Source organism: Sphingomicrobium aquimarinum, from assembly GCF_039655735.1.
Classification (GTDB): Bacteria; Pseudomonadota; Alphaproteobacteria; order Sphingomonadales; family Sphingomonadaceae; genus Sphingomicrobium; species Sphingomicrobium aquimarinum.
In genome coordinates this window covers 509104-565064 of record NZ_JBBYXH010000002.1, presented here as the reverse complement: position 1 = coordinate 565064, position 55961 = coordinate 509104, and the positions used below count along the sequence as shown (strand labels likewise).

Below are 55961 nucleotides of genomic sequence, written 5' to 3'. Positions count from 1 at the left end.
TCTCGACGTCGGCTCGCTTGATGAAGACGCCGCCCAATCCCGTGATCCGTGCCATTTCGCTTCCCCTGTTCGTGCCCGCCCGTCATAGCAGGCGGCGATGAAACGGGGGAGCCTCGACACGCGCGCCATTTGGGCGACCGCCATTCCGGCGATCCTGAAATCCGGTAAACCCTTCCGCTGGCCGTGAACACGGCGGGTGCGGGCCTGAAGCGGAAGACTTTCGGAAAGATTTCTGCTAACCCATCGGCGCCGAATTGTATGAAGTAGAGGCCTTACCATGAGTTTTTTCGTAGCGTTGACCCTTGCCACAACAGTCGCACCCGCGGGTGTCATGCAGACCTCTCCTGCCGGTGAATGGCAGGTCTCGCGATATCAGAATCAATGCTATCTGACGCGCGATTACACTAGCGAAAAAGGTCGCGACCTGATGCTCGTTCTGATGCCTCAGATCGACGGCGAGACTGTAACCGTGATGGTCCAGCACGAGCGCGAACCGAAGGAACCGAAGCTGGCATACCTCACGACGGCGTCAGGGGAGGAATCGTGGATCCCCGACATCGCGATCAATGAAATGGTCGGCCGCAAATATCAGGCTCGCTTCACCACGCGCTGGGAGCCGTACATCCGCCGCACCGAGGACCGGCCGGAGGGCGAGGCTGCCCCGACATACGCGCAAGCCGAGATGTTCGACGACGAAAACCTTCAGCGCGATCATGACTATGCTCGGTATCTTGAAAGAACGGAAGAGCGTGCGACGATTTCAACCACGAAACTGGCGGGTGATCGGCTGACCGTCCATTATTCCGACGACCATGGCGTGGACTTCGACACGACCGGGCTCGCGGGCGGGCGCGCGGCAATTCTAGGATGTGTCCAGAGCGTGCAGCGCGACTTCGGCGTGACGAACCAGGACTTCGCCAAGGTGGCAGTCGATGCCCGCCCGATCGAAATCGACCTCGATGGCGGTGACTATCCGGCGAAGATGCGCCGAAAAGGGCAAGGCGCACGGCCTGCGGCATTGGTCTGGATCGACGAGAACGGAAAATCGGAATGGTGTAGGATCGTCGAAAGCTCGGGCTTTCCCGAATTCGACGACCTGATCTGCAAGGGCTTCGGGACCCGTGCGCGCTGGTCTCCGGCGCTCGACGAGACGGGCCGACCGATCGGCGCGCCGCACATCCAGAATGTTACGTTCAAGATAGAAGGTCCGAACGGCCGCTGACGCCCGCCTTCAAACCGTAGCACGAAACCATTTCGCTTCCCCTGTCCGTGCCCGCCCGTCATAGCAGGCGGCGATGAAACGGGGGAGCCTCGACACGCGCGCCATCTGGGCGATCGCCATTCCGGCGATGCTCACCAATGTCGCGACCGCGCTGATCGGCATCGGCGACGTGTGGATCGTCGGGCGGCTGGACGATGCCGCGACGCAAGGCGCCGTCGATGTTGGGGCGCGTCTGTTCGCGCTGCTCTTCACGGTCATGAATTTTCTCAAGACGGGCACCACCGGCCTCGTCGCGCAGGCAGGCACCCGCGAGGGCAAGGACGCCCAGGCCGCGATGCTGCTGCGCGGCATGGTGGTCGGGCTCGCCATCGCCGCCGCCCTCCTGATGCTTCGCCCCTTCCTGCTTCCCGCCGTCCTGCAGGCGCTGGGTGCGACCGGCGCGGTCTACGAGGCCGCCGCTACCTACGCCGGCATCCGCTACTGGACCGCGCCCGGCGTCATGCTCAATCTCGCGCTCGTCGGCTATCTGGTCGGGCAGCGCCGCATGACCGAAGTGCTGGTGATCGAAGTCGCCTACAACCTCTTGAATGTCGCCCTCGGCCTGTGGTTCGTGCTCGGCATGGATTTCGGGATCGCCGGGATCGGCTGGTCGAGCTTCATCGCGGAGTATGCCAAACTGGCGCTGGTCGGTTTTCTCGTCCTGCGCGGCGGAGGGTTCGCTCGCCTCCGCCATGTGGCGAACGAGCAGCGCATCGTCTCGCGCGCCAGCCTGCTACCCTTCCTGTCGGTCAACCGCGACCTATTCCTCCGCACGCTCATCCTCGTCGCCGCGATGGCGGCACTGACCCGCATCGGCGCCGAACGCGGCGCGGTGGTGCTCGCCGCCAACGCGATCATCTTCCAGCTGTTCGTCTTTTCCGCGCTGCTGCTCGACGGCTTCGAGAATGCCGCGCAGGTGCTCAACGGCGAACAGGCGGGCGTCCAGGACCGGGTGGGCTTCGTGCGTTATACGAAAGCGATCCTGTGGCGCGGCCTTGCGGTGGCCGCGATGCTGTCGATCGCCTTCGGTTTTCTCTCCGACCCCGTCGTCGCCAGCTTTGCCGCCACGCCGCTCGTGGCGATGGAAGCCCAGCGGCAGGCGATGTGGCTCGTCCTCATTCCCTTCGCGGGCGTGGCGAGCTTCATCTTCGATGGCGTCTTCGTCGGCGCCAGCTGGACGCGCGCTCTGCTCATGTCGATGATCGGCGGAACGCTCGTCTATGCGCTCGCGCTCTGGCTGACATGGCCGCTCGGCAACGGCGGGCTGTGGCTGAGCTTCACCATCTTCCTCGCCGCCCGCGCGCTCTTCCAGGCCATGATGCTGCCGCGCCTCACCCGCAGGATCAGCGACGATCCGGCGCTCGAGACCTAGTGGACGAAGCGCGCGACCACGTCGCGGTAGCTGCGCGAAACCTTCACCTCATTGTCCGATCCCAGCACTAGGAAGCATTCGCCGTTGGTGTGCGGCTTGACCTGCTTGACCTTTTCCAGGTTCACGATCGTCGAGCGGTGGACGCGCTGGAACATGCGCGGATCGAGCCGCTTTTCCAGATCCTTCATCGTTTCGCGAAGGATGAGCGTATTGTCGCTCGTCTGGATGCACATATAGTCGCCCGCCGCGTCGATCTTCTCGATATCGTCGACGCTGACGCGGAAGATCTGCCCCTGGTCGCGGATATTGATGACGCTCTCGTAGCGGCTCGAAGCGGGGCCGCCCTCGCCCTCCGTGCTCGCGAATTCGCTCGCGGCCTCGGGGGCATGTTCGTGAAGCGCGGCTTCGAGCTTCTCGGCCTTTCGCGCCGCGCCTTTTTCCGCCAGCCGCCGCCGCACGCGGTCGAGCGTCTCGGCCAGCCTGTCCTCTTCGACAGGCTTCACCAGATAGTCGACCGCCTTGCTCTCGAACGCCTTGACGGCATGTTCGCTGTAGGCCGTCACGAAGACGAACAAGGGCGGTTCGACTTCCATCAGCCCCGAAATCACCGAAAAGCCGTCGAACCCCGGCATCTGGATGTCGAGGAAGACGAGATCCGGCTTCAAGGTCTTGGTCTGGCGGATCGCCTCGCGCCCGTTGGCGGCCGTGCCCACGACCTCGACGTCGTCATGCGCCTCGAGACGCAACTGAAGGCCTTGGGTGGCGAGCTTTTCGTCGTCGACAAGCAGGGTACGGATGGTCATTCGACTGGCTTTCTCTCGAGAGGTATTTGCAGGACAACGCTGAAACCCCCGCTTGTGTTCGTCTTGGTTTCGAAACCGTGCGCGGCGCCATAGGCCTGCGCCAGTCGCTCGCGCGTGTTGGCCAATCCCACACCCGTCGAATGCGAGGGGGTGATCACCGCGCCGTCCGCACCGGAATCGGCCACCGTGATCTTGACGCTGTTGCCCTCGCGTTCCGCCGCGATCCAGATATCGGCGCCCACTTCGGACGGCGTCACCGCATATTTGATCGCATTCTCGATCAGCGGTTGGAGAATGAGCGATGGCAGCAATGCCCCCGCCGCCTCCGCATCGATCCGGAAGTGCGGACGCAGCCGCTCCTCGAAGCGCATCTTCTCGATGTCGAGATAGAGCTTCATCGTGTCGATTTCCTTGGCCAGCGGCACGCGCGCGGTCGGCTCGTTGGCGAGCGTGTAGCGCAGGAAACTCGAGAGCCGCGCAAGCATCGCATTGGCGCGCTCGCGGTCCTCGATCAGCACCAGCGTCGAGATCGAATTGAGCGTGTTGAACAGGAAGTGCGGGTTGAGCTGGTAACGCAGCATCGCGAGCTGCGCCGCCGACGCCTGCCCTTCGAGCGCCCGACGCTGGTCGATCTGTTCCTCGAGCAGCAGGTAATAGTTGATCCCGAAATAGAGCGCGGTCCAGGCCGCCAATAGCGCCACATTGAGAATCATCGCGCCGAAGAAGGAGAAGCCGCGCAGGTCCAGATCGGGCCGCACGAAGGTCGTCAGGCTCCAGACCTCGATGAAACTGTAGAGCGCCGCGACGATCGCCACGGTGGCGAGGCTGACGAGCGCGGTCGTCAGGGCGCGCATCGTGATCAGCCATTTGTAGAGCGCGGCCATCAGCAACGTCAGCGAATAGCCCGCGCCGGTCGCGATCACGCAGTGGAACAGGAAGATGCCGGGTTCCATGTTGTTGACGATGCCCGACAGGTAGCGAACGAGCAGATAGCCGCCCCAGCCCAGCGACTGCAGCATCCAGAACGCGCGATTCTTGTCGGAGAAGAAGGGCCGGTCGAGGCCGACGCCCTCGATGATCGGGCGTTGCTGCCCCTCGCCGCCGGCCGCCAGATCGCCCGCGTCGCGCGCCATCCGCTCGACCGACATACGCTGTCGCTCGCCACGCCGCGGCGGGCCGTGCTCGGCCTCCTTCAGCCGCGATACAGGCTCTTCACCCAAAGACTTGCTCCGATCGTTTCGAACGCGCACCATAGGCAGGCGCCCGCGTGTCTGCCAATGCACCTAATGCACGGACCGGCCCGCGGTGCCGTCGGCCTGACAGGAGTATCCATGCTACGTTTCGCTTTTCTCGCGCTCGCTTTCACGCTGGCCGGCTGCCGTTCCGCCGACGATCCGGCGACGAGCGAGGGCCCCGAACGGCAGATCGCCCCGATCCTCGACCGCGAGGACGCGAAGGATATTCACAGCTTCGCCAAGCCGCTCGAGGCCCGCGTCTATCATGTCGCATTGGACCTCGACGTCGACTTCGACACCAAGCGGGTCTCGGGCACGGCGACGCTCGACGTGGATGCTGCCGACGACGCCACCGAAATCATCCTCGATACGCGCGACCTCGAGATCGCCTCGATCACCGCGCCCGACGGGACTGCGCTCGACTATGAGGTTGGCGAAGGCACCGAAGAACTGGGCCAGCCGCTGACCATCCAGCTGAACGGCGCGGAACAGATCGTCATCGACTATGCTGCCGCGCCGCAGGGCGACGCACTCCAGTTCCTCACCCCCGAGCAGACCGCGGGCGGCGAGCATCCCTTCCTCTTTTCGCAGGGCCAGTCGATCCTCAACCGCAGCTGGATCCCGACGCAGGACAGCCCCGGCATCCGCCAGACCTGGGAAGCGAGGATCCGCGTCCCCAATCCCCTGACCGCGGTCATGAGCGCGCCGAGCGCGGGCGACCCCATCCCCGACGGCCCCGACCACCGCGTCTTCCGCTTCGCTATGGAAAAGTCGGTCCCGCCCTACCTCATCGCCATCGCGGTCGGGAATCTCGAATTCGAGCCGCTCGGCCTTCGCACCGGCGTCTGGGCCGAACCCGAGACGCTTCCCGCCGCCGCTTCGGAACTGGCCGACACCGAGCAGATGATCACCTCTGCCGAAGAGCTGTTCGGTCCCTATCGCTGGGAGCGCTACGACATGATCGTGCTGCCCCCGAGCTTCCCCTTCGGCGGCATGGAAAATCCCACGCTGACCTTCCTGACCCCGACGTTCATCGCGGGTGACAAGTCGCTGACCAGCCTCATCGCGCACGAGCTGGCGCACAGCTGGTCGGGTAACCTCGCCACCAATGCGACCTGGGCGGATTTCTGGCTCAACGAGGGCATGACCGTCTATGCCGAGCAGCGCATCGTCGAGGAAGTCTACGGCGAGGAAGCCTATGCGCAGCAGGTCTCGCTCAGCCAGGATTCGCTCGATGCGGCGCTCGGCGACCTCGACGAACGCGACCAGATTCTCGCGGTCGATCTCACCGGTCGTCACCCCGACGACGGGTTCACCGACATTCCCTACGACAAGGGCGCCGCCTTCCTGCGCACGCTTGAGAAGGAAGTGGGCCGCGAGCGGTTCGACGCCTTCATGCGCAGCTGGTTCGACGATCATGCCTTCGAGCCGATCACGAGCTCGATGTTCCTGGAAGCGGTCAATGCGCAGCTATTGGGCGGCGATGAAGGCCGCGCCGAGGCGATGCTGATCGACGAATGGATCTACGAAGCGGGCCTCCCCGCCAACAACGCCGCCCCCGCCGCCCAGGCCTTTGCGGAGGTCGATGGCGCCGTGACCAGCTTCAATGGCGGCGCGGATCCCGCGACGCTCGGGTGGGACGACTGGAACACCGCCGAGCGCCTTCGCTTCCTCGGCAAGGTCGACACCAAGCTGTCGACCGATCGGCTCGATGCGCTTGACGAGGCCTTCAAATTCAACGCCACCAACAACAATGAAATCCTGTTCCTGTGGCTCAAGCTCGCGGTCGCCAATCGATACGATCCCGCCGTTCCCAAGCTCGAGCAGTTCCTGACGACGCAGGGGCGGCGCAAGTTCGTGCGCCCGCTGTTCGTCGCGCTGGCCGAGGACGAACAATGGGGCATGCCGATCGCCGCCGATCTCTATCCGCGCGCGCGGCCGCTCTACCACCCGATCACCACCCAGGACCTCGACCTCCTGGGGATCGGCGGACCGGCGGCCACCGGATCAGAACAAACGGAAAGTTAACCACGCTCTTAACCGGCTGATAACTATCTTGGGCCTAAAGCTCCTTCGTTCAAGCGAGGAGCGAAAGCCCAAATGTATCAGGCCCCCGATCGTTATAAACGCATGATTTCCGCCAAATTGCCCGACGGAGCCTCGTTGGGCGTGGCCTCGGCGGTGCATGACGATCAGGCCTCGACGCCGCTCCGTGACGTGCAGTTGATCAGCCGCGCACAGCTCGCCCCTTATTTTGCGGGCGCCAACATCATCGCGGCGATTCTCTTCGCCGCTTCGATGCATTCCTCGGTCAGCCTCCTCATGATGGCGGCCTGGATTCTCACGATCGTCGGCCTCAACGCCATGATGACGATGCTCGCGCGTCGACAGGCGATCACCCATATCGGCCGATCGGGCCGCCGCGTGCCGCACTGGATGATGATTTCCGATGTCGCCGCGCGCGCCGCCGTGTGGCTCAGCCTGCCGATGATGGTCTTTTCGGGTCTCGACGGCGCCGCACAGATCATCGTCGCGTCGATCATCTCGGGGCTCGGCGTCGCGGCCCTCGGGCTCGTCGTCGTGCCGACTGCCGCGATCACGTGGATCACCATCTTCGTCACCGCGCTGTGCGTGAACCTCTTCATCGGCCGCGCCACTGTTCCGTTCGAGAACATGATCTCGATCGTCTTCATCATCGGCGTCGCGATGGGCGGGGTCATGACGGTCGCGCGCTGGGCCTTCCACCAGTTGAAGACCAACGCCGACGTCGGTTCGCAGTCCGAAAGCGCCTCGCTGCTCCTGCAGGAATATGAGAAGCGCGGCGTGGGCTGGCTGTGGCAGGTCGATGACGAGAATCGCGTCACCTACCTCTCCAGCCGCATGGTCGCGCTCATCGGGCGCCCCTCCTCCGCCATCATCGGCAATTCGCTTCCGGGTCTTCTCGGCGGTCACAAGGAGCTGGGCGACGTGCTTCAGGAGCACCAGCCCTTCCAGAACCTCGAAATGCAGCTCGACACCTCGCGCGGCGGGCGCTGGATCAGCCTCGCGGGCGATCCGATCATCGATCATGCGGGCCGGTTCGCGGGCTATCGCGGCGTCGGCAGCGACATCACCGAAGTGCGCCAGCAGCAGGAACGCCTGACCCACCTCGCCAATGTCGACGTGCTCTCGGGCCTCCCCAACCGCGGCCGCGTGCGCCAGCTGGCGGGCGAAGTGCTGCGCACCGCGACCAGCTCGAACGTGCCCTGCGCGATCATGTTTCTCGATCTCGACGGCTTCAAGCCCGTCAACGACACCTTCGGCCACCCCAAGGGCGATGCCGTCCTCCAGGCGGTGGCCAAGCGCCTCGTCGACGAGGTCGGCGAGCTCGGCTACGTCGGTCGCATGGGCGGCGACGAGTTCGCGATCATCGTCAAGGACGCGCAAAGCCGAAAGGGTGTCGAGGCCTTGAGCCGCGCCATCATCCAGTCGGTCGGCGAGCCCTATATGATCGACCAGACCGAGATCCGTATCGGCGTCTCGATCGGCTGCGCCTTCGGCCCCATCGACGGCGCGACCGTCGACGATCTGATCCTCAAGGCCGACCTTGCGCTCTACGAAGCCAAGAATGCCGGTCGCGGCGTCGCCAAATATTTCTCGACCGAGTTGCAGAGCGAGCAGGACGATCGCGTGCGCCTCGAAAGCGACCTGCGCGCCGCCATCGCCTCCAAGCAGTTCCAGCTGCTCTACCAGCCGCTCGTGTCGGCACGAGACCAGAAGCTCATCGGCTTCGAGGCGCTCATCCGCTGGAACCACCCGCAGCGCGGCATGGTCCCGCCGCCCGTCTTCATCGGCATCGCCGAGGAATGCGGCCTGATGATGGACATCGGCAACTGGGTGATCGAGGAAGCGTGCCGCACGGCCGCGACCTGGCCCGAGCCGATCACCGTTGCGGTCAACGTCAGCCCCAAGCAGATCCAGATGCCCGCGCTGCCGCAGATCGTCAGCCAGTCGCTCGCGCGCCACAAGCTCGCCGGCAATCGCCTCGAGCTAGAAGTCACCGAGGGCGTCTTCCTCGGCAACAATGCCGCCACGCTCGACATCATGCAGCGCCTGCGCCAGCTCGGCGTCGGCATCGCGCTGGACGATTTCGGCACCGGCTATTCCTCGATCGGCTATCTCAACAAGGCCGTTTTCCACAAACTAAAGATCGACGGCAGCTTCGTTCGCGAAGCGGGCACGCGCGAGGAGAATGTCTCGATCATCAAGTCGATCGTCGAGCTCGCCAAGTCGTTCCGCATGAGCGTGACTGCCGAGGGCGTCGAGACGGCCGAGGATTTCGAGCGCATGCGTGACCTCGGCGTCGACACCATCCAGGGCTATCTCTTCGGGCGCCCGCTCACCTACGAACGCGCCAACCAGATGGTCGTCGGCATGAGCCGCAAGGCGGGCTGACGATTCAATGCCTCGCGGCGCGCCGCTCTAGAAGGAATTTGTGATGCAGGCTGATACGGGTTCGGGCGATAACGCCTTCGTCGTCCTCAACCGCAGCGACGGCTCCAAGGTCGCCGTCCAGCTCGCGACCCTCCTGTTCTTCACCAAGGCCCAGCACGGCTGCGTCCTCAACTTCGGCGCGGGTACGCAGGTCAATGTGAAGGAGAGCTTCGAGGACCTGCTCGCACTGCTCGGCGCCGGAGACGCCGCGGCGTAAGGTTCGCCCCGCTGCAAGCACGCACGAACCTGTCGGTTCGCTTATCCAAAAGACTGCCAAAGGCGCGGTGTTTGGAAGGAGTGCGGAAGGCTAGTCCGCCACTAGCGCGCAGAGCGCCGCTTCGAGATCGCTCGGCGAGAAGGGTTTGGCCAGCAGGGGCGCTTGCGGCGCCAGTGCGCGGATCGCGGCGGTCTCGGAATAGCCCGAGATGAACAGGATCGGCTGCCCCGGTCGCTCGGCGAGGATCGCGGACGCGACCTCGGCGCCCGACAGGCCCGGCATCGCATAATCGAGCACGATGACGTCGGGACGCTTCTCCGCATAGGCGGCCAGCCCGGCGGTCCCGTCGGCCGCGCCGCGCACATACGCTCCCATGTCCTCGAGCGTCTGTTCGACGAATCCGCGCACATCCTCGTCGTCGTCGATCACGAGGATATGCCGTCCGGCGATCGACTGCACGCAGGAGCGCGTCGATGCGCCCGCATCCTCCACGTCCCGGTCGGCACCTGCCAGCTGGAAGAACAGGCGTACCGTCGTGCCTTCGCCCTCGACGCTGTCGATCCGCGCCGTACCGCCCGACTGGCGCACCATGCCGTAGACCATCGAGAGCCCGAGCCCCGTGCCCTTGCCCACTTCCTTGGTCGTGAAAAAGGGTTCGAACACGCGTTCCTTCACATGCGGCGGCATGCCCGCGCCCGTGTCGGAGATCGCCAGTTCGAGATAGGTGCCGCTCGACAATTCGGCATCGCCTGACAGTTCCACCCGCCGCGTCGAGACGGTCAGCGTTCCCCGCTCGCCCATCGCGTCGCGCGCGTTGATGGCGAGGTTGAGCATCGCGACCTCGAGCTGGGTCGTATCGGCGAGGATGGTCTCTTCGCGATCCTTGATGTCCCATTTGATCCGGAACCGCCCGCCCATCGCATTGGCGAACAGGGGCTTCATCTCCGAGATCACGGCGTCGACCGCGACGGCGCCCACTTCGAGCTTCTGGACGCGGCTGAAGGTCAACAGCTGCGCGGTCAGCCGCGCCCCGCGTTGCGCCGCCGACAGGGCATTATCCGCATAGCGCTTCAGTTTCTCGTCCTCGACCCGCTTGGAGATGAGATCGAGCCCGCCGACCACGACGGTCAGGAGATTGTTGAAGTCGTGGGCGATTCCGCCCGTCAGCTGCCCGAGCGCTTCCATCTTCTGGGCCTGGCGCAGCTGGTCCTGCGTCGACTTGAGCGCGGTGACGTCGCGCGCCTGGCCGACGAGATAGGCGGGCAGGCCGTCGGCCCCCGGGACCGGGGTGATCGACATCATATGCACGGCCTTGCGCCCCTTGAGCGCGACGTCGATCTCGGCGCTGCCATGCTCGCCCCTGGCGCCGTCCTCGACGAGGCCGCGCAGTGTCGCGACACTTTCCGGGTTCGCGCAGACGGGCTCCATCTCCCAGCAGCGACGGCCTCGATAGGCACCGTCCTCCAGTCCGATGACGCCCTGCGCGGAGACATTCATCTCCAGATAGCGTCCCTCCAGATCCATGATGCTGACCATGTCGAGGCTGTCGAAGACGGCGCGGAAGCGCGCCTCGCTCGCCAGCAGTTCGCCTTTCTGGTCCTGCACGGTGGCGCGCAAGGCCTGTTCGGCCTCCTTCGCCAGCGTCACGTCATTGGCGGTGCCGATATAGCCGACGATCTCTCCGTCGGCGTTGCGGCGCGGCTGGACGTTCGCCTGCATCCAGCGATACGTGCTATCGTGGCGCTTGGCGCGCGCTTCGAATTCGAACGGGGCACGGCTCTTGAGCCCTTCGACCAGCGCATCGTGCATGCCTTGGGCATCCTCGGGATGCACCCGGTCTTCCCAGCCGATGGTCGCCGCCTCTTCCTTGTCGGCGGCAAAGAAGGCCGCATAGGCCTGGTTGACGAACTCGCGCTTGCCGTCGAGCCGCGACACCCAGATGGGCACCGGCGCGCTGTCGGCGATGCGCCGGAAGCGGGCTTCGCTTTCCGAGAGCGCCTGTCCGGCGACCCGCTGCTCGGTCACGTCCTGGACGATGATCGTCAGCCCCATGACCGTGCCGTCGGCACCGCGATTGGGAATATAGTCGGCCTGCGTCGTCAGGTGGCCGCGCTCGGCGTGATTGTAATCCGCCGCGAACCATTGCGCCTCGCCCGCCATCGCGCGCTCGAAAAGGTGGCGGCGCGGTGCGAAATCCTCCGCGCCCATCACGTCTTCGACCGACTTGCCGATCAGTTCTTCGCGCGACACGCCCATCCATTCGGCGAGCGGCCGGTTGACGAAGCGATAGCGCAGATCCGCGTCGCAATAGGCGAGCATGACCGGCAGCGCGTCGGCGATCGAGACGAGCGTCGAGACATCGAACCCGTCGGGCAATTGCCGAACGATGTCGCCCATCTTCTCGCCAGTATCGTCGCTTGAAGTATCTTCGCTCGAGGCGGAGGCCGGGCGCGCGCGGGCACGGGGCGCCGAGGCGTCTCCGCCTTCAACAGCCGTCGTGCTCTCGCGCGACGGCGACTCATCCCCCGCCCGGTCCATGACCATACCCTACGCCAAGATGGCGTAAATCCAAAGTAAAGTGGCGCGCCCCGCGATCGATCGCGTCCGACGCGCCCTCCGGTCAGCCGCGTTCGGTGCGCGGGCCGCGCTGACGCGGCCCACGACCGGGCGCGCGCTTCTTGCCGCCCGAGCCTTCGCTACCGCCACGACCGCCATGCGCGGGCTTGTTCCCGCGGCGCGGTCCACCCGGACCACCGCGTCCGCCCGGACCCCGAGGTCCACGCGGGCCGCGCTCGTTACGGCGTTCGCCCTGCTCATCGCCTGTTCCACGCTGTTCGTCCTGACGCGGGCCGCCACGACGCTTGATGCCGTGCGGGCCGGTCTTCTTGGGGCGGCGATGCTGCGGCGGACGGCTGTTGACGCCGTCGCCGCGATCCTCACCCGCCGGCGACCAGTCGCCCTTGCCGACACCACGCGGCGCGGCCTTGGGCAGCGCAGCGGCGCGCTCGTTGAAATTCTCGGGCAACCTGGCGGGATCGAGCTTCACGCCCGTCAGCCGTTCGATGTCGCGCAGATAGCTCTTCTCGTCAGGCGCACAGAAGCTGATCGCGATCCCCTCGCGGCCTGCACGCGCCGTCCGGCCGATGCGGTGAACATATTGCTCGGGCACATTGGGCAACTCGAAGTTGAAGACATGGCTGACCCCCGGGACGTCGATCCCGCGCGCGGCGATGTCGGTCGCGACGAGGATCCGCACCTTGCCCTCGCGAAAGGCGTTGAGGGCCGCGGTCCGCTGTCCCTGGCTCTTGTTGCCGTGGATGGCGGCCGCCTCGATGCCCGCGCCGACGAGGAATCGCACGACGCGGTCGGCACCATGCTTGGTACGCGTGAAGACGAGCGCGCGGTCCATCTCGCCGTTGCCCAGCAGCGTCTCGAGCTTGAGCGTCAGGAGCGCCTGCTTCTCGCGCTGGTCGATGAAGGTCACCTGCTGGTCGATCCGCTCGGCGGTCGAGGCCTGCGGGGTCACTTCGACCTTCACGGGATTGGTGATGAACTGCTTGCCGAGGTCGGCGATCGCCTTGGGCATGGTCGCCGAGAAAAACAGCGACTGGCGCTGCTGCGGCAGCATTCGCGCGATCTGCTGCAAGGGCTTGATGAAGCCCAGATCCATCATCTGGTCGGCCTCGTCGAGCACGAAGATCTCGACGTTGCGGAGCGTCAGCGCACGCCGGTCGATAAGGTCGAGCAAGCGCCCCGGTGTCGCCACCAGCACGTCGCACCCGCCGACCATCCCGCGCGCCTGCGCGGTGATCGGCTTGCCGCCGAACACGACGTTGACCCTGAGGCCCGATCCCTCGGCATACCCCTTCATGCTGGTCGCGATCTGCGCGGCCAGCTCACGGGTCGGCGAGAGGACCAGCATCCGGCAGCTTGCCGGCTGGCGCGGCGTGAAGCCGTCCTTGGTCAGGTTGTGGATCGAAGGCAGCGAGAAGGCTGCGGTCTTGCCCGTTCCCGTCTGGGCGATGCCCATGAGGTCGCGGCCTTCCAGCAGCGGCGGAATGGCCTCGCGCTGGATGGGGGTGGGGGTGTCGTAGCCCTGTTTTTCGAGCGCACGAAGAATGGGCTTGGCAAGGCCAAGCTTGGAGAAGAATGACATGATTGTTCTTTCAATATGGAGCGGCGCGACAGCCCGATCGGGGCGCGCCGCGCAGCAGGGTTCGATAGATGCGACCCTGCGTGAATAGGATAGCTTGAAGCTTCAAAAGGCGCCGGTTCCCGAAGTGCGGGACGTCACGCTGCGCCATGATGTGCTGCCCCCCTATGCGGCATTGCAGCAAAACGCAAGCTGAACCGTTCGGGAGGCAGCGGGAATGTCTCCCGCTTCGTCTCGAACCGTGTCAGCGAAAGGCTCCCCATGACCGAATATACGCCGCCGAAGATCTGGCAGCCGAACAGCGAGAATGGCGGGAAGTTCGCCAGCATCAACGCCCCCACGGCCGGCGCCCGGTTCGAGCAGGACCTTTCCGTCGGCGCGCATCCGCTCCAGCTTCACAGCCTTGCCACACCGAACGGCGTCAAGGTGACGATCATGCTCGAAGAGTTGCTCGCCGCCGGCCATGACGCCGAATATGACGCCTACACGATCGACATTTCCGAAGGCGAACAGTTCGGCTCGGGCTTCGTGGCGCTCAATCCCAACAGCAAGATCCCGGCGCTTCTCGACCGCGCACCCGCAGGCGGCGGAGCCCCGATCCGTCTGTTCGAGAGCGGCAGAATCCTGCTCTATCTGGCCGAGAAGTTCGGCGCCTTCCTGCCCGACACCCTCGCGGGCCGCTCGGAAACGCTCAACTGGCTGTTCTGGCAGATGGGCGCGGGGCCCTTCCTCGGGGGCGGCTTCGGTCATTTCTACCACTATGCGCCCGAGAAGATCGAATATGCGATCGACCGCTATGCGATGGAGGTGAAGCGTCAATATGACGTGCTCGACCGCCGCCTTGCCGACACGGCCTATATCGCGGGCGAGGACTATACGATCGCCGACATGGCCATCTGGCCCTGGTATGGCGCGGTCGCCCGTGGTCAGGCCTATGGCGAGGCGCGGACCTTCCTCCAGCTCGACGATTATGCGCATGTCCAGCGGTGGATCGACCGGGTCGGGGATCGCGACGGCGTCAAGCGCGGTCGCATCGTCAACAAGACATTCGGTGACGGGCCCGGTCTGAAGGAACGCCATTCGGCAGCGGATATCGACGCTGCGCTCGCTGACGAATAGGCTGATCTAGCGCGGGACGTGCTTGCCGCGATTGGCAGGCAGTTCCTCGGGCGCGTCCCAGCGAAGATGCCGATGTTCGAGCGGCACGAGGTTCTTGGCGCGAACGATCTCGCCTTTCGCCTTGTAGCCGAGCAGCTGTTCAGGATCACCGTCGGGGTTGTTGACCATCACCCGCACTTCCTCGCTGGTGAAATCGGACAGCCCGCGCGCCCGCTCGACGCCCTTGGGATCGTAGACGTGGAGCACGTCGCCGCGCGTGAAATCGCCGTCGAAGCTGACGACATCCTCGCGACCGATCCCGGCCTTGCCGCTCTCGATGCCCTCGGCCGTCGCCGCCGACACGACGATGCTGCCAGCCATCTGCAACCGGTTGGCGATCCAGCTCTCCCAGCCGGAGATCGGGTTCTCGTGCGCGGGAAAGCGCGTCGAGCGCCGCTCACCGTCGAGCACGCTGGTTAGCGGCCGGTCCGCCTCGCCGTGCGCGATGAAGGTCGTGCAACCGGCTTCCTGCGCCATGTTGGCCGCCATCAGCTTGGTGGTCATCCCGCCCGTGCCGAGCGTCGACTTGCCCTTGGTCGCTTCCATGTAAGGCGCCACGTCCTTCACTTCTTCGAGGAAGACTGCGCCCTCTTCGTCGGGGTGGCGATCGTAGAGACCGTCCACCTCGGTCAGGATGACGAACACGCGGGCGTCGACCATCTGCGCGACCTTGGCCGCCAACCGGTCGTTGTCGCCGACACGGATTTCCTCGGTCGTGATGCTGTCGTTCTCGTTGACCACGGGCATCACCCCCGCCTCCATCAAGCGGAAGACGGTGTTGCGCGTGTTGAGGAAGCGTCGGTGGTCTTCGAAGTCGCCGAGTGTCAGCAGTACCTGCGCGATATCGATGTCATATTCATGCCCGATCTGGCGGTAGACGTTGAGCAGGATCGGCATCCCGCACGCAGCGGCCGCCTGCTTGTCGCTCACGCCTGCGCTGGTCGGTGTTTCGCCGACCATCTTGAGCCCCAGCGCGACCGCGCCCGATGAGCAGAGGATCACGTTCGTCCCCGCTTCGCGCAGCCGGTGCACATCTTCCATCAGTCGATGAAGAAAGCCGAAGCGCGGCGTCAGCAGGTCCGTATTGGCGATGAGGCTGGAGCCGATCTTGACGACGACCGTGTCTTGTTTGGGCACGTCTTGGCCTCCCGTTCGTAAATTGCGTTGTTGCAGCACTTAGGTTGACGCGGCGGCAGGCGCAACGGCGCGGCCTCGAGCATGTGAACTCTTCAAGGGCGGGTTTCGTTTCGCTACCTAATATGCTAGGATATGCGTAGAAAATGACAGAACAGACAAGAACAGGTGAAATATTACTAAGAATGTTTTGATGATCGGCTGCGGAAAAATGGGCGGCGCACTCCTCGAATATTGGAAGAAAGGCGATGAAGACTTTACGATCGTCGATCCTTTCCTCGAAAAAGCACCCGAGGGCGTCCGGCTCGAGAAGGATCGCGACGCGCTCGGCGAGCAGAAGTTCGATACGCTCATCATCGCCATCAAGCCGCAGATGCTGGGCGACATCCTGCCCGGCTATACCGAGCACCTTTCGGGCGATGGCTATGCACTGTCGATCGCTGCCGGTGCTTCGATCGCGCGCCTCTCCGGCCTGCTGGACGGCGCGCCCGTCATCCGCGTCATGCCCAACCTGCCCGCCGCCGTCGGCAAGGGCGTCTCGGGCCTCGTCGCCGGCGAGGGCGTCACTGACGAGCAGCGCAGCCATGCGCTTGCCATGATGGAGCGTACCGGCACCGTCATTCCCGTCGACAGCGAAGATGCGCTCGACCGCGTCACCGCCGTCGCGGGCTCGGGACCCGGCTACATCTTCGAGATCGCCCGCACCTATGTCGAGGCCGCCAAGAAACTCGGGTTCGACACCGACCAGGCCCGCGCGCTTGCGCTGGGCACGATCGAGGGCACCGTCGCAATGGCATTGGACCAGTCCGACACCGATCTCGAGACCCATCGCAACAACGTCACGTCCAAGGGCGGCACCACTGCCGCCGGACTGCAGGCGCTGAACGGCGACGGCGCGATCACCCGCCAGTTCGAAAAATGCCTGAACGCCGCCTACCAGCGCGCGGTCGAGCTTCGCTGAACGAAGCGACGCTCCCACGCGTTATCCCCCGCAAGACAACAGAGGAACCCATGAACGACCAGACCCTAGACCCGCAAATCCATGTCCACGAACTCGGCCGCAAGGCGAAAGCCGCCACGAAGGGCCTGCTGACCGCTACGACCGATCAGAAGAACGAGGCCCTGCGCGCCGCCGCCAAGGCGCTCCGCACCCGCAAGGACGAATTGAAAGCCGCCAACGAGAAGGACGTCGAAAGCGTCCGCGGCAAGAAGCCCGACAGCTTCATCGACCGCCTCGCGCTCGACGACGAGCGCATTGAGGGCATGGCCTCCGCATTGGAGCAGATCGCCGAACTCCCCGACCCCGTCGGCCGCAGCCTCGCCACCTTCTCGCGCCCCAACGGCCTCGAGATCGAGCGCGTCGCCGTCCCCATCGGCGTCATCGGCATGATCTACGAAAGCCGCCCCAACGTCGGCGCCGACGCCTCCGCGCTCTGCCTCAAGTCGGGCAATGCCGTCATCCTGCGCGGCGGGAGCGAGAGCAAGCATTCGACCCGCATCATCGTCCAGTGCATGCGCGACGGGCTGAAATCCGCCGGCCTCCCAGAAGACGCCGTCCAGGCCATCGGCACGACCGACCGTGCCGCCGTCGCCGCGCTCCTGAAGGCCGACCAGTTCGTCGACCTCGTCATCCCCCGCGGCGGGCGCGGCCTCGTCGAGCTGGTCCGCGACCAGGCGAGCGTCCCCACGCTCCTGCACCTCGACGGGAACTGCCACAGCTACGTCCACGAAGCCGCCGACATCGCCAAGGCCGTCGACGTCATCGCCAATGCCAAGCTGCGCCGCACCGGCGTCTGCGGCGCGACCGAGAGCATCGTCATCGACCGCGCGATCGCCGACAAGGTCGTCCCCGCCCTCGCCGACAAGTTCGACGGAAAGTGCGAACTGCGAGGCGACGCGGAAGCCGTGACTATCGACGACCGCCTCGTCCCCGCGACCGAGGAAGACTTCGGCACCGAATTCCTCGACAACATCGCTTCGGTAAAGATCGTCGACGGCCTCGACGAAGGCATCGCCTGGGTCGACGAGCACAGCTCGCACCACACCGACGCGATCATGACCGAAGACGACGCCGCCGCGAACCGCTTCATGACCGAGATCGACAGCGCCATCCTGATGCGCAATGCGTCGACCCAGTTCGCCGATGGCGGCGAATTCGGCATGGGCGCGGAGATCGGAATTGCTACCGGGAAAATGCATGCGCGCGGCCCCGTGGGGCTCGAGCAGCTGACGAGCTTCAAATATCTCGTCCGAGGCGACGGCCAGACCAGGCCGTAGCCGAGAGCGCCGAGTGTAGTGAAAGCGGAGCGAAGCGAGCGTCACTACACGAGAGACGCGTGACCTTCACGGACGGCGGGTCGCCCGTAGAGGCGAACCCGTCCGACGGGCTCCGGGCCGCCCCGGAGCCCTTCTTCTTTCCCCTGTCCTACACGAACCCAAATGGTTACATGACTCCGCTCCCCACAACAGGAGCGCAGTCGTTGAGGGCGGACTTTATATCCGTAAGAACCAATGGGGCAGACTCAGCTGTGCGGATTGGAAAACCTTCGTGTCTGGTCCGGGAATGGCCTGCATTCGCTGTCAGGGGCAGTATGATCTCGGCTGGGTACAGGCTGACAGAGAAGGTCAACTCAATGACCCCAAATACATCGAAGGCCTCCCTGACGGCCATCCGCTCAAGATGCGAGAGAACGTCGGAGTTTTCACTCTTGGATGCACAAGAAGACAACTACTTCAATTCACATCCTATTTCCTTCGTCCGCTGGGTGAGAATGAGTTTACGCCGGAGCATTATCATTTTGTTGGAGACTTCGCGGACGGCCTCAAGGATGCTTGCGATCCTGATTGTCCTATAGATAGAATTGCTGGAATGGGTGAGGCATATGCGTTTTGACATGCGGTGATCGGTCTAACGGCATTTTCGCGTCATCCCCAGCGTCTGCGCTACAATAAACGTCTCCTTCGGGAAGCTCGCATCCTCCCCGCTTTTGCGAAGACAGACCGCCGTCGGCGCTCCCGCATCCTGGGCTCCTTCGTCGCCCCGCTTCGCTAGACGCGTTCTCGAAATAAGGACGACCTCTACCCCTCATCCCCCATCTTCAGCGCTGCAATAAAGGCCTCTTGCGGGATGCTCACATTCCCGTACTCCCGCATCTTGGCCTTCCCCTTCTTCTGCTTCTCCAGCAGCTTGCGCTTGCGCGAGGCGTCGCCGCCGTAGCATTTCGCGGTCACGTCCTTGCGCATTGCGGACAGGGTTTCGCGGGCGATCACCTTGCCGCCGATCGCGGCCTGGATGGGGATCTTGAACAGGTGCCTCGGGATCAGCTCCTTTAGACGCTCGCACATCCCGCGCCCGCGCTGTTCGGCGGTCGAGCGGTGGACGATCATGCTCAAGGCATCGACCGGCTCCTCGTTGACGAGGATGCTCATCTTCACGAGGTCGCCCTCGCGCACGCCGATCTGTTCATAGTCGAAGCTGGCATAGCCCTGGCTGATCGACTTCAGACGGTCGTAGAAGTCGAACACCACTTCATTGAGCGGCAGTTCGTACACCACCTGCGCGCGCCCGCCGACATAGGTGAGGTCCTTCTGGATGCCGCGCCGATCCTGGCACAGCTTGAGGATGCCGCCGAGATATTCGTCGGGCGTGTAGATCGTCGCCTTGATCCACGGCTCCTCGATCACCTCGATCCGGTTGACGTCGGGATAATCGGCCGGGTTGTGCAGCTCGATCGTCTTGGCGTCCTCGTTCTTCGTGTGGCTGAGCCGCATCGTATAGACGACGCTCGGCGCGGTGGTGATGAGGTCGAGGTCATATTCGCGCGTCAGCCGCTCCTGGATGATCTCGAGGTGCAAGAGGCCGAGGAACCCGCAGCGGAAGCCGAAGCCCAGCGCCGCCGAGGTTTCCATCTCGAAGCTGAACGAGGCGTCGTTGAGCCTGAGCTTGTAGAGGCTGTCGCGCAATTTCTCGAAGTCCGCCGCGTCGACGGGGAACAGCCCGCAGAACACCACCGGCTGCACTTCCTTGAACCCCGGCAAAGGCGTGTCCGTGGGATCTTTCACCGTGGTGATCGTGTCGCCGACCGCGGTCTGCGCCACCTCTTTGATCTGCGCGGTGATGAAGCCGATCTCGCCCGCCTGCAGTTCGTCCAGCTCGACACGCTTAGGGGTGAAGCAGCCGACGCGGTCGATCAGATGCTCGGTTCCCGCCTGCATGAACTTGACCTTGAGGCCCTTCTTCAGGACGCCTTCCATCACCCGCACGAGGATGACGACGCCCAGGTACGGGTCGTACCAGCTGTCGACCAGCATGGCCTTCAGCGGTGCGTCGCGGTCCCCCGTGGGCGGGGGGATGATGTCGACCACCGCCTGCAGGATGTCCGCGATGCCCTGCCCCGTCTTCGCGCTCGCTTCGACCGCCGTCGCGCTGTCGAGGCCGATCACGTCCTCGATCTCCAGCTTCACCTTGTCGGGGTCGGCGGCGGGCAGGTCGATCTTGTTGATGACCGGCACGATCTCATGGTCGTGCTCGATCGACTGGTAGACGTTCGCGAGCGTCTGCGCCTCCACCCCCTGCGCCGCATCGACGACGAGAAGCGCGCCCTCGCAGGCCGCAAGCGAGCGCGAGACTTCGTAGGCGAAATCGACGTGCCCGGGCGTGTCCATCAGGTTGAGCTCGTACGTCTCCCCATCCGCCGCAACGAAATTGAGCCGCACCGTCTGGCTCTTGATGGTGATCCCGCGTTCCTGCTCGATCTCCATATTGTCGAGCACCTGCTCGCGCATCTCCCGCGCCGTCAGCCCCCCCGTCTCCTGAATGAGCCGGTCGGCAAGCGTCGACTTCCCATGATCGATGTGTGCGATGATGGAAAAATTACGGATTCGAGAAAGTTCGGTCATATCGACCACGCGGCTAGCAGCGAAGTTTCAGGCTGTCAGCAATTTCGGAACCCTCGTGCACTCTGAACCGTCTCGTCCCCTAGAACAGGGAGATAGAACGCATGGTCAGCACGTCGGGACTGGAGTCCACCGCATCGAGCCTCGAGAATTGGACCCGCGCGGGGTATGTGGCCCGGGGGCTCGTCTATATCCTGCTCGGCTATGTGGCGATGCAATCGTCCAGCGCGGATTCGACGTCCGATCTTTTCAAGGCGGTCGAAGATTTGCCGGCGGGCAATGTGCTGCTCGCCATCATCATGATCGGCGCCTTCGGCTATGGTCTGTGGAAGATCTTCGACGCGGTGAAGAACCTCGAGGGCTTCGACGACGATGCGAAGGGCAAGGCCAAGCGCTTCTTCTATGTCGTGGCGGGCTTTGGTTATTTCATCATGGCCTATCTCGCCGGCAAGACGCTGTTCGGTTCGGGCGGGTCCGGGCAGGGAACGCAGGAAGCGGCCTCGATGGCACCCGACTGGCTGCTCTATGCGACCGGCGCAGGCATCCTCATCGCCGGTCTCTACCAGTTCAAGAAAGGCATCACGAAGGAGTTCCTCGCGGGCCTCGCAGGCGGAACGCCGCCGTTCGTGACCTATTTCGGCCAGTTCGGCCACTTCGCCCGCGGCGTCGTATTCGTGGTCTCCGGATGGTTCGTCATCCAGTCGACCGGCAACAGCGATCAGGCCAAAGGCCTGGCCGGCGCGCTCCAGAGCATGCGCGACACGGGTGCCTTCTTCACGATTCTCTGTATCGGCCTCATCCTCTTCGGGATCTTCAGCCTCATCGAGGCGCGGTACCGGATCATCCCCAACGAGGATCTGCGCCCCAACCGCTGACGTTCGTCGATACCAGACGTACGTTTATCGAAGCCCTCCGGCCTGATGGTCGGGGGGCTTGCCGTTTAGGCGGCAGGCTTTACGGTCGCGCGCGAAACGAAGTTCAGCGGAGAATTATCATGCGCCTTCCCAAGTTTGCCCTCCTCCTCGCCGGCAGCTCGATGCTGACGGCCTGTGCAGCCACCGATGCGCGCATGGCCGACGCCAGCGCTGCGATGCCGATGGATGCCGCCGATGTCGCACCCGACAGCGATCTCGCGGCGCTCGTCGACCAGGTCCAGATCCCGCACGAGAGCTTCCAGCTCGACAATGGCCTGACCGTCCTCGTCCATGAGGACCGCAAGGCCCCGATCGTCGCGGTCAGCGTGTGGTACAACGTCGGCTCCAAGGACGAGCCTCAAGGGCAGACCGGGTTTGCGCACCTTTTCGAACATCTGATGTTCAACGGGTCGGAAAACCTTCCGGGCGACTATTTCGAGTGGACCGAGCAGATCGGCGCGACGAGCCTGAACGGCACCACCTGGTTCGACCGCACCAACTATTTCCAGAACGTCCCGACCGGTGCGCTCGAACGCGCCTTGTTCATGGAAAGCGACCGCATGGGCTACCTGCTCGGTGCGGTGACGCAGGACAAGCTCACCAACCAGATCGGCGTGGTGCAGAACGAGAAGCGCCAGGGCGACAACCAGCCGGGCGGTCTCACCCAATATGCGATGCTCGAGGGCCTGTTCCCCGAGGGTCACCCCTATCGCCATTCCACGATCGGCTCGATGGCCGATCTGTCGGCCGCCACCATGGGTGACGTGCAACAGTGGTTCATCGACAACTACGGCCCCAACAACGCCGTCCTCGTCCTTGCCGGCGACATCGACGCCGCGAGTGCGCGGCCGCTGGTGGAGAAATATTTCGGCCAGATCGAACGCGGGCCTGTGAACACGCCCGCGCAGGCCGATGTGCCGACCCTCGATGCGCCGAAGCGGATCGTCATGCAGGACCGCGTCCCCAACCCGCGCGTCACCAAATATTGGGCGGTTCCCGGGATCGCGGGCGAAGAGCGCGAAGCGCTTACGGTCGCCGGCCTGATCCTCGGCGGATTGCAGTCGAGCCGCGTCGACGCCAACCTCGTGCGTGGCGAGGAAATCGCCAACTATGCGTTCGCAAGCTATAGCCCCTACCACCGGGTCGGCACCTTCCAGATCGGCGGCGAAGCCAAGGAAGGCGTCGGCATCGACACGCTCGAAAGCCGCTTCCAGCGCGAACTGACGCGCTTCGTTCTCGAAGGTCCGACGCAGGAAGAGGTCGACCGGGCGGTGACCAATCTGCTCGCGGGAGAGATCAAGGGTCTCGAACAGATCGGCGGGTTCGGCGGTAAGGCCAATGCGCTTGCCGAGGGCCTCCTCTACAATGACGACAGCGACGAATATGCGGTGGCGCTGCGCAACTATGCCGCGCTGACGCCTGCCGATGTGCAGGCCGCCGCCGCCAAATGGCTCGCGCGCCCGTCGCTCACCATCACGCTCCAGCCCGGTCAGCGTCCTCCTTACGAGGAAGCGACCGCACCGCGCGAAGGTCAGGGTCTCGCCGCCAAGGATTACGAGATCACCAAGCGCGAACTTCCCGCGATCGCCAGCACGGCCGCGCTCGACTTCCCCGATGTCGAGCAGACCAGGCTCGCCAACGGGACGACGCTCTACTACGCGCACCGTGACACGGTCCCGGTGACCAACCTCGTGCTCGAATTCGACGCGGGTCGCGCCGCCGAAGCGCCCGATGCGCGGGGCCTTTCGGGCATGGTCGTGCAGTTGCTCGACGAAGGCGCCGGTGGCATGGACGCACAGGCGATTGCCGAGGCGAAGGAAGCGCTCGGCGCCACCATCAGCTTCGGCAACTCGCTCGACGAAAGCATTGCCAGCATGTCGACCCTCTCGACCAACCTCGAGGAGTCGGCGTCGCTGATGGCCACCATGCTCCGCTCACCCGATTTCGAGCAGGGATCGATCGAGCGCGTCCGCAACCAGGCGCTGGCCAATTATGCCCGCGCCCTGTCGAGCCCCAACGGCCTGATCGCGGACACGCTGCCGCTGATCATCTACGGCGAGGACGATCCCTATGGTGGCAGCCCCTATGGCAGCCCCGCTGCGATCCGCTCGATCGATCGTGACGACCTCACCTCGTTCAAGGACGCTTATCTGCGGCCCGACAACATGACCGCCTATGTGGTCTCGAGCTTGTCGCTGGAGGAAGTCACTGCGTCGCTCAATGCCGCGCTCGGCGACTGGCAGCCGCCCGCCGCGCCGCGTGGCACGAAGGTCTTCCCCTCGCGCCCCACGCGCCCCGACGAGGCTCGCTATATCCTCGTCGATCGCCCGGATTCGCCGCAGTCGATCATCGCCGCCTCGCAGCTGCTTCCGGTCGACCCCACCGCCGATCTGGTCGACATCAATGCCGCCAACGAGGCGCTGGGAGGCAACTTCCTCAGCCGCATCAACATGGACCTGCGCGAAACCAAGGGTTGGTCCTATGGCGTGCGCGGCTCGGTCAGCCGCAACGACAATGACGTGAGCTACGTCTTCACCGCGCCCGTTCAGGCCGACCGCACGGCAGACAGCCTGCTTGCGCTGCAGCAGCAGACGCGGGCCTTCCTGTCCGAAGACGGGGTGCGCGATGTCGAACTGGAGCGCATCGTCGCCTCCAACATCGCCTCTTTGCCCGGCAATTTCGAGACCTCCGGCGCGGTGCTCGGTGGCATCCGCACCAACGTCGAGCTCGGCCGTCCGATGGACTATTACGAGACCTTGTCCGAACGCTATCGCGCCCAGACGCGCGAAAGCCTCGACAGCGCCATCCGCGACGTGCTCGATCCGGACCAGTTCGTCTGGGTCATCGTCGGCGATGCCGATGTCGTCGGGCCGCAGCTCGATGCGGCGGGCATCGACTACGAAGTCCGCGACGTCGGCGCCGGGAACTAGGTTCCCGGCGCTCCGTCGCCGGAGCGAATTTGGCGCCGATCAGAACGGGGCACGTCAACCCAGGCGGGTGACGTGCCCCATTTTGCGTCCGGCGCGCGCTTCGCGCTTTCCATAAAGATGGAGGTGCGCGCCGGGTTCGGCGAGCAGCTGCTCCCACAGATCGACATCGGTGCCGATCAGATTGTCCATCGTGACGCGCGGGCTGACCAGCGCCGGATCACCCAGCGGCAGATCGGCGATGCAGCGCAGATGCTGCTCGAACTGGCTGGTCTGCGCGCCCTCCAGCGTCCAGTGGCCGCTGTTGTGGACGCGCGGCGCGATCTCGTTGACGATCGGGCCCTCGTCGGTCGCGAAGAATTCGACCGCCATTACCCCGATATGGCCGAGCTGGATGGCCAGCTGACAGGCCACCTCCACCGCGCGTGGCACCATCGCGTCGATCGGTTCGCCCGCGGGCACTTCGGATCGGCGCAGGATGCCGCCGTCATGGATGTTGCGCGGCGCGTTGAAGACCGCGAGTTCGTCATCCGCACGGCGCGCGACGAGGATCGAGAATTCGGCGGCGAAGTCCACGGCCTTCTCGGCAATGGCCGGTTCGCGCCCGATCGCTTCCCAGGCTTCCATCAACTGGTCGGCCTCGCGCACCCAGGCCTGCCCCTTGCCGTCATATCCCAGACGCCGCGACTTGAGGACGAGCGGGAACCCCAACGCCTCGCCCACTGCATCGAGATCGGCGGGCTCGTCGATCCGGTGCCACGGAGCGACCGTGCCGCCCTGCTCCTCGATGAAGCTTTTCTCGTGGGCGCGATCCTGCGCGATGGCGAGGCTCTTCGTACCGGGACGCAGCTTGTCGCCGAGCGCCTCCAGCGGGCCGACGGGCAGATTCTCGAATTCGTAGGTGATGACATCGCATTCCGCCGCGAAGCCCGCCAGCGCGTCGCTGTTGGCATAGTCTGCGCAGACATAGAGGCTGGCGGGGCCGCTCGCGGGCGGCGCGGGGTCGGGTGCGTAGACGTGGGTGCGATAGCCCAGACGTGTCGCCTCGAGGCACATCATCCGGCCGAGCTGGCCGCCGCCGATGATTCCGATGATCGATCCGGGCGCGAGGCTCATCGCGGGCTCTCCTCGACCTTGTCGGTCTGCGCGGCACGCCATGTGTCGAGCCGCTCGGCAAGCGCGCCATCGTTGTTGGCCAGCATCGCGGCGGCGAACAGCGCGGCATTCTTGGCCCCCGCAGCGCCGATCGCGAAGGTCGCGACGGGAACGCCCGCGGGCATCTGCACGATCGAATAGAGGCTATCCATGCCCGACAGGGCCTTGGACTGGACGGGCACGCCGAGCACCGGGACGGGCGTCAGCGCCGCGACCATCCCCGGAAGGTGCGCCGCTCCGCCAGCGCCCGCGATGATGGCTTCAAGCCCCCGTTCGCGCGCCGATTTCGCATAATCGACCATCCGGTCCGGCGTGCGGTGCGCGGAAACGATCTTCACCTCGTGCGGGACGCCGAGCGTGTCGAGCAGATCGGCCGCCCCCTGCATCGTTTCCCAATCGGACTGGCTGCCCATGATCACGCCGACCTTGGCGTCCATCTTCATTCCCCTTCGCGTCGCTGCCGCACGTCCTAGTCGATGCCTGGCGGCCGATGCAATCAGTCCTCGTCGACGTAGAAGCGCCGGATTTCGGCGAGATCATCGTCGAGCTCGTAGATCATCGGTCGCCCGGTGGGGATCTCCAGCCCCGTAATCTCGTCGTCCGAGATGCCCGACAGATGCTTCACCAGCGCGCGAAGGCTGTTGCCGTGCGCCGAGATCATCACCGTCTCGCCCGCCTTCAGATGCGGCACGATCGCTTCCTCATAATAAGGCAGCACGCGCTCGATCGTGTCCTTGAGGCTCTCGGTCGTCGGGATGGAGATGCCCGCATAACGGCGATCGCCATCCATCCGGAACTTGTCGTCCTCGTCCTGCTCTGGCGGCGGCACGTCGAAGCTGCGGCGCCAGATATGCACCTGCTCCTCGCCGACCTTCTCGCGCATCTCCTGCTTGTTTAGGCCGGTCAGCCCGCCATAGTGCCGCTCGTTGAGGCGCCAGTCCTTGGTGACGGGCAGATAGAGCCGGTCCATTTCGTAGAGCGCGAGGTGCAGCGTGCGGATCGCGCGGGTCAGGACCGAGGTAAAACAGACGCTCGGCTCATAGCCTTTCGCCTTGAGCTGCCGCCCCGCCGCCAGCGCTTCCTCGACGCCCTGCTCGGTCAGGTCCACATCCCACCAGCCGGTGAAGCGGTTCTCGAGGTTCCACTGCGACTGGCCGTGGCGCGCGAGGATCAGCGTCGGCATCAGCCGCGGCCCTTTTTGCGCGCGATGAGATCGGGCAGCAGTTGGTTCAATGTGTTCAGGCACGCATGGGCAAGATAGCCGCACCGCTCGGTCGACCAGCCGTAGACGGGGTCGGGCATGTCGTCATTGTCCTTGAAGGGCATCTCCAGCGTCATCGATACCGCGCCGAACCGCTCGGCCAGCTGCGTCGTCGACATCGACAGGTTTGCTTCGCCTGGCTTGGAGATTTCGTAGCCCTTTTCCTCCTGGAAGTCGGGCGTGTTGGCGACGAGCGTCGCACTGAACTTCTTGAACAGAGCGTGCTGCTCGTCCTCGATGCTCGGGATGCCCTCGAAGCCCGCGAGGAAGGCGGCGGGGATGGCCTCGTCGCCGTGGACGTCCATCGCATAATCGACGCCCGTCTCGTCCATCCGGTTGCGCACGTAGAGCACTTCGGGGCTCTTCTCGGCCGTCGGATTGTCCCATTCGCGGTTGAGGTTGGTCCCGACCGCATTGGTGCGCAGATGGCCGCGCTTGGACCCGTCGGGGTTCATGTTGGGCACGATGTGGAAGGTGCAATGCTTCAGAAGATTGCGGCTCACCGGATCGTCGGGATCGGTGAGCTTGTCCAGTGCTCCTTCCATCCACCATTCAGCCTGGCTCTCGCCGGGGTGCTGGCGGGCGTAGAGCCACACGACAAGATCGCCCTCGCCCATGACGAGATAGTCGAGATCCTGCCCGTCCAATGTCTTGCCGAGGCTGCGATATTCGACATCGGGCAGCGCCGCCATCGTGGCGACGAGATCGAGATGCCGCTCCATCGAATAGGGCACGTAATAAGCGAGATAGACGCAGTCGGTATCGGGCACCATGCGGATGGTGAGCATGCCGTCGGCGTAGCTCGTCGTCTCGACGCGGGTCCATTCCTCGCGGTCGATGCTGGTGTAAGCCTTGTAGTCGGGCCAGCCTGCCGGATAGGCGCTCTCGCCCGCATTGGTGATGTTGAGCGTCACCTCGCGCCCCGCGCCGCCGACCAGCTTGAAGTGGAACCACTGATAGAAATCGGACTGATGATCCTTGACGATGTGCAACTCGAGCGTGTCGCCATCGGCGGATACGAGTTCGATGTTGCCGCTGTCGAAGGCACTGGTGACGGTTAGGCTCATGGGGTCCCCTGGAAAATGAAGTTGTCCGGTCGGGCGCCTGTCTACTGACAGGGCGGCGCAATGGAAAGCCCGCGCAGGTCGCGCCCATCCGGCCCGCCATTCATCGAATGCCCCTAGGATCCCCGCCGAGCGTCCCTAGATTGACCCTGCAATTACTCCGACCAGCCTTAAGGAATTTCTCCGTGCCGATCCGCCTCACCAACCTTACCCTCGGCGCCGCCGCGCTGACCCTCGCCATGCCTGCCTATGCGCAGGACGGGATGAGCGCCGAGCGCGCCGACCCCGATGCGGTGCGCGCGCACGTCGAATTCCTCGCCGACGACCTGCTCGAAGGTCGGGACGCGGGATCGCGCGGATACGATGTCGCCGCGCTCTACGTCGCCAGCCGCTTCCGCGCGCTCGGGCTGCAGCCGGGCGGCGAGAATGGCAGCTGGTACCAGCAGGTGCCGTTCGTGAAGACGGTGTCCACCGCGCAGAGCGCGTCGCTGAAGACGGGGGGCTCGGCCCGTGACGTCTCGGAGGCCGTCGCGCTCTACGCCAATCCCGCCGAAGAACGACTGACGCTCGAAGCCCCGCTCGTGTTCGTGGGATCGGGGCTCGATGAACCCCTGCTCGGCTATGACGATTACGAGGGCGTCGATGTCGCTGGCAAGATCGTCGTCACGCTCGACAGCATTCCCGAGGGACAACCGAGCGACATTTCCGCGCATCTCAATTCCTCCAAGGCCGCATCGGCGGCGGCGAACGGCGCTATCGGCATGATTTCGATCGGCGGCACCGGCGGCGAGCGCGGACAGCGGATCCTCGATTTCTTCCGCGGCCGCGAAGTCATCGACTGGGTCGGCCAGGACGGACGCCCCGGCACGCTGCCCGGAACGCTGCGCTTCCAGGGGCGCATGAGCCAGGAAGCGGCGCGCGACCTGTTGGGTCTGAGCGACAAGCAGTTCGCCGCGCTCGCGGCACGCGCGCTCAAAGGCGAGAAGGTCTCGCGCGCGCTCGATGCCTCGATGGCCGTCGACCTCACGTCGCGCCACGAGCGGTTCACCAGTCCCAACGTCATCGCGACCCTCCCCGGGGGCGACGCCGCCAAGGCCGACGAGCATGTCTTCATGACCGCGCACCTCGATCATGTCGGCATCAACGACAATGCGCCGGGCGCCGACAAGATCTTCAACGGCGCGCTCGACAATGCCGCGGGCGTCTCGACCATGCTGGAGGCCGCCCGCCTGTTCACCACCATGGACCATGCGCCCGACCGCACCATCACGTTCATCGCGCTGACCGCCGAGGAGAAGGGTCTGCGCGGGGCGGGCTATTATGCCGCCAATCCGATCGTGCCGCTCGAGGACATCGCGGCGGTCGTCAATCTCGACATGCCCGCACCGCTCTACGATTTCACCGACGTGGTCGCCTTCGGCGCGGAATATAACAGCGTGGCCGAAAAGGTCGCCGCCGCGGGCCGTGGCCTGTCGGTCACCGTCTCCCCCGACCCGATGCCCGAACAGGGAATCTTCACGCGCTCGGACCATTACCGATTCGCCGAGAAAGGCATCCCCGCGATTCTGCTCTTCACGGGCTACGAGGGTGAGGGCGAGCGGCTGTTCGGCGACTTTTTCGCCAACCATTATCACAAGCCGAGCGACGATCTGAACCTGCCGATCAAGTGGGACGCGCTCGCCAAATATGCCGATCTCAACTACCGGATCGCCCTCACCATCGCGGACGACGACGAGCGCCCGCGCTGGTACGCCGACACCTATTTCGGCGACCGTTTCGCGCCAGGCGAAGAGCGCGCGCCGCGCCCGTAGCATCTTGACTCTTCGAGGGGGCGTCCCTACCTGCCCCCTCGAAGCTATTGATAGCTCCCGATAATTTGACGACCAATTTAGGCAGGGTATTGGCCATGAAGATCCGTAACTCTTTGAAATCGCTCAAGTCGCGTCACCGCGATTGCCGCGTCATCCGCCGTCGCGGACGGACCTACGTCATCAACAAGACGAACCGTCGCTTCAAGGCGCGCCAGGGCTAATCGTCCTCGCGAAGATCGGCCTTGGTGCCGATCTGATGGAAACGAGATACGCCTCCGGATTTCCGGGGGCGTTTTTCGTGTGTCAAAGGTCGGTGGCGAGATGGGCGACCAGCGCGTCGCGACCTTGCACCAGTCGGTCGAGCGCGAACGGGCGTCGAAAGACAAAGCAGGCGCATCGATCGGCCAGCCGCATTGCCTGGACGAAGCGGCCTTCCTGTCCCGGCATCACGGCCTGCAGCTCGGGCCAGAACAGATTGTCGAGCAGCGCAGCCGCCGCTTCGCGACCCTTTAGCGGTTCAATCGCGAGGTCGCCCCGTTCGAGCCGATAGAGCCGCGTCAACCGGAAGCTGCGATCCCAGGACCGCTCGAGGTCGAGTGCGAGTTGGCGCTTGTTCATGCCGCCGCCCACCTCGGGCGCGTCGGAGATGTCGATCCCCAGCACCTTCGCCGCCGCGGGTCCGAGCTTGATGCGCGGAACGCCGGGAGCGACCCAGGCATCCCCCGCGTCGTCGAAACGGATCGCCAGCAGGTCGTCGCACAGGGGCTCGACCCCCGCCGCCAGCAGCGCCGCCGCCAACGTCGATTTGCCATCGCCCGACTCTCCCAGCACGGCCGCCGCCTCGCCAGCTCCGAACGCGACCGCATTGGCGTGGACCAGCAGGAAGCCGCGCTGGAGCAGCAGCGCGCTCATCGCCCGCCCGAGCAGCCACACGCGGATTTCATGGTCGGGCACGTCATCTCCCGCGATGATCTCGATCCGCTCGCCGCTCGCTACCGTGTACCGCAGGTCGTCGAGGCTGAGCATCAGGGTGGCGTCGGCATCAATCGACCACCACATCTCGTCCTTGGGCGGCGGCTCGGCCGTCCGCTCGAGCAGGATCCGCGCGTCCGCAGCTCCTGTCGCATCGCGCAATTCCGGCAGCGCGAGATCGCTTGCGAACCGCAGTCCGAAGGCGCCGCAGGTCTCGCCTGCACCGTCATGACTCTTGCCACCCATCGCCCCCGTGCGTAGCCAGTTTGCATGCCGAAGGCGACCGCCATCCTGCCGCATCATCGCATTCGCCAGAACCGTTCGATCCCGACCGGCGCGGTCGACGGCGAGCTGATGGCCCTCGATCCCAAGGCCGGCGAAGTCTACGGTCTCGACCCCATCGGGACGCGCATCTGGAATGCCATCGGCGACGGCGCGGATCTCGACCAGATCCTCGACCGGCTCATCGACACCCATGACGTGGAGCGCGACCGCTGCGAGGCCGACGTCCGCGCGTTCCTCGCCGAGTTGGAATCCGCCGGTCTCGTAACCGTGGAGGCTTCGTGAGCGCGGGCGCGGGCGCCCTCATCGCCGACCTGCGTGCCCGCTTCGGCGCGCGCCTTGCCATCTATGTCGCCGTCCAGTTCGTCACCGCGCTGGTCGAAGGCGTCGGCATCCTGCTGCTCCTCCCCCTGCTCGCGGCGCTCAGCGGCGAGGGCCCGGACTGGCTCCCGCCGCTCCCCGCCACGCATGTCGTGCTCGGCCTCTTCCTTCTCGTCATGATCGTGCGCGCAATGCTGATGCTGCTGCGCGGGCGAATGCAGGCAGGCTTCTACCGCGACTATTCGGTCGCGCTGTCGAGCGACGTCGCCGCCGCGCTCGCCACCATGGGATGGCCTGCCGCCAGCGACATCGGCCAGTCGCGCATGCAGCAATATTGGACCAGCGACGTACCGCGCAGTGCCATCGCCGTTTCGCAACTCCTCTCCATTGCCGTGTTCGCCTTGCTGCTCGGGGTCCAGGGCGTGATCGCGCTCGCCCTCTCTCCGACCATGGCCGGCGCCGCCTTCATCCTGCTCCTCCTCGCGACCATCGCCAGCTGGAGCTGGGTGCGTCGCTCGCATCGCCAGGGCGTCGAGCTCGTCGACGCCATCGGCGATGCGCGCGAGAGCGGTTTCGTGTTCCACGCCGGGCTCAAATCCGCGCTCGCCGAAGGTCGCGAGACGCGCTTTCTGGACCGCTTCCGACGACTGATCCGCGCAGAAAATGACGGATATTACGCAATCGACGCCGCCGATGCCGATGCAGGGGTCGCCAACCAGCTTGCCGGCGCCGTCGGCCTCGCCGCGATCCTCTACATCGGTATCGAACTCGTCGCGCTCGATACCAGCGTCCTTCTCCTGTTGCTGCTGCTGTTCGCACGGATGATGGGACCAGCGCGCGCGCTCGTCAGCCAGTATCAGCGGTTCCTCGCTTTTGCGCCGAGCTTCGCTCCTGTTGCCGAGCTCCTCGCACTGGCTCGCCCCGAGCGGGCCGACACGACGGGCGATGAAGCGGCAAGCTGGAACGTCATCGAGGGGCGCAGGCTTCATGTCGGCCCCGCGTCCCAGCCGCTCGGTCCCTTCGAGGTCAGGCTGGAGCGCGGTGGGTGGCTGGGGCTTTCCGGCCCCTCCGGCGCGGGCAAGTCGCTGCTCGTCGACACGATCGCCGGACTGATCCCGCCCGCGCGCGGCGACCTCTATCTCGACGGCGCTCCCTTCGATCCCGCCGCGCGACCCGGCTGGCGCGAAGGGCTCGCCTATCTGGGTCAGGACGGCAGCCTGCTCGGCAATCGTCCCCGATCCATGCTCGACCTTCCCGCCGATCCCGATCAGGAGCGTCTCGAGCACCTGTTTGCCGCCTTCGGCTTGGTTGACCTGATGGCCCGGCTCGGATCGCTCGACGCGCCGATCGGGGACCGCGCCACGCAGATTTCGGGCGGCGAACGTCAGCGCTTCGCGCTCGTGCGCGCGGTGATGCGTTCGCCGAAGTTGCTGATCCTCGACGAGGCCACCGCCGCACTCGACCTCGCAGCCGAGGAACATGTACTCGCGGCACTCAAGGCCGAATTGCCCGACACGGCCGTCATCCTGGTCAGCCACCGCCCGCAGAGCCTAGCGCATTGCGATCGCGTCATTTCCTTCTGACGCCCGATCCTGCGTTTACCGAACGTTTACGCTGATCGTTCAATTACGGGTTCGAGGGCCATCGAATCGGTCCTCGTTTCACGTTGGACCCGTAGTTGTCATGACCGCACGAGCGCGCCTTGCCTGGACCACACCGAGCCTCTCGAGGCTGTCGGCCAAGGGCGCGCGCATGCCTGACCGCAATCCTTCGGGCGAGGGCGCGAGCGGCAAGCTCGGCCAGAGCTGCGGTTTCGGGAACAATGGGCCGTGCGCGAGCTGACGCATCCTACTCGACAGATTCCACCCCAAACGTTAAGGCCCGTTAAGGATTTCGGTTCGCACGCTGTGGACCGATCGCGTGACGGGGACGGGGTGGATGAACGATCAATCGAAACTCGGTTGGACGCGGCCGGTGCTGAGTCGCCTTTCGGCAAAAGCCGCGCAATCGGGCAACGTCTCGTGCGGAGAATCCGTGTCGCCGCGCGTCGGCAACAACGGCAACGCCTACGCCCCCTGCCCCACCCCCTCCTGACCGCTTCTCGATAAGTGCACTTCCCCACGATCGACGTCCGTCCCTTCGACGACGCCGCGCGGGGACAGGCCGACGCCCGTCTCGATAACTCGGCGCTGACCTTAATCGGCGATATCGACGATCGCGCAGGACTGGTCGAAATCGTCGGCACGGCAGGGCAATCGCTCGGCGACGCCGGCCTGCTGTTGCGCGCCCTCGCGAAACGGGGCGTCGATGCGCTTCACGGTCTCGAAGGGCGGTTCGCGGGTGTGTATCGCCAGGGTGAGGACGCGCTGCTCTTCCATGACGCGCTCGGTCTCCAGCCTCTCCACTATCGCTTTCACGATGGCGCCCTCCACGTTCATTCCGATGCACTCCCGCTCGCCGACCTCGGCGGCAAGGCGAGGATCGACGAGAAATGGCTGGGCGATTATCTCTTTCTCCTGCCGGAAGAGGATCTGCGCTCCCCCTTTGCGGGCGTGCGCCGCGTGCCCGCCGGATGTGCCGTCCGGGTCACACGCGAGGGCAAGGAGACGCTGGAGCGCTGGTGGAAACCATCGCTCGACCCGATCGAGACATGCTTCGACGAGGCGCTTCGCCGCAGCGAAGACCTCCTCGACGAGCGGCTTCTGGGACAAGGGGGCGCGCCACTGCTTCTCTCCTCGGGGGTCGACAGCAACTCGATGCTGACCCGCCTCGCGCAGGCGGGAGAGCTGGGCGACGCCATCACCGGCTCACCGTCGCCCCACGCCGACGTGCTGACCAACGCCACGACCGACGAATATCCGCTCGCCCATGCCGCCTACGGTAGCGTCGGCGGCAGCGGCGACCATCACCGCCTCCGCGCGGCACCTTCGGGTCTCCGCGAAGCGATCGAATGGGCGTTCGAGACCTTCCAGCGCCCGGTCTACAATCCGACCAATCTGGGGTGGATGGACGGCTGCCACGCGCTGGCGAAGGGTCTTGGCGCGACCCGATTGTTCGATGGCACGCAGGGCAATTTCACGATCGGCAATTTCGGCGTCCACCCCGTCGTCGCCATGGCCGCCGAAAAGCGCTGGGGCGACCTTGCCGCCCGCACGCTGCGCCACCGCGGCTACGGCCTCAAGACCGCGCTGCGCGACGCCCCGCCCGAATGGCTGGCCCGCCTCCAGATCGGCGCCAGCGCCTCGCGCTTCGCGAAAAAGGCCTTCATGCGAACGGAATCCGATGGCGGCCGCCACGCCATCGCCCGTGCCCGCGACAACCTCATTCGCCTCAACCATGACGGCGATGCCATTCCGCATCCGCAGCGCCGCCTCCACGAGATCATCCTCCATCTCGACCTTGGCGTCCTACAGCGCGCGCCGCTGCGCCGCCACGGGATCGAACTTGTCGACCCCTTCCTCAACCGTCGCCTCGTCGAGTTCGCGTTATCGCTTCCCAATTCGATCTTCACCGACGGGCGGTATTATCGCAAACTCCAACTCGCGATGCTCGACCCTCGGTTGCCGGAAATCGTCCGCACGGGCGGCGCGGGCGGCGTGCAGGGCGCCGACTGGCGTGCCGCGGCGCTGCGCGACGCGGGCCTCTTCAAACAGGTCATCGACCGCATCGAGGACGGCCATGACGCGGCCTCGTTGTTCGACACGCGCGCGCTTCGCAAGGCGCTCGCCGAGTGGCCCGCGTCGGGCTGGGACGACTATGAGCGCATCTACAAATATCGCGTCGCCATGATGCGCGCGCTTACCGGCGCGGCGTTCGTGCAGTGGCTGGCGGATCGATGACCCGCCTGCCCAGAACCGTCATCGCCGAAGCGCTTGCCGAACTGTTGCGCGCCCGCGTCGCGCTCAAATTTCGCAAGTTCGACACACTCGTCCCGCGAAGGGAGCGTCAATTCCCCGGCGCCGATGACGCGACCATTCGCATGGTCGCCCGCGTGCTGGACGGCTGGACGCGTCGGCTCCCCTGGCAACCGGTCTGCTTCGACCGCGCAATCGCTGCCGAGCGCATGCTTGTGCGCCGCGGTCATGACGCTGTGCTCCATTATGGATCCCGGCGCGGCAACGATGGCCTCGAGGCGCATGTCTGGGTGTCGAGCGGTGGTGCGCCCGTGGTCGGACACAAGCAGGCTGGAGACTTCACGGAACTGGCGCGCTTCCCGCCCGCCGATCCATCGCGGACCTAGGGTTCGTTCGACCCCGGCTCGACCGGCGACACCTCGGGCTGGTTCTCGCCTTCGCTGTTGAGCCGCGTAATGTCGCAGGCGGGTAGGCCCTGTTCGACGACGTCGGCGCAGTAGCGGATCTGCGCGGTATCGTCGCTGCCGACGAACACCGCCCAATCGACATCGGCGTCGCAGCGCGCGGTCCACATGTCGAGATTTTCATATTGGGTGACATAGCCCGAATAGAGCACCCGCTCGCACGTTCCGCCGGCGCCGCGGATCGCCCGCTTGATCGCAATGTCGCGGTTGACGGCCGAGAGTTCGAACAATCCGTCCTGCAGTTCCCCACGCACTTCGACGGGGGCGTCGGTCTGCGTGTCGGTGTCTCCGCACGCGGAAAGCAGCGCGGCTCCGGCCGCGATCGTGAACAGGCTACGCATGAGGCGTGCCCTCGGGTTCGAAGCCCTGCTCCTCCTCCACATCCTCGGCCAGCGTCTGGAGGGCCCTGCGGATGATCGGGTCGCCGCTCGTATCTGCCATCGCGCGCAAATCCTCGGGCGATAGACGTTGGTGCTGCATCTCGCTCATGTGTCGGGCAATGAACAAACGTGCGTAAAGTTTCCCGACAGGGCATCTCTTTGTCAGCGACTTGCGCTTTTTTGCAACACTGCCATGCTGCGCCTCGACCGTTTCCAGCATTCAAGGAACCTCCCCATGCTTCTCGCGCTCGCCTCGCTTTTCTCGCTCGCTGTGCAGGACGCCGCGCAGCCCGCTCCGCTCCCGAAAATGACTCCGGGCGACGTCGTCGATAACGCCCCCGAGAGCGCCTGGGCCGAAATCGACGCCGACCACCTTCTCATCGTCGATCTGACGGGAGACCGCCGCGTCGTCGTCCAGCTCAACAGCGCCTTTGCGCCCGAGCATGTCGCCAATATCCAGCGCTTCGCCCGCAACGCGCACTGGTCGGGGGCCGCCGTCTACCGCGTCCAGGACAATTATGTCGCGCAATGGGGGATCGGCGATGAGGAACGCCCCGTCCCCGCCGGTGTCGTCGAACGGCCGGCTGCAGAATATGTTCGCCCCGTCGACGGTCTCAAGGTCGTGGGCCTCGGGTCGTCGGACAGCTATGCGGCTGCCGCCGGCTTTTCCGATGGATGGCCCGTCGCGCTCTACAACGACGGGACCGCCAGCCTCACCCATTGTTACGGGGCCGTCGGGGTCGCGCGCGGAATGTCGCCCGACACCGGGTCGGGCAGCGAACTCTATGCGATCATCGGCCACGCGCCGCGCCATCTCGATCGCAATATCGCGATCGCGGGGCGCGTCATCGACGGGATCGAGCATCTCTCTTCCCTCCCGCGCGGGTCGGGAGCGCTCGGCTTCTACGAAAGCGACGAGCCCAAGACGGGCATCGAGCGGGTGGTGCTCGCGAGCATGCTCGTCGAGGAGCCGGCGCCTCGGTACGAAGTGATGCGCGAGGATAGCGATAGTTTTGCGCGCTATCTCTCGGTGCGCGCCAACCGCAACGACGATTTCTATCGCGTACCGGCGGGCGGGGTCGACATCTGCAACCTCAATATCCCGATCCGCGAGGTCGAGGCGAACTAGTCGCGCCTAGAGCGCGCGCAGGTCGCGATGATGGACCGCGCGCGGTTCGTGCGCGCTGCTGACGCGCCAGCCGGAGGTGTCCTGCACGCTTTCCGACAAAGGCATCGCCGTCGCGCAGCGCGCGCATTCGGCCGACACGCGTCCGATCAGCCAGTTCGTCTGGCCGCAGCTCGGGCAATGGTTCACTTCGCGCTCGCGATAGACGGCGTGGTAGCCGCGGGTCGCATAAGGGGCGCGCATGGTCGGAATGGGCTGTGAGGCCATGAGAATTTCCTTTCGAAAGGGTTAAACGCCCCAATTCGCGGACGGTTTCCCCAGCCCCGTTTCGCCATCTCGTTTCGGGAAGGTTCCGACCTTAGCGCGCTCGGAGGGCGCGTCCCGTCGAGCGTCGCAGCACCGGGCGGATCGCCAGCATCGCGGAGCCCATCGCCAGTGCGATCGCCGCCAGCGCGAGCAGCGACAATGCCATCATGTCGGGGCGGAAAGCGATGTCGAACTGCTGCGTGATCGCGAGCCAGGCGAGGAACAGTCCCGTCCCCATGGCAAGCGCCACCGCCGTCACCGAAAGGATTGCGAATTCGACCAGTTGGCTCGCCACGAGCTGCCCCGATCGCGCTCCGACCAGCCTGAGCAGCGTGATATCGCGCGCCCGCGCGGCGCGCGTCGCCACTACCGAGCCGGCCAGCACGATCACGCCGATCACGATCGCGAGCGCCACCGCGATGCGGATCGCGGCATCGAGCGCGGTCAGCACCGAGCGGACTTCGGCGATGACATTGGCGACCGAGACGGCGGTCACCATCGGCAGCGCTTCGGCAAGATCGCGCTCGAAGCTGCCGGAGACCCCCGCCGCGCCGGGCTCGAGCGTCGCCATCAGCGAATAGGGGGCCGCCTCGAGCGTTCCGGGCGCAAACACGATGCCGAAGTTGAAGCCGAAACTCTGCCAATCCACCGATCGCAGCGCGGCGATCCGCGCGGTCACCTCGCGCCCCGCGATCGAAAAGGTCAGCGTGTCGCCGACCCCGATCCCGAGATCCGCCGCCGCCTCGTCCTCGAGGCTGATGAGCGGCGGGCCGGCATAGTCGCTGGCCCACCATTCGCCTGCCGTGACGCGATTGCCCTCGGGCACCTCGGCGGAGAAGGTGAGGCCCCGGTCGCCGCGCACCAGCCAACTGCGCCGGTCTTCAGGCAAATCGCCGACCGCGACACCGTTCACCTCGGTCACCGACCCGCGCAGCGTCGGCACGACGCGCACATCGCCGCCGGGTGCCGCTCCCTCCGCCACCCGGCGAAGGTCCGCTTCGCGCTCGCGCGGCACATCGATGATGAAGTGCGAGGGCGCGCGTTGCGGCACGGCCTGGTCGATCTCCGCCAGCAGGCTCTGCCCGCCCGCACCCAGCGCGACGAGGATCGAAAGTCCCAGTCCCAAGGCCAGCACCAGCCGCTGCGTCGCATTGCCCGGCCGGTCGAGCGCGCCGACGCCCAGTCGCACGATCGGCCCGCCGCGGTGCCGCAAGGCCCGCGCCGCGCGCCGGACAATCCATCCGAACAGCATGAAAACGAGCGCCAGCACGAACAGACAGCCGATCGCGATCGCCGCCAGCAAGGGCTCGCTTGCCGCGATCAGAAGAAGCGCCAACACCGCCGCGCTCGCCAGCGCGGGAACGAACCAGTCGCTCCACCGTCGCTCGACATCGCCCGGCGCCGCCGTTTCGCGCAGCGTCGCCTTGGGACTCGTCCGCAGTGCCGCCACCAAGGGCCGCCACGCCACCGCGAGCGTCGTCGCCAAGCCGACCGCAGCCGCCAGCGCCAGCGCGCCCCAATGCGGCCCGGGGTCGGGCGCGAGCGGCAAGCGGTCTCCGACCGCACCGCCGACGATGACGGGAGCCAGTGCGCCCAGCGCCAGCGCGGGAACGATCGCCGCCAGCGCCACCAGCGCGATCTCGATCATCAGCATTCCCGCGAGCGGTCGGCGGGTCGCGCCGAGCAGCTTCAACCGCGCGATCGTCTCGCGCCGCGATGCCGCAAAGGCCCGCATCGCGCTCCCGATGCCCAGCGCGCCGATCCCCAGCGCCGCAATCGCGACGAACAAGAGCATGTCCCCCGTCGAGGCCACGAAGCGCTGCGTGCCGCCCGCCGCGCCTTCGCGCGTCGAGCTTTCCCAGCCGATCGGCTCCAGTTCCTCGACCAGCGCTTCTGCGCTGGCGGCGGGGTCGGTCGCATCGTCGAGCAGGAGCCGCACCTGATATTCGACGAGGCTTCCCGGAACGACCAGTCCGGTGCGCTCGATGCCCTCCATCGTCAGGAGCGCAGGCGGCGCGAAAAGGAAGGTCCCGCCCGGCATGCGCATGATCGTCCCGCTGACGGTAAAGCTCGCCTCGCCCAGATCGACGCTGTCGCCGACCTCGAGCCCCGCGCGCGTGGCCGCCTCGGTGCCGATGGCGATTTCCTGCCCGTTCGCGGGCGCGCGTCCCTCGCCCTCGACCGTGCCCGCCAGCGGATAGGCGTCGTCGCCCGCGCGCAGGTCGATGAGCGCGATGTCTTCGTCGGTCACCAGCATGGCGCGGGTCGAGATCGCCTCGCTTACCGTGCCCGCCGCGCGCAGTCGTTCAAGCTCCGCCTCGGTCGCGGGGCGCTGGGCATTGCTGACCATGATATCGCCGCCGAGGATCGAGCGGCCGCTGTCGTCGATCGCGCTCTGCATCGCCGCGACGAGGCTGAGCACCGCCGCCAGGCCCGCGACCGACAGAAGCAGGCAGGCGAACAGCAGCCCCAGCCCGCCGAACCCGCCCTTGAGATCGCGCCGCGCCAGCGCCCAGCCGAGGCTCATTCGCCGAGGCGTCCGTCGCGCATGTGCAGCGTGCGGTCCGCCATCGCGGCCAGCTCGGGATCGTGGGTGATCACCACCAGCCCCGCGCCTTCCCCGCGCGCGCGCTCGAACAGCATGTCGACGATCGCCGCCCCCGTGGCGCTATCGAGATTCCCCGTCGGCTCGTCTGCCAGCAAAAGGTCGGGCCCCGTCGCGGTCGCCCGCGCGATCGCGACGCGTTGTTGTTCGCCGCCCGACAGTTGGGACGGGTAGTGATTCATGCGCCCAGCGAGCCCGACCCGTTGCAGCTCGGCCGCCGCGCGTTCGCCCGCGTCGCGGCGTCCCGCCAGTTCGAGCGGCACCGACACATTCTCGAGCGCGGTCATGGTGGAAAGCAATTGGAAGTCCTGCAGCACGATCCCGATCCGTCCGCCGCGCAACCGCGCGAGATCGTCCTGCGAGAGGCCGCCGAGTTCCTGTCCCAGCACCGCAACCTGCCCTTGGTCGGGCCGCTCGAGGCCTGCGATCACGCTCATCAACGAACTTTTCCCCGACCCCGAGGGCCCGAGGATCGCCAAGCTCTCGCCCGGTTGCAGCGTCAGGTCGAAGCCTTTGAGGATGTCGACACGGCCGGCGCCGCTGCCGAGGCCGAAATGGACGTCGCGAAGGTCAAGGAGGGGTTCGGTCATCGTCATGGGGAGCTAGGGTGATTGCGCGAGGGTTGCAATCGGGCTAGCCCCTCAAAGGTCCATGCTCCGCCTTCTCCTCCTATCCATCGCCTTCCTGACGAGCGCCGCTCCCGGCAGCGCGCAGCGGGTCGAACCGCGCACGATCCTTGCCTTCGGTGACAGCCTCACCGCCGGTTACGGGCTCGACGAGGGTTTGGGCTTCGCGCCCCAGCTCGAGGATGCGCTCCGCCGCGAGGGTATCGCCGCGACCGTCGTCGATGCGGGCGTATCGGGTGACACCAGCAAGCAGGGCCTCGATCGCGTCGACTGGACGCTGCAGTCGCTGGAGGCCCGGCCCGAACTCGTGATTCTCGAACTGGGCGGCAACGACATGCTCCGCGCGGTCGATCCCGCCGACACCGAAGCCAATCTCTCGGCGCTGATCGAGCGCTTCCAGGCAGAGGACATGCGCGTGCTGCTCGCCGCCATCCCCGCCGCGCGCAACTATGACGCCGACTATATCGCGCGCTTCGAGGGCGTCTACGAGCGGCTGGGCGAGAAATATGGCGTGACCGTCGCGCCGTTCCTTCCGGATGTCCTTGCCGAGGAAGAGGCCATGCTGCTGCCCGATGGCGTCCACCCGACCTTCAAGGGGATCAAGGCGATCGTCAGCGCTTTCACCCCCGTGGTCGTCGGGGAGCTGACGCCCTAGCCGCCGGCGAGCAGGCCGGCCACGTCGACGGTCTGCGCGAATTCCGCCCCGAGCCGCGCTCCGGCCACCCATTTGACGAGCGCGCTCTGCCGGTCGGCACCCGGCACCATCAGCCAGATGCGCGCGCCGACCTCGACATCCTCGGTGCCAAGGATTTCGGCCTGGAAGCCGTGGGCCGACACGTCGATCAGCCTTACCTCGAAGCCCTCCGCGCCCATTTCGCGGAGCTGCGCTTCGAGCTCGACCGTACGACGCTCGCCCCGCCGCCGCTCGACGGCAGGATCGACGGGCGCGATGCGCGCGGTGTGACCTTCGTTCGCCTTCGTCATCGCGTTCCTGTTTGACGCCATAAAAGCGTATCGCCAAGCCTCATCATGACCGACCCCCCGATGCGAACGAGCAATGTGTCGCCGTTAAGCGACAGATCGAGCAAATCGGAGGGCGATCTTTTCCTTTTCGTTCAGCTTCGATATTGTTGCTAAGTGCTAGAGGCACAAGCGATAAATGCCATATGGGGTGGCATCGCCAACAGGATGGACCTTTACTCAATGAAACGCGCCACGATCGCCCGACTGACCGCAACGACGATGATGCTGCCGCTGGCAGCCGCCATCGCCGCACCGCAGGAGGCGCAGCCGGCGAAGGTCCAGCCCGTCACCACGCAGGATGTACAGCCGTCCGATGCGCTGTCGAACCCCAAGACCGCAGAGCCCGTCGAAAAGCTTCCCGTCTGGCAGGCGGAAGACGTGCAGGAACTGCTTTCCTATATCGACGTCATTCACAAGCACGGACTGACCGCGGCCGACTATGATCCCGCGGGCCTTCGCTCCGTCATCGCCGCCGGCGACCAGGCGCAGGTATCCGCCGCCGCCACCCAGCGGTTCGAGGAACTCGCCCACGACCTCGCGCTCGGCCATGCCGGCGAGAAAGCGCGGATCGACTGGCACATCGTCGATCCCGATCTCGACCGCGAGGGCATGCTCCGCTATCTCACCGAGAAGGCGCTCTACGACAATGCGGTCACCGCAACGCTCGACGGGCTGATGCCGACGCACCCGCAATATGCCGCCCTCAAGAAGGCGCTGGCGAAGGAAGTCGCCAAGGGTGCCAAGGCGAGCGCGGCCAAGGTTGCCGAGATTCGGCTCAACATGGACCGCTGGCGCTGGCTGCCGCAGGATCTCGGCGAGCGCTACATCATCGTCAACGTCCCGGCCTATACCGCGGCGCTGGTGGAAAACGGCGAGACCGTCTCGCGCCACCGTGCGGTCGCGGGTGCCAAGAACACGCCGACCCCGCAACTGTCGGTCGAGGCGACGGGGGTCATCTTCAATCCCTATTGGAACGTCCCCAAGTCGATCGAGCCCGAAGTGCGCGGCAAGGCCGGCTATGAGGCGGTCAAGAACAATGACGGCAGCGTCAGCTACTGGCGCCAGCCGCCGGGTCCCTCGAATGCACTGGGCCGCGTCAAGTTCGTGATGTACAACCCGCACCTCATCTACCTGCACGACACCAATGCCCGCGGCCTCTTCAACGCAGAGGAACGCGCGCGCAGCCACGGCTGTATCCGCACCGAGAATATCCTGAAGCTGGCGACGATCCTCCTCGAGGAAGATGGCGGCGACTGGTCGGCGGCCAAGACGGCCGACGTCGTCAATTCCGGCGAGAATACGGGCGCACAGTTCGTGAAGCCCATTCCCGTCCACATCGTCTATTTCTCGGCGGTCGCGAAGGCGGACGGCGACATTCTCGCCTATGACGACATCTACGCGCGCGACAAGGCGGTGATGGCGGCGCTGAACGACGGACCCAAAGCGCGCGATCCGCTCGCGCCCAAGCCCGAAGCGGTCGCCAGCCTCTAGGCGCGCTTCCCTAGACGTCAAAAAAAGAAAGCCCCGTCGTTTCCGGCGGGGCTTTTTTTGTTTCGTCGGGGTGTGGCAGCCTAGCCGAGTTTGTCGGCGTAGATCATCCGCCCGTCGCCCAGAAGGTTCATGGCGCTCCAATGGTCGCGCTGGCCGAGCGCGAAACAGCCCTGGCTGCGTCCGAGCTTGCCATGCTTGGTGACCATGTCGGCCTCGGCATACCAGGCCGGGTGCATGACGATGTACCGCGAAAAGGCATTGGAGTTCGTGTCGTCCAGCCCGTGGAGCTTCATCGAGAGCCCGTATTTGCCGTGATAGCGGTTGGCGGTCAGATACGTGCCGCTCGAGCTGGCATTGCTGCCTTCGCGGTTCGAGAAATGATCGAGAAAGCCGTTGTGGTTGCGGTCCGAGCCGCTGCCATGGCTGACCAGAAAATGCTCAGCATTGCCCGAGGCGAGATCGACGATGTGAAAACGCCTCTCGTCCGAACGCTGGGTGTAATCGACGATCCCGATCCGGTCGCGGTTGCGGATGCGCGCGCCGTGCCGGTCGAGAGCGGCCTTGGCGCGTTCGAACAGAAGCGGGCTGATCCCGGCGGGCGCGCGGAGCGATCCGGCCACCGAAATCGATTTGGGCGCGGCAAGGGCCGTTCCCGGCAGCGCCATCAGCCCCGCTCCCGCCATTCCGGTTTTCAGTAGATCACGCCGTCCAAGTCCCATGCCTGGTTCCCCTCCCCGATAGAAATTAGGAATTCCTTATAAACTACAGGGTGTTAACGGGTCATTAGCGTGTTCCGTCGACTCGTCGCACTCGCCTCACGGCTCGCCGAGCGAAGGTTCAGGCGACATCCACGACAGGATGTGCTACAAGGTTGCCATTCGCGGCGCTCCCTGTTAGGGGCGCGCCTTCATCGCGGGCCGATTTGCGGCCATGCGACCCGATTCTTTCAACGTATTGCGGGGCCCGATAATGCGCGGCCCGGCACAAGGAGCTGGTGTTTTTTATGCAGATTATCGTTCGCGACAACAACGTCGAGCAAGCGCTGCGCGCGCTCAAGAAGAAGCTGCAGCGTGAAGGCGTCTATCGCGAGATGAAGCTGCGCCGCCACTACGAGAAGCCGTCCGAAAAGCGGGCGCGCGAGAAGGCTGCCGCGGTTCGCCGCGCGCGCAAGCTCGAGCGCAAGCGGATGGAACGCGAAGGCGTCCGCTAAGCTTCTCCTTTCCTCCCCTTGATACGACGGGAGTTCGACACATGTCGGCAACGCAGGTTCCGCTGCGCCCCATCGCCAAGGGGTCGCTCACCAAATTCTGGATCGCCATGGCGGCGCTGGTCGCCATCGCGTTGGCGCTCGCCACCTGCACGGTCACCCCGCTGCAGGGCCAGACGAGCGCGACCGGCGTGAACGTACGCGTCGTCGAGGAAGGCGAAGGTGATCCGCTGACGACCAACGATGCCGCGATGGTCGAATATCGCGGCATGATCGCCGACAGCGGCGAGGTCTTCGACGAGAATATCGGTGCCCCGACGCCGATGATCAGCCAGGGATTGATCCCGGGTTTTGCCGAAGCGTGGACCAGCATGCGCGAGGGCGGCACCTACCGGATCTTCCTCCCCGCCGAGCAGGCCTATGGGTCGAGCCCGCCGCCGGGCGCACCGATCCCCGCCGATGCCGATCTGATCTTCGAAGTCACGATCCGCGAGGTTGCGCGCGATATTGCCCCGATGCTGATGCAGCAGCAGCAGCAGATGATGGGCGGCGCGCCCTCCGGGCCGCCTGCCGGGGAGGTTCCGCCAGCGGAGTGATGGCGCCTTAGCTCAACAATTCAGGCCGGTCGTTTCTTCTGGAAGCGGCCGGCTTTTTCGTTGGCGCAGATGCAGGGTCGTTCTGCCTGGAATATTGCTCGAGCGCCGCCTTGATCGCCGCCACCACCGGATCGGCGATCATCAGCCCCAGGATGCCGAAGAGCGTCCCCATCACGATCTGGGTCGCGAGCACCAGCGCGGGCGCCAGATCGACCGTGCGCCGGGCAATCATCGGAATGACCACATAGCCGTCGAAATTTTGCACGAAGAGATAGACGAAGATGGCGTAGAAGCCCGCGTTCTGGCTCAACGAGAAGCCGACCGCCACCATAAGCACGCCCGAAATCGCCGCGCCGACATTGGGAATGAAGGCCAAGAGCCCGGTCAGCAGCGCGAGCAGCCCCGCCAGCGGAAAGGGCTCGAGCCCGACCAGCCGTGCGCCGAGCGTCAGCATCACGTAGGTGAAGATGCCCTCGATCAGCATCCCCAGGAGTCGGCCCGCGAGCAGACGCCGCAGCGCCCAGCCGACATGGTCCGAAATTTCGAAGAAGGACGGGCGCATCCGGCGCGGGAGCATCCAGGCGACCCCGCGATCGTAGAGGCGCGGCTCGGCGGCGATGAAAATCCCGATGACGATGATCAGCACCGCCGCAGTCACCGCCCCGATCGCCGTACCGAGGAGGCTCGTGACCCGCCCGACCGAGGAGAAGAGCTGCCCCGACACATCGTCGAACGAGAGGCCGTCCGCCAGTCCCGTGCGGTCTGCCCAGGCGAACAGGCGCTCGACCTGGCCGATGACCACCTCCTGGAGCGCGGCGAACTGCTGGAAAAAGGCCGTGCCCGCCGAATAGGCCGTCCAGCCGATGAAGCCGACGAAGCCCAAAATGACGAGCAGCAGTCGCCATCCCCGTGCGATGGGCAAGACTTTTCCAAGCAGCCGTGTCCCCCCGTCTAGCAGAACGGCGAACACCATGCCCGCGATGATCAGAAGCAAGGCAGCGGCGGCCAGGATGATGATGCCGAAGAGCATCGCCATGCCGAGCCAGATGAGCGCTTTCTTGACCTCGAAGCGCAGCCTCGGATCGTCGATCTCGGTCGGGCCGGCAGTCTGCTCTTCGTCCCCGTTCACGCGGCGCTACTCCTCCTCGACCCCACCGCGCAGGCTGGACCAGCTGCGGCGATCGCGCAAGCTCGCCAGCCAGCTCGCGGGGTGCCAGCTGGTCGTCCCGTCGAGGCTGAAGGTGATGAATTCCGCGCGCCCGCCGATCCGCTCGACCGGGACCGGCCCGCCCAGCCCGCCGAATTCCACGTCGACGCGACTGTCCGACGAGCGGTCGCGATTGTCCCCCATCAAGAAGACGTGGCCTTCGGGCACGGTGATCGGTCCATATTCGTCGCTCGACTGGCGATAGCCGAAGTCGACCGTGTCGTAGGCGACCCCGTTCGGCAGCGTCTCGCGCACGATGGGGAGACGGCAATAGGTCTCGCCATCCTCGCCGCGGACCCGTGTCCCATCATAGACGTGGCAGGGCATGTTCCCGTCCACGGGGATATGGGCTGCGGGCCGACGCTCGCTCGGCACCGCCTTGCCGTTGAGCACAAGACGCCCGCCGGTGAGTGCGATCGTATCGCCGGGCAGGCCGATGACCCGTTTGATATAATCGTCCGAGCGCGTGGGCGGGGTGACGATGACGATATCGCCGCGTTCGGGGTAACGCCCGAACAGCCGTCCCCTGGTCTCGGGCAGCACGATGCTCCACGGTTCGGCCGGCTGGCCGAGCAGCAGCATCCGCCCCATCGCGGCGGGGTTGGGAATGGTCGGCGAGACATGGCTGTAGCCATAGGGATATTTGCTCACCACCAGCCGGTCGCCCTCGAGCAGCACCGGCATCATCGATTCCGACGGGATGTAGAACGGCTTGGCGATGAAGCTGTGGAACGCCAGCACCGCTATCATCACGAAGAACAGGCCGCGCAATTCTTCCCACACCACGCGCCCCACGCGCCGCGCGGTCCAGCGCTGGCGGGCGGGCTCGGCGGCGGGCGCCGCATCGGCTTCGGGCGGGACGGGCTCGCTCACTCAGGCCCCGTCGACCTCGGCCGTCGGGCGGGCTTCGAGGATCACGAAGGCCTGCGCCCAAGGATGGTCGTCGGTCAGCGTCACGTGCACGATGATCTCGTGACCCGCAGGCGTGAGCGCGTCAAGCCGCGCCCTCGCACCGCCCGTCAGCGCCAGCGTCGGCGCGCCGGAGGGAGCGTTCACCACGCCGATGTCCTTCATGTAGACGCCGCGCTTGAAGCCCGTGCCGACCGCCTTGGAAAAGGCCTCCTTGGCCGCGAACCGCTTCGCGTAGGTCCCGGCGATCGTGTAGGGCCGCCGCCGCGCCTTGGCCCGCTCCACATCGGTGAAGACGCGATCCTCGAACCGCTCCCCGAACCGCTCGAGCGAGGCCGCGATCCGCTCGATATTGCACAGGTCGCTCCCCAGCCCGACGATCATCCGCGCGCCGCGTCCATCAAATGGCGCATCCTGAGCACGGCCGGCTCCAGCCCCGTGAAGATCGCCTCGCCGATGAGATAATGGCCGATGTTGAGTTCGGCCAGTTGGGGGATGGCCGCGATCGGCTGGACGTTCTCGTAGGTAAGGCCGTGGCCCGCATGGGGCTCGATCCCGTTTTTCGCCGCCAGCGCCGCCATGTCCGCGACCCGGCGCAGCTCGCGCTCGACCCGCTCCGCATCGCCGTCGAGTCCCGCATGCGCATATTCGCCCGTGTGAAATTCTACCACCGGCGCGCCGAGCCGGTGGGCGGCGTCCAGTTGCCGCTCGCTCGCCTCGATGAAGAGACTGACGCGGATCCCCGCCTCTTTCAGTGTATCGACATAGCGTTGAAGATGGTTGTGCTGCCCCGCCGCATCGAGCCCGCCTTCGGTCGTCCGCTCCTCGCGCTTCTCGGGCACGATGCAGGCGGCATGCGGCTGGTGCCGAAGCGCGATGGCCAGCATCTCGTCGGTCGCAGCCATCTCGAGATTGAGCGGCAGGTCGGTGGCATCCTGGATCCGCCGCAAATCCTCGTCGCGGATGTGTCGCCGGTCCTCGCGCAGATGCGCGGTGATTCCGTCGCCCCCGCACGCCGCCACGATCTCGGCCGCGCGCACCGGATCGGGATGATCCCCGCCCCGCGCGTTCCGCACCGTCGCGACATGGTCGATATTGACCCCTAGACGCAGCGGCGGGCTCAGGCTCGGCTCCCCGGCTTGACCGGCGGAATAGCGGCGAGCTCGTCGGGCAATTCCTCGGGATCGTAGGTCGGAATATCGAGATCCAGCAGCGTGAAGAACGGCACGCCCAGTTCACCGCCCCCGCCGCGATCGACCAGCGCGACCTCGGCGATCACCTCGCCGCCCTCGCGCCCGACCGCCGCGATCGCCTCACGGCTCGACAGGCCCGTCGTCACGACGTCCTCGACCATCAGAACGCGCGCGCCCGACTCGAGAGCGAATCCGCGGCGCAGATGAAACGCGCCATCGGGCCGCTCGAGAAACATCGCTTCCCGGCCGAGGGCCCGCCCCATTTCGTGCCCGATGATCACCCCGCCCATCGCCGGCGAGACCACGACATCGATGCTCTCGCGCAATTTTGCCGGGATGCGGTCCGCCAACGCCTCTGCCAAGCGTGCCGCGCGCGCCGGGTCCATCAGCACGCGGGCGCACTGAAGGTAGGTGGCACTGCGCCGTCCCGACGAGAGGATGAAATGTCCTTCCAGCAGCGCCTTTGCGCTACGGAATTCGGCCAGAACCTGGTCCCTGGTCACCCTCGTCTCCCTTGCTTTCGACGCCGTCAATAAGCCCCGCGCCGCGCCCCGTCCAGCGCCCCCCGACCCCCGTCTTTTCGACGGCCTTGAGTGCGGGGGGTCACCTGCGTATAGAGGCCCCGAGAATCTGGGCGGGACGACTTTGTTCCGCACGCCGTTTCGATTTCAAGGGTCCCTGATGACGACGATCATGAAAAGCTGGATGCTGGCGTTTGCCGCACTCTTCCTCGCGCTGGCCTCGCAGCCCGCGCACGCCACCGTGCAGACGCCGATCGGCGAGCAGGTCGCGGCCCAGCCGGGTCTCGACGCGGCCCCGGAGGCCGAAGCCCCCGCATGGACGGGCGCCGATGCGTCGACCACGGGCGTGGGCCCCACGGGTTCGATGGGCATCCAGACCCAATATACCGAGAACGGCCAACGCGCGCTCGGCTTCCACAACAACATGCTGATGCCGCTCATCACCGCGATCAGCCTGCTGGTGCTCGTCCTCCTGCTCTATGCGATGGTCCGCTTCCGTCGCAGCGCCAACCCGGAGCCCAGCCGCACCACGCACCATACCTGGCTCGAAGTCGCATGGACGATCCTTCCCGTCATCGCGCTGCTGGTCATCGCGGTCCCCTCGATCGGGCTCATCCGCGCCCAGTACGATCAGCCGCCCGCCGACGTGACGGTCAAGGTCATCGGCAACCAGTGGTACTGGGAATATGAATATCCCGACCATGGCGGCGTCTCGATCGTGTCGAACATGCTCAAGGAAGAGGACGATCCCTCGCTGACCGAAGGCCAGCGCTTCCGCACCGACGCCGACGGCCCTGCGCTGCTGGCGGTCGACGAGCGCCTCGTCGTGCCCGCGGGTGCGGTGGTGAAGCTGATCCTCACCTCCAACGACGTCATCCATTCATTTGCCGTTCCAGCCTTCTGGCTCAAGATGGACACCGTCCCGGGACGCCTCAACGAGACCTGGTTCAAGGTCGACAAGCCGGGCGTCTATTTCGGCCAGTGCTCCGAACTGTGCGGCGCGCGTCACGCCTACATGCCGATCGCCGTCGAAGTCGTCGAACCGGAACAGTTTGCGGCCTATATCGCGTCGAAGGGCGGCACCATGCCGGGCGCGACGCCCGCCGCCGCCGACACGGACGCGAGCGACGATGCCGCCATCGACGGCACGCCCGCCGATGCCGAACCCACTGACGCGACGCCCGCCGTCGATCCGACCGTTTAAGGACAAGCCGACCCATGGCCACCACCGCTGACCAGCTCCACCTCCAGTCTGCCGACAGCCACGACGCGCACGCGCACGACGCCGACCACAAGCCGGGCTTCTTCGCCCGCTGGTTCATGTCGACGAACCACAAGGACATCGGCACGCTCTACCTCATCTTCGCGATCATGGCGGGGATCATCGGTGGCGCGATCTCGGGCATTATGCGGGCAGAGCTCGCCGAGCCCGGCATCCAGATCCTCACCGGCGCATGGCCGTTCGGTGCGGGGGCGGAAGCGACCTTCGACGAAGCGCTCCACCACTGGAACGTTCTCATCACCGCGCACGGCCTCATCATGGTCTTCTTCATGGTGATGCCCGCGCTCATCGGCGGTTTCGGCAACTGGTTCGTGCCCATCATGATCGGCGCGCCCGACATGGCCTTTCCGCGCATGAACAACGTCTCCTTCTGGCTGACGGTTACCGCTTTCATCCTGCTGCTTGCCTCGGCCTTTGTGCCCGGCGGCACGGGAACCGGCGCGGGCACCGGCTGGACGGTCTATGCGCCGCTCTCGACGTCGGGCTCGGCGGGCCCCGCGGTCGATTTCGCCATCTTCTCGCTGCACCTTGCGGGCGCGGCGTCGATCCTCGGCGCGATCAACTTCATCACCACCATCTTCAACATGCGCGCGCCGGGCATGACCCTGCACAAAATGCCGCTGTTCGTCTGGTCGGTGCTGGTCACCGCCTTCCTCTTGCTGCTGGCGCTCCCCGTCCTCGCGGGCGCGATCACCATGCTGCTGACGGACCGTAACTTCGGCACCGCCTTTTTCGACGCGCAGGCGGGTGGCGACCCGATCCTCTACCAGCACCTGTTCTGGTTCTTCGGCCACCCCGAAGTGTACATCATGATCCTGCCGGCGTTCGGCATCGTCAGCCAGATCGTCGCCACCTTCAGCCGCAAGCCCGTCTTCGGCTATCTCGGCATGGCCTACGCGATGGTCGCGATCGGCGTCGTCGGCTTCGTCGTCTGGGCGCACCACATGTTCACGATCGGCATGAGCGTCGACATGAAGATGTACTTCACCGCGGCCACGATGATTATCGCGGTGCCGACGGGGGTGAAGATCTTCTCGTGGATCGCCACCATGTGGGGCGGTTCGATCAGCTTCCAGACCCCGATGCTCTGGGCGATCGGCTTCATCTTCCTGTTCACCGTGGGTGGCGTCACGGGCGTCGTGCTCGCCAACGGCGGCGTGGATAACTACATGCACGACACCTATTACGTGGTTGCGCACTTCCACTACGTGCTGAGCCTCGGTGCGGTGTTCGCGCTGTTCGCGGGCTTCTACTACTGGTTCGGAAAGATGAGCGGGAAGCGCTACAACGAGTTCCTCGGCAAGCTGCACTTCTTCGTCATGTTCGCAGGCGTGAACATCATCTTCTTCCCGCAGCACTTCCTGGGCCTAGACGGCATGCCGCGTCGCTATCCGGACTATCCCGAGGCGTTCGCCTACTGGAACCAGATTTCCAGCATCGGCTACCTCGTCATGGCGGCCTCGATGGGGATCTTCTTCATCAACATCTTCTGGAGCCTGGCGCGCGGCAAGCCCGCCCCGGACAACGAATGGGGCGAAGGCGCCACGACGCTCGAATGGAGCCTCTCGAGCCCGCCGCCCTATCACCAGTTCGAGACCTTGCCGCGGGTTGACTAGGCAAGGCACCGAGCAAAACGAAGAGGCCGTCCCCCAGGGCGGCCTTTTTGTTTTGTCGAAGAGATGCCGAGCCGCGGACGGCCTGCGCGCCACCCGCGCGACAGGACCGACGGGCCAAGCCGCCTTGGCCCGCCTGCCCCGCCCTGCTAGCCAATTCCCATGACCCCCGCCGAGCAAACCTCCCACCGTTTCGGCCCTTTCACGCTCGACGAACGGCAGGCCCTCCTTACACGTCACGGCGAGCCCGTATCGATCGCCCCCAAGACGCTCGATCTCCTCACCGCGTTTGTCCGGCATCCCGGCGACCTGCTTTCCAAGGACGACCTGTTCGATGCCGCCTGGCCCGGCGTGACTGTCGGCGACGAAGCGCTGACGCAGGCGATCAAGGATCTCCGCAAGACGCTGGGCGACGACGCCGGTGCTCCCACCTACATCGCGACCGTGCCCAAACGTGGATACCGGTTCATCGCACCGGTCGCGTCAGGCTTGGACGACGAGCGTCCCGCCGAGCGTCGAACGGACGCTGCGACCCCACGCCCAATTTCGATGCTGCGCGCCATCATCGGCGGTACGCTGGGCGGCGCGGCGGCGGGGCTGATCGGCGGGCTCGTCTATGGAATGATCGCCGGTTCGGGCAATGATGCCGCGCTCGTCATCGTGACCGTCATGACGGTCATCACCGTCCTCGTTGCCGCGCTCGGCGCCCTCGGGCTCCTGCTCGGGATGGCTGCGGCCAGCCGCATCGCGGGGCGCGACTTCACCTTTCTCACCTTGGGCGCGGCCATCGGCGGATTTCTCGTCGGCGATCTCTTTCATCTGCTCGCCAGCGGAAGTTTCTCCTTCCTGCTCGGCACGCCCCACGACGATTTTACGGGCGGCCTAGAAGGCGCCATCCTCGCCGCGGGGATCGCGCTCGGTGCCGGCCTCGGCGGCGGCACCGCTGGACGCTGGCCACGCCCCATCCTCGGCGCGGGCATGGGCGGCGGTATCGCCGGTGCCCTCATCAGCCTTGGCGGGGGCAAGCTGATGGCCGCGAGCCTGCTCGGCCTCGCGCGCAAGTTTCACGGCACCGCGATCGACGACGGCGGGCTCGCCGGGCTGGCGGAGAACTTCGGTCCGCTCCCGCAGGCCCTGAGCGCGGGCATGGAGGGATTGCTCTTGGGCAGCCTCCTTACCGCGGGCGTTATAGTGGCAATTCGCAGAAATCAGCCGCTCCTCACAGCTTCCTCATAGGTCGCTCATGCCTTTTGCGTCGACGGTGCGCATCCTTCAGGCTCGTTCAATCAATCTGAAAGTGCCTGTCCCATGACCGCTCAAACGCTCGACGACGACCGCCTCCTCAAGACCCTCCGGCCCATCGCCTGGGCGCTCGTCGCTTTCCTCGTCGCCCTCCCCGCCATCGCCACCGCCCTGGGCGCCGAGGGCGTTGACTGGGGCAGCGAGGACTATATCGCCGCCGCGATCCTGTTGGGCGGCGCGGGCCTCGTCGTCGAACTCCTCGTCCGCGTCAGCCGCGACTGGAATTACCGCATCGCCGCGCTGCTCGTGACCTCCGGGGCGCTCTTCACGCTCTGGTCGAACCTCGCGGTCGGCATCGTCGGCAACGAGGACAATCCGATCAATATCGGCTATTTCCTCATCGTCCCGCTGCTTGCGCTCGGAGCGACTGTCGTGAAGCTCAAAGCCGCCGGAATGGCCGCCGTCGCCCGGGTCGCGGCGACCTTCTATATCGGGATGGGCATCGCCGCCTTCGCCAGTGGCCAAGGCAACCCCGCGCCCTTCATTATCGGCATCCACGCGGTCTTCGTGACCATCTTCGCAGGGGCCGGCCTGTTGTTTCAGCGGGCGGCGAACACCGGCGCAAAGGCGACGAATCGCGAGAAAATGGTAGAGATGTAGAGGTCTTTAGCGGAGTCGAGGGAGCCAATGGTCGGCACCGAATGACGGTCAGCCCTCGACCCGCTTCGCCGCATCGATCGTCACCGGTTTGGCCAGCATCTGGCCCTTCATCACGCCCTCGCCCGCATCGGGATCGGTCGGGGCAGCGAAGATGGCTTCGACCACGTCCATCCCCTCGATCACGCGGCCGAACGGCGTGAAGCCGTGGAAGCTGTCCGAGGCGTCGAAGCCCGGGATGTCGGTGAGTGCGATGAACCAGTCGGCCCGGCCCTGCCCCGGCTCGGGCGCGATCAGCGAGATCGTGCCGCGCTTGTGGAGAATGCCTGTCTCGGCGGTCGATTCGTGTGCCACGGGGTCGAGCAGTCGATCGGTGCGGCGCACTCCGAACTGCGCGATGCCGGCATCGCCGTAAGGCATGGCCCGATAGAAGGTCGCGCCTTCGAGATATCCTTCATCGAGATAGGCGAGGAAATTGTTGGCGGTGATCGGCGCGGCGCCGGTCTCGAGTTCGAGGACGACCGGCCCCTTGGCCGTCTCCAGCCGGACGCGCACCGTCTCACTCACCTCGCCCTGCGCTTCGGGCGCGGCGATCTGTGCGGGGTCGGTGGGCGGCGGGGCGGCGTCCTGAAACAGGAGCGCGAGGGCGGCGAGCGGGGCGAGGATCATCATCCCGCCAGCCTAGCGCGAGGCGAACCTGTTACAAAGCCTTTCGTCTCCATTTGATTCATCGCTTCAAGGCTTTATAGGCTCGCACCGACCCATGGAAAACGCTGCCACGACCTCTCCGCGCATGCCCGCCAGCGCCAGCGACCTGTTCGCGCTGACCAAGCCGCGCGTGATGAGCCTCGTCGTGTTCACCGCGCTGTGCGGCCTGCTCGCGGCGCGCGCGCCGATCCATCCCGTGTTGGGCTTCACCGCGATCCTCTGCATCGCGCTGGCAGCGGGCGCGAGCGGCGCGCTCAACATGTGGTACGAGGCCGACATCGACGCCAAGATGAAGCGCACCGCGAGCCGCCCGCTCCCTTCGGGCCGCGTCGAGCGTCCCGCCGCGCTGCAACTCGGCCTCGGCCTGTCGCTGCTTTCGGTGGTGCTGATGGGCATGGCGACCAACCTGCTTGCCGCCGCGATCCTCGCCTTCTCGATCTTCTTCTACGCGGTCGTCTATACGATGTGGCTCAAGCCGCGAACCGCGCAGAATATCGTGATCGGCGGCGCGGCGGGCGCTTTTCCGCCGATGATCGGCTGGGCGGCGGTGACGGGCGACGTGACGGCGCTCCCGGCGCTGATGTTCGCGATCATCTTCCTGTGGACCCCGCCGCACTTCTGGGCGCTGAGCCTGTTCGTGCGGATGGACTATGCCGCCGCCGGCATTCCCATGCTTCCCGTGGTGCGCGGCACCGCCGAGACGCGCCGACAGATCGGGCTGTACACCATCCCCATGGTCATCGCGGCGGTCCTGCCCTGGCCGCTGGGGCTTGCGGGGTGGCTCTACGGCGTATCGAGCATCCTCCTCAACGCCGCCTTCGCTTGGGCAGCTTGGCGCGTCTTCACCAATCGCGCCGAAGAGGTCGAGGGCATGGGCCCCGAAAAAGCCCTGTTCAAATATTCGATCCTCTACCTGTTCGTCCTGTTCGCGCTGCTCACCTTCGACCGGATCCTGATTGCATGACCGACCCACTCCCGCCCCTCGACGAAAAGGAAGTGCGCCGGCGCCAGCGCCAGCGCTCGCGCATCACGGCGCTGCTGCTGCTCGCCTTCGTGGCGCTCGTGTTCGGAATCACCGTCGTCAAGATGGGACTGGCGGCCGCCTCATGAGCACGGCGATCGAGCGCAACAACGGGAAGGTCGCGCTGCGGGCCGCGCTGTTCGCCTTGCTGATGCTCGGCGTCGCCTTCGCTGCGGTGCCCGCCTATCGTGTCTTCTGTCAGGTGACGGGCTTCGGCGGTACCACGCAGGTCGCCGACCAGGCACCGGGCGCGGTGGCGGGCGAGATCGGCGTCCGGTTCGACGGCAACGTCTCGGGAGGCCTGCCGTGGAAGTTCGAACCGGCTGAACGGGTGCGCATCCATCCCGGCGAGCGCACCGTCATCAACTACAAGGCGACCAACCTGACAGCGCGCGAGACGATGGGCACCGCGACCTTCAACGTCTCGCCCGTCCAGGCCGGACCCTATTTCTCCAAGATTGAATGCTTCTGCTTCACCGAGCAGACGCTGAAAGGCGGCGAATCGGTCGAGATGCCCGTGG

Annotated in this window: 56 protein-coding genes (2 of these 56 only partly in view); 31 read left to right on the top strand and 25 right to left on the bottom strand. The window is 65.7% G+C overall.

All coding sequences use genetic code 11. The annotated features are described in order from the left end of the window. On the bottom strand, positions 1-55 hold the start of the coding sequence (locus WJS89_RS08950) for a VOC family protein (protein ID WP_346340593.1). It extends 326 nt beyond the left edge of the window; only the first 55 of its 381 coding nucleotides appear in the window; it begins with the start codon at positions 53-55; the stop codon falls past the left edge of the window. 372 nt (positions 56-427) lie between these two features. On the opposite strand from WJS89_RS08950, the gene WJS89_RS08945 reads away from it, so the two are divergent. Then, a complete protein-coding gene (locus WJS89_RS08945; protein WP_346340592.1) occupies positions 428-1222 on the top strand; it encodes a TonB family protein in 795 nt (264 codons plus the stop codon). A gap of 73 nt (positions 1223-1295) precedes the next feature. After that, the gene (locus tag WJS89_RS08940; RefSeq protein WP_346340591.1) at positions 1296-2633 is read left to right on the top strand and encodes an MATE family efflux transporter; all 1338 of its coding nucleotides are present in this window, start codon (positions 1296-1298) and stop codon (positions 2631-2633) included. Here WJS89_RS08940 and WJS89_RS08935 read toward each other — a convergent pair. Then, a complete protein-coding gene (locus WJS89_RS08935; RefSeq protein ID WP_346340590.1) occupies positions 2630-3436 on the bottom strand; it encodes a LytR/AlgR family response regulator transcription factor in 807 nt (268 codons plus the stop codon). The genes WJS89_RS08940 and WJS89_RS08935 overlap by 4 nt on opposite strands. Next, the gene (locus tag WJS89_RS08930; protein ID WP_346341198.1) at positions 3433-4455 is read right to left on the bottom strand and encodes a sensor histidine kinase; all 1023 of its coding nucleotides are present in this window, start codon (positions 4453-4455) and stop codon (positions 3433-3435) included. Before WJS89_RS08930 ends, WJS89_RS08935 begins: the two co-directional genes overlap by 4 nt. 312 nt (positions 4456-4767) lie before the next feature. Between WJS89_RS08930 and WJS89_RS08925 the strand changes: the two genes are divergently transcribed. The 3 genes from WJS89_RS08925 to WJS89_RS08915 all read left to right on the top strand — a co-directional run bounded on the left by WJS89_RS08925 (position 4768) and on the right by WJS89_RS08915 (position 9361). Beyond that, positions 4768-6699: a M1 family metallopeptidase gene (locus tag WJS89_RS08925; protein WP_346340589.1), complete on the top strand. Its 1932-nt coding sequence runs from the start codon at positions 4768-4770 to the stop codon at positions 6697-6699. Between the two features lie 72 nt (positions 6700-6771). Beyond that, a complete protein-coding gene (locus WJS89_RS08920) occupies positions 6772-9105 on the top strand; it encodes a putative bifunctional diguanylate cyclase/phosphodiesterase (protein WP_346340588.1) in 2334 nt (777 codons plus the stop codon). Positions 9106-9148: 43 nt separating this feature from the next. After that, positions 9149-9361 carry a hypothetical protein gene (locus tag WJS89_RS08915; protein WP_346340587.1) on the top strand — a complete coding sequence of 71 codons (213 nt, stop codon included), beginning with the start codon at positions 9149-9151 and terminating at the stop codon, positions 9359-9361. Positions 9362-9451: 90 nt separating this feature from the next. On the opposite strand, the gene WJS89_RS08910 is transcribed toward WJS89_RS08915, so the two are convergent. Further along, entirely contained in the window at positions 9452-11758 is a 2307-nt protein-coding gene (locus WJS89_RS08910) for a PAS domain-containing protein (protein ID WP_346340586.1), read from the bottom strand. Between the two features lie 223 nt (positions 11759-11981). Further along, positions 11982-13517, bottom strand: coding sequence for a DEAD/DEAH box helicase (locus WJS89_RS08905; RefSeq protein WP_346340585.1), 1536 nt, complete (start codon positions 13515-13517; stop codon positions 11982-11984). A 258-nt stretch (positions 13518-13775) separates the two neighbouring features. On the opposite strand from WJS89_RS08905, the gene yghU reads away from it, so the two are divergent. Next, positions 13776-14633: a glutathione-dependent disulfide-bond oxidoreductase gene (gene yghU, locus WJS89_RS08900; protein WP_346340584.1), complete on the top strand. Its 858-nt coding sequence runs from the start codon at positions 13776-13778 to the stop codon at positions 14631-14633. Between the two features lie 6 nt (positions 14634-14639). Here the strand turns inward: yghU and proB are convergent, their stop codons facing one another. Continuing rightward, entirely contained in the window at positions 14640-15809 is a 1170-nt protein-coding gene (gene proB, locus WJS89_RS08895; protein WP_346340583.1) for a glutamate 5-kinase, read from the bottom strand. Positions 15810-16017: 208 nt separating this feature from the next. Between proB and WJS89_RS08890 the strand changes: the two genes are divergently transcribed. The 3 genes from WJS89_RS08890 (at position 16018) to WJS89_RS08880 (ending at position 18699) form a co-directional block, all read left to right on the top strand. Next, positions 16018-16767: a pyrroline-5-carboxylate reductase family protein gene (locus WJS89_RS08890; RefSeq protein ID WP_346340582.1), complete on the top strand. Its 750-nt coding sequence runs from the start codon at positions 16018-16020 to the stop codon at positions 16765-16767. A gap of 50 nt (positions 16768-16817) precedes the next feature. Beyond that, positions 16818-18083 carry a glutamate-5-semialdehyde dehydrogenase gene (locus WJS89_RS08885; RefSeq protein ID WP_346340581.1) on the top strand — a complete coding sequence of 422 codons (1266 nt, stop codon included), beginning with the start codon at positions 16818-16820 and terminating at the stop codon, positions 18081-18083. Positions 18084-18369: 286 nt separating this feature from the next. Next, complete coding sequence (locus tag WJS89_RS08880; RefSeq protein ID WP_346340580.1) at positions 18370-18699, top strand: hypothetical protein; 330 nt, start codon at positions 18370-18372, stop codon at positions 18697-18699. A gap of 185 nt (positions 18700-18884) precedes the next feature. On the opposite strand, the gene lepA is transcribed toward WJS89_RS08880, so the two are convergent. Next, on the bottom strand, positions 18885-20705 hold the full coding sequence (lepA, locus tag WJS89_RS08875) for a translation elongation factor 4 (protein WP_346340579.1): 1821 nt from the start codon (positions 20703-20705) through the stop codon (positions 18885-18887). Positions 20706-20806: 101 nt separating this feature from the next. On the opposite strand from lepA, the gene WJS89_RS08870 reads away from it, so the two are divergent. Together WJS89_RS08870 and WJS89_RS08865 are read left to right on the top strand one after the other, a co-directional pair. Beyond that, the gene (locus tag WJS89_RS08870; RefSeq protein ID WP_346340578.1) at positions 20807-21577 is read left to right on the top strand and encodes a DUF1206 domain-containing protein; all 771 of its coding nucleotides are present in this window, start codon (positions 20807-20809) and stop codon (positions 21575-21577) included. A 119-nt stretch (positions 21578-21696) separates the two neighbouring features. Beyond that, on the top strand, positions 21697-24546 hold the full coding sequence (locus tag WJS89_RS08865) for a M16 family metallopeptidase (protein ID WP_346340577.1): 2850 nt from the start codon (positions 21697-21699) through the stop codon (positions 24544-24546). Between the two features lie 54 nt (positions 24547-24600). Here WJS89_RS08865 and WJS89_RS08860 read toward each other — a convergent pair whose 3' ends face one another. The 4 genes from WJS89_RS08860 to WJS89_RS08845 are packed head-to-tail and all read right to left on the bottom strand — an operon-like array spanning position 24601 to position 28026. After that, positions 24601-25659, bottom strand: coding sequence for a 5-(carboxyamino)imidazole ribonucleotide synthase (locus WJS89_RS08860; protein WP_346340576.1), 1059 nt, complete (start codon positions 25657-25659; stop codon positions 24601-24603). Beyond that, on the bottom strand, positions 25656-26135 hold the full coding sequence (purE, locus tag WJS89_RS08855; RefSeq protein ID WP_346340575.1) for a 5-(carboxyamino)imidazole ribonucleotide mutase: 480 nt from the start codon (positions 26133-26135) through the stop codon (positions 25656-25658). The genes WJS89_RS08860 and purE overlap by 4 nt, the downstream gene beginning before the upstream one ends. Before the next feature lie 59 nt (positions 26136-26194). Continuing rightward, entirely contained in the window at positions 26195-26881 is a 687-nt protein-coding gene (gene gpmA, locus WJS89_RS08850; protein ID WP_346340574.1) for a 2,3-diphosphoglycerate-dependent phosphoglycerate mutase, read from the bottom strand. Further along, on the bottom strand, positions 26881-28026 hold the full coding sequence (locus tag WJS89_RS08845; RefSeq protein ID WP_346340573.1) for a M14 family metallopeptidase: 1146 nt from the start codon (positions 28024-28026) through the stop codon (positions 26881-26883). Before WJS89_RS08845 ends, gpmA begins: the two co-directional genes overlap by 1 nt. Positions 28027-28208: 182 nt before the next feature. Between WJS89_RS08845 and WJS89_RS08840 the strand changes: the two genes are divergently transcribed. Both WJS89_RS08840 and ykgO read left to right on the top strand, forming a co-directional pair. Next, entirely contained in the window at positions 28209-29834 is a 1626-nt protein-coding gene (locus WJS89_RS08840) for a M28 family peptidase (protein WP_346340572.1), read from the top strand. A 95-nt stretch (positions 29835-29929) separates the two neighbouring features. Continuing rightward, complete coding sequence (ykgO, locus tag WJS89_RS08835) at positions 29930-30055, top strand: type B 50S ribosomal protein L36 (protein ID WP_006833921.1); 126 nt, start codon at positions 29930-29932, stop codon at positions 30053-30055. A gap of 82 nt (positions 30056-30137) precedes the next feature. Here the strand turns inward: ykgO and WJS89_RS08830 are convergent, their stop codons facing one another. After that, a complete protein-coding gene (locus WJS89_RS08830; RefSeq protein WP_346340571.1) occupies positions 30138-31052 on the bottom strand; it encodes a hypothetical protein in 915 nt (304 codons plus the stop codon). A gap of 24 nt (positions 31053-31076) precedes the next feature. Between WJS89_RS08830 and WJS89_RS08825 the strand changes: the two genes are divergently transcribed. The 6 genes from WJS89_RS08825 to WJS89_RS08800 all read left to right on the top strand — a co-directional run bounded on the left by WJS89_RS08825 (position 31077) and on the right by WJS89_RS08800 (position 35649). Next, positions 31077-31373, top strand: a complete 297-nt coding sequence (locus tag WJS89_RS08825) for a PqqD family protein (RefSeq protein WP_346340570.1) — start codon at positions 31077-31079, stop codon at positions 31371-31373. After that, entirely contained in the window at positions 31370-32992 is a 1623-nt protein-coding gene (locus WJS89_RS08820; protein ID WP_346340569.1) for an ATP-binding cassette domain-containing protein, read from the top strand. Before WJS89_RS08825 ends, WJS89_RS08820 begins: the two co-directional genes overlap by 4 nt. A gap of 100 nt (positions 32993-33092) precedes the next feature. Next, positions 33093-33251, top strand: coding sequence for a hypothetical protein (locus WJS89_RS08815; protein ID WP_346340568.1), 159 nt, complete (start codon positions 33093-33095; stop codon positions 33249-33251). A gap of 96 nt (positions 33252-33347) precedes the next feature. After that, positions 33348-33503, top strand: coding sequence for a hypothetical protein (locus tag WJS89_RS08810; RefSeq protein ID WP_346340567.1), 156 nt, complete (start codon positions 33348-33350; stop codon positions 33501-33503). 14 nt (positions 33504-33517) lie between these two features. After that, a complete protein-coding gene (locus tag WJS89_RS08805; protein ID WP_346340566.1) occupies positions 33518-35248 on the top strand; it encodes an asparagine synthase-related protein in 1731 nt (576 codons plus the stop codon). After that, entirely contained in the window at positions 35245-35649 is a 405-nt protein-coding gene (locus tag WJS89_RS08800; protein WP_346340565.1) for a lasso peptide biosynthesis B2 protein, read from the top strand. Before WJS89_RS08805 ends, WJS89_RS08800 begins: the two co-directional genes overlap by 4 nt. Here the strand turns inward: WJS89_RS08800 and WJS89_RS08795 are convergent. Continuing rightward, complete coding sequence (locus WJS89_RS08795; RefSeq protein WP_346340564.1) at positions 35646-36068, bottom strand: hypothetical protein; 423 nt, start codon at positions 36066-36068, stop codon at positions 35646-35648. The genes WJS89_RS08800 and WJS89_RS08795 overlap by 4 nt on opposite strands. Further along, on the bottom strand, positions 36061-36216 hold the full coding sequence (locus tag WJS89_RS08790; RefSeq protein WP_346340563.1) for a hypothetical protein: 156 nt from the start codon (positions 36214-36216) through the stop codon (positions 36061-36063). Before WJS89_RS08790 ends, WJS89_RS08795 begins: the two co-directional genes overlap by 8 nt. Positions 36217-36342: 126 nt before the next feature. Here WJS89_RS08790 and WJS89_RS08785 point away from each other — a divergent pair, with 126 nt between their 5' ends. After that, positions 36343-37236, top strand: a complete 894-nt coding sequence (locus tag WJS89_RS08785) for a peptidylprolyl isomerase (RefSeq protein WP_346340562.1) — start codon at positions 36343-36345, stop codon at positions 37234-37236. 6 nt (positions 37237-37242) lie between these two features. On the opposite strand, the gene WJS89_RS08780 is transcribed toward WJS89_RS08785, so the two are convergent. The 3 genes from WJS89_RS08780 to WJS89_RS08770 all read right to left on the bottom strand — a co-directional run bounded on the left by WJS89_RS08780 (position 37243) and on the right by WJS89_RS08770 (position 40740). Continuing rightward, positions 37243-37500: a hypothetical protein gene (locus WJS89_RS08780; RefSeq protein WP_346340561.1), complete on the bottom strand. Its 258-nt coding sequence runs from the start codon at positions 37498-37500 to the stop codon at positions 37243-37245. Between the two features lie 91 nt (positions 37501-37591). Next, the gene (locus WJS89_RS08775; RefSeq protein WP_346340560.1) at positions 37592-40066 is read right to left on the bottom strand and encodes an ABC transporter permease; all 2475 of its coding nucleotides are present in this window, start codon (positions 40064-40066) and stop codon (positions 37592-37594) included. Continuing rightward, a complete protein-coding gene (locus WJS89_RS08770) occupies positions 40063-40740 on the bottom strand; it encodes an ABC transporter ATP-binding protein (RefSeq protein ID WP_431993955.1) in 678 nt (225 codons plus the stop codon). Before WJS89_RS08770 ends, WJS89_RS08775 begins: the two co-directional genes overlap by 4 nt. Before the next feature lie 55 nt (positions 40741-40795). Here WJS89_RS08770 and WJS89_RS08765 point away from each other — a divergent pair, with 55 nt between their 5' ends. Continuing rightward, complete coding sequence (locus WJS89_RS08765; RefSeq protein WP_346340558.1) at positions 40796-41425, top strand: arylesterase; 630 nt, start codon at positions 40796-40798, stop codon at positions 41423-41425. Here the strand turns inward: WJS89_RS08765 and WJS89_RS08760 are convergent. Next, entirely contained in the window at positions 41422-41754 is a 333-nt protein-coding gene (locus WJS89_RS08760; RefSeq protein WP_346340557.1) for a PilZ domain-containing protein, read from the bottom strand. The two genes, WJS89_RS08765 and WJS89_RS08760, sit on opposite strands and share 4 nt — an antisense overlap. A 219-nt stretch (positions 41755-41973) precedes the next feature. On the opposite strand from WJS89_RS08760, the gene WJS89_RS08755 reads away from it, so the two are divergent. After that, a complete protein-coding gene (locus WJS89_RS08755; protein WP_346340556.1) occupies positions 41974-43284 on the top strand; it encodes a L,D-transpeptidase family protein in 1311 nt (436 codons plus the stop codon). Between the two features lie 80 nt (positions 43285-43364). Here WJS89_RS08755 and WJS89_RS08750 read toward each other — a convergent pair whose 3' ends face one another. Further along, positions 43365-44003, bottom strand: a complete 639-nt coding sequence (locus tag WJS89_RS08750; RefSeq protein WP_346340555.1) for a murein L,D-transpeptidase catalytic domain family protein — start codon at positions 44001-44003, stop codon at positions 43365-43367. Positions 44004-44287: 284 nt separating this feature from the next. Between WJS89_RS08750 and rpsU the strand changes: the two genes are divergently transcribed. Together rpsU and WJS89_RS08740 are read left to right on the top strand one after the other, a co-directional pair. After that, a complete protein-coding gene (gene rpsU, locus WJS89_RS08745) occupies positions 44288-44494 on the top strand; it encodes a 30S ribosomal protein S21 (RefSeq protein ID WP_346340554.1) in 207 nt (68 codons plus the stop codon). Between the two features lie 41 nt (positions 44495-44535). Beyond that, the gene (locus WJS89_RS08740; protein ID WP_346340553.1) at positions 44536-45087 is read left to right on the top strand and encodes an FKBP-type peptidyl-prolyl cis-trans isomerase; all 552 of its coding nucleotides are present in this window, start codon (positions 44536-44538) and stop codon (positions 45085-45087) included. Between the two features lie 7 nt (positions 45088-45094). Here the strand turns inward: WJS89_RS08740 and WJS89_RS08735 are convergent, their stop codons facing one another. From WJS89_RS08735 to pyrE, 5 genes are read right to left on the bottom strand one after another with little or no spacing between them, the layout of a single operon-like run. Next, positions 45095-46216, bottom strand: a complete 1122-nt coding sequence (locus tag WJS89_RS08735) for an AI-2E family transporter (protein WP_346340552.1) — start codon at positions 46214-46216, stop codon at positions 45095-45097. Positions 46217-46222: 6 nt separating this feature from the next. Continuing rightward, a complete protein-coding gene (gene lepB / locus WJS89_RS08730) occupies positions 46223-47167 on the bottom strand; it encodes a signal peptidase I (RefSeq protein ID WP_431993950.1) in 945 nt (314 codons plus the stop codon). Beyond that, positions 47168-47587 carry a holo-ACP synthase gene (gene acpS, locus WJS89_RS08725; RefSeq protein ID WP_346340551.1) on the bottom strand — a complete coding sequence of 140 codons (420 nt, stop codon included), beginning with the start codon at positions 47585-47587 and terminating at the stop codon, positions 47168-47170. Next, entirely contained in the window at positions 47584-48327 is a 744-nt protein-coding gene (locus WJS89_RS08720) for a pyridoxine 5'-phosphate synthase (RefSeq protein ID WP_346341196.1), read from the bottom strand. Before WJS89_RS08720 ends, acpS begins: the two co-directional genes overlap by 4 nt. Continuing rightward, complete coding sequence (gene pyrE / locus WJS89_RS08715; protein WP_346340550.1) at positions 48324-48899, bottom strand: orotate phosphoribosyltransferase; 576 nt, start codon at positions 48897-48899, stop codon at positions 48324-48326. Before pyrE ends, WJS89_RS08720 begins: the two co-directional genes overlap by 4 nt. Before the next feature lie 178 nt (positions 48900-49077). Here pyrE and coxB point away from each other — a divergent pair, with 178 nt between their 5' ends. The 4 genes from coxB (at position 49078) to WJS89_RS08695 (ending at position 53714) form a co-directional block, all read left to right on the top strand. After that, entirely contained in the window at positions 49078-50121 is a 1044-nt protein-coding gene (gene coxB, locus WJS89_RS08710) for a cytochrome c oxidase subunit II (RefSeq protein ID WP_346340549.1), read from the top strand. Between the two features lie 14 nt (positions 50122-50135). Continuing rightward, entirely contained in the window at positions 50136-51815 is a 1680-nt protein-coding gene (gene ctaD / locus WJS89_RS08705) for a cytochrome c oxidase subunit I (RefSeq protein ID WP_346340548.1), read from the top strand. A gap of 159 nt (positions 51816-51974) precedes the next feature. Continuing rightward, a complete protein-coding gene (locus WJS89_RS08700; protein ID WP_346340547.1) occupies positions 51975-53048 on the top strand; it encodes a winged helix-turn-helix domain-containing protein in 1074 nt (357 codons plus the stop codon). A 72-nt stretch (positions 53049-53120) separates the two neighbouring features. After that, positions 53121-53714, top strand: coding sequence for a hypothetical protein (locus WJS89_RS08695; protein ID WP_346340546.1), 594 nt, complete (start codon positions 53121-53123; stop codon positions 53712-53714). A 48-nt stretch (positions 53715-53762) separates the two neighbouring features. On the opposite strand, the gene WJS89_RS08690 is transcribed toward WJS89_RS08695, so the two are convergent. Continuing rightward, positions 53763-54383, bottom strand: a complete 621-nt coding sequence (locus tag WJS89_RS08690; RefSeq protein WP_346340545.1) for a peptidylprolyl isomerase — start codon at positions 54381-54383, stop codon at positions 53763-53765. A 91-nt stretch (positions 54384-54474) separates the two neighbouring features. Here WJS89_RS08690 and WJS89_RS08685 point away from each other — a divergent pair, with 91 nt between their 5' ends. The 3 genes in view from WJS89_RS08685 to WJS89_RS08675 are tightly spaced (each overlapping or abutting the next) and all read left to right on the top strand, a layout consistent with a single transcriptional unit that may run on beyond the window. Then, positions 54475-55383: a heme o synthase gene (locus tag WJS89_RS08685; protein ID WP_346340544.1), complete on the top strand. Its 909-nt coding sequence runs from the start codon at positions 54475-54477 to the stop codon at positions 55381-55383. Further along, on the top strand, positions 55380-55529 hold the full coding sequence (locus tag WJS89_RS08680; protein ID WP_346340543.1) for a cytochrome c oxidase system small membrane protein: 150 nt from the start codon (positions 55380-55382) through the stop codon (positions 55527-55529). The genes WJS89_RS08685 and WJS89_RS08680 overlap by 4 nt, the downstream gene beginning before the upstream one ends. Beyond that, positions 55526-55961: the 5' portion of a cytochrome c oxidase assembly protein gene (locus WJS89_RS08675; RefSeq protein ID WP_346340542.1), read on the top strand. It continues 95 nt past the right edge of the window; only the first 436 of its 531 coding nucleotides appear in the window; it begins with the start codon at positions 55526-55528; its stop codon lies beyond the right edge, outside the window. Before WJS89_RS08680 ends, WJS89_RS08675 begins: the two co-directional genes overlap by 4 nt.

Coding starts and splice junctions, on each gene's coding strand:
- WJS89_RS08945 (WP_346340592.1), top strand. CDS start 428: ATGCTCGTTCTGATGCCTCAGATCGACGGCGAGACTGTAACCGTGATG.
- WJS89_RS08940 (WP_346340591.1), top strand. CDS start 1,296: ATGAAACGGGGGAGCCTCGACACGCGCGCCATCTGGGCGATCGCCATT.
- WJS89_RS08935 (WP_346340590.1), bottom strand. CDS start 3,436: ATGACCATCCGTACCCTGCTTGTCGACGACGAAAAGCTCGCCACCCAA.
- WJS89_RS08930 (WP_346341198.1), bottom strand. CDS start 4,455: ATGCTGCAGTCGCTGGGCTGGGGCGGCTATCTGCTCGTTCGCTACCTG.
- WJS89_RS08925 (WP_346340589.1), top strand. CDS start 4,768: ATGCTACGTTTCGCTTTTCTCGCGCTCGCTTTCACGCTGGCCGGCTGC.
- WJS89_RS08920 (WP_346340588.1), top strand. CDS start 6,772: ATGTATCAGGCCCCCGATCGTTATAAACGCATGATTTCCGCCAAATTG.
- WJS89_RS08915 (WP_346340587.1), top strand. CDS start 9,149: ATGCAGGCTGATACGGGTTCGGGCGATAACGCCTTCGTCGTCCTCAAC.
- WJS89_RS08910 (WP_346340586.1), bottom strand. CDS start 11,758: ATGGGCGACATCGTTCGGCAATTGCCCGACGGGTTCGATGTCTCGACG.
- WJS89_RS08905 (WP_346340585.1), bottom strand. CDS start 13,517: ATGTCATTCTTCTCCAAGCTTGGCCTTGCCAAGCCCATTCTTCGTGCG.
- yghU (WP_346340584.1), top strand. CDS start 13,776: ATGACCGAATATACGCCGCCGAAGATCTGGCAGCCGAACAGCGAGAAT.
- WJS89_RS08890 (WP_346340582.1), top strand. CDS start 16,018: ATGGGCGGCGCACTCCTCGAATATTGGAAGAAAGGCGATGAAGACTTT.
- WJS89_RS08885 (WP_346340581.1), top strand. CDS start 16,818: ATGAACGACCAGACCCTAGACCCGCAAATCCATGTCCACGAACTCGGC.
- WJS89_RS08880 (WP_346340580.1), top strand. CDS start 18,370: ATGGCCTGCATTCGCTGTCAGGGGCAGTATGATCTCGGCTGGGTACAG.
- lepA (WP_346340579.1), bottom strand. CDS start 20,705: ATGACCGAACTTTCTCGAATCCGTAATTTTTCCATCATCGCACACATC.
- WJS89_RS08870 (WP_346340578.1), top strand. CDS start 20,807: ATGGTCAGCACGTCGGGACTGGAGTCCACCGCATCGAGCCTCGAGAAT.
- WJS89_RS08865 (WP_346340577.1), top strand. CDS start 21,697: ATGCGCCTTCCCAAGTTTGCCCTCCTCCTCGCCGGCAGCTCGATGCTG.
- WJS89_RS08860 (WP_346340576.1), bottom strand. CDS start 25,659: ATGAGCCTCGCGCCCGGATCGATCATCGGAATCATCGGCGGCGGCCAG.
- purE (WP_346340575.1), bottom strand. CDS start 26,135: ATGGACGCCAAGGTCGGCGTGATCATGGGCAGCCAGTCCGATTGGGAA.
- gpmA (WP_346340574.1), bottom strand. CDS start 26,881: ATGCCGACGCTGATCCTCGCGCGCCACGGCCAGTCGCAGTGGAACCTC.
- WJS89_RS08845 (WP_346340573.1), bottom strand. CDS start 28,026: ATGAGCCTAACCGTCACCAGTGCCTTCGACAGCGGCAACATCGAACTC.
- ykgO (WP_006833921.1), top strand. CDS start 29,930: ATGAAGATCCGTAACTCTTTGAAATCGCTCAAGTCGCGTCACCGCGAT.
- WJS89_RS08830 (WP_346340571.1), bottom strand. CDS start 31,052: ATGGGTGGCAAGAGTCATGACGGTGCAGGCGAGACCTGCGGCGCCTTC.
- WJS89_RS08825 (WP_346340570.1), top strand. CDS start 31,077: ATGCCGAAGGCGACCGCCATCCTGCCGCATCATCGCATTCGCCAGAAC.
- WJS89_RS08815 (WP_346340568.1), top strand. CDS start 33,093: ATGACCGCACGAGCGCGCCTTGCCTGGACCACACCGAGCCTCTCGAGG.
- WJS89_RS08810 (WP_346340567.1), top strand. CDS start 33,348: ATGAACGATCAATCGAAACTCGGTTGGACGCGGCCGGTGCTGAGTCGC.
- WJS89_RS08800 (WP_346340565.1), top strand. CDS start 35,245: ATGACCCGCCTGCCCAGAACCGTCATCGCCGAAGCGCTTGCCGAACTG.
- WJS89_RS08795 (WP_346340564.1), bottom strand. CDS start 36,068: ATGCGTAGCCTGTTCACGATCGCGGCCGGAGCCGCGCTGCTTTCCGCG.
- WJS89_RS08790 (WP_346340563.1), bottom strand. CDS start 36,216: ATGAGCGAGATGCAGCACCAACGTCTATCGCCCGAGGATTTGCGCGCG.
- WJS89_RS08785 (WP_346340562.1), top strand. CDS start 36,343: ATGCTTCTCGCGCTCGCCTCGCTTTTCTCGCTCGCTGTGCAGGACGCC.
- WJS89_RS08780 (WP_346340561.1), bottom strand. CDS start 37,500: ATGGCCTCACAGCCCATTCCGACCATGCGCGCCCCTTATGCGACCCGC.
- WJS89_RS08775 (WP_346340560.1), bottom strand. CDS start 40,066: ATGAGCCTCGGCTGGGCGCTGGCGCGGCGCGATCTCAAGGGCGGGTTC.
- WJS89_RS08770 (WP_431993955.1), bottom strand. CDS start 40,740: ATGACGATGACCGAACCCCTCCTTGACCTTCGCGACGTCCATTTCGGC.
- WJS89_RS08765 (WP_346340558.1), top strand. CDS start 40,796: ATGCTCCGCCTTCTCCTCCTATCCATCGCCTTCCTGACGAGCGCCGCT.
- WJS89_RS08760 (WP_346340557.1), bottom strand. CDS start 41,754: ATGACGAAGGCGAACGAAGGTCACACCGCGCGCATCGCGCCCGTCGAT.
- WJS89_RS08755 (WP_346340556.1), top strand. CDS start 41,974: ATGAAACGCGCCACGATCGCCCGACTGACCGCAACGACGATGATGCTG.
- WJS89_RS08750 (WP_346340555.1), bottom strand. CDS start 44,003: ATGGGACTTGGACGGCGTGATCTACTGAAAACCGGAATGGCGGGAGCG.
- rpsU (WP_346340554.1), top strand. CDS start 44,288: ATGCAGATTATCGTTCGCGACAACAACGTCGAGCAAGCGCTGCGCGCG.
- WJS89_RS08740 (WP_346340553.1), top strand. CDS start 44,536: ATGTCGGCAACGCAGGTTCCGCTGCGCCCCATCGCCAAGGGGTCGCTC.
- acpS (WP_346340551.1), bottom strand. CDS start 47,587: ATGATCGTCGGGCTGGGGAGCGACCTGTGCAATATCGAGCGGATCGCG.
- coxB (WP_346340549.1), top strand. CDS start 49,078: ATGACGACGATCATGAAAAGCTGGATGCTGGCGTTTGCCGCACTCTTC.
- ctaD (WP_346340548.1), top strand. CDS start 50,136: ATGGCCACCACCGCTGACCAGCTCCACCTCCAGTCTGCCGACAGCCAC.
- WJS89_RS08700 (WP_346340547.1), top strand. CDS start 51,975: ATGACCCCCGCCGAGCAAACCTCCCACCGTTTCGGCCCTTTCACGCTC.
- WJS89_RS08695 (WP_346340546.1), top strand. CDS start 53,121: ATGACCGCTCAAACGCTCGACGACGACCGCCTCCTCAAGACCCTCCGG.
- WJS89_RS08690 (WP_346340545.1), bottom strand. CDS start 54,383: ATGATGATCCTCGCCCCGCTCGCCGCCCTCGCGCTCCTGTTTCAGGAC.
- WJS89_RS08685 (WP_346340544.1), top strand. CDS start 54,475: ATGGAAAACGCTGCCACGACCTCTCCGCGCATGCCCGCCAGCGCCAGC.
- WJS89_RS08680 (WP_346340543.1), top strand. CDS start 55,380: ATGACCGACCCACTCCCGCCCCTCGACGAAAAGGAAGTGCGCCGGCGC.